The organism is Clostridium sp. YIM B02551 (assembly GCF_022324735.1).
Lineage (GTDB): Bacteria > Bacillota > Clostridia > Clostridiales > Clostridiaceae > Clostridium_T > Clostridium_T paridis.
Window position 1 is genome coordinate 57,672 of record NZ_JAKGTF010000006.1, and the last position, 57,671, is coordinate 115,342.

Sequence of the window (57,671 nt, forward strand, 5' to 3'; positions counted from 1 at the left end):
TCTCTTTCTCTATAAAGGCAGGAGAAGTTCTAGGAGTTGCAGGAATAGCGGGTGCAGGACAAAAGGAATTGTGTGAGGCTATTGCAGGAATTTCTAAAGTCAAAGTTGGAAAAATAGTCTTTGATGGTGAAAACTTAGAAGGAAAAAATCCTAGAGAATTTGTTAAAAGAGGAATAAGTATGAGTTTCATTCCTGAAGACAGATTAGGTATGGGGTTAGTTGGATCCATGGATATGGTTGATAACTTACTTCTAAAATCCTACTATTCTCAAAAAGGACTTTTGATTGATAGAAAGCCAGTAATAAAAAGAGCTTTAGAACTTAAAGATAGATTAGAAATTAAAACACCTTCAATACATTTTCCAATAAGAAATTTATCAGGTGGAAATATTCAAAAAATATTGCTTGGAAGAGAGCTTAGTGTAGATCCTAAACTGCTTGTAATGGCATATCCAGTTAGAGGATTAGATATTAACACATGTTTTACTATTTATAATCTTATCAATGATGCAAAAAAGAATGGTACAGCTGTATTGTTTATTGGGGAAGATTTAGATGTTTTAATGCAACTGTGCGATAGAATAATGGTTATATGTAATGGAAATGTAAGTGGAACCATCGATAGTAAAGATGCAACAAGAGAAAAACTAGGACTAATGATGGTAGGGGCAGAAGCCTAAGGAGGATAGCATTTTGATTAGATTAGTTAAAAGAGAAGAAGTTAAAAAATCCACAAATATTAAGATAAGAATTCTTTCTATATTAATAGCTATTTTAATTGCAGGAATTTTCTTGCTAATATTAGGAAACAATCCAGTAGATGTATTTGGAGGAATGATTAAAGGTGCATTAGGCTCTCCAAATAGAATAAGACAAACAATCATTGTTGCAATACCTTTAGTAATTGCATCAATTGGAGTTGGTGTTGCATTTAAAATGCTTTTTTGGAATATAGGTGGAGAAGGCCAAATATTTATGGGAGCTTTTGGAGCTGCGATAGTTGCATTAAACTTTACAGCATTACCTAAACCTATATTACTTTTACTTATGTGTATAGCAGCTATTATATGCGGTGGATTATGGGCAATGATAGCAGGATTTTTAAAAGTATATTTTAATACAAATGAAACTATTATTACGTTAATGCTTAATTATGTGGCACTTAAATTTATAACTTTATTGCAGTTTGATTTACTTAAAGATAAGAATGCTATGGGCTTTCCTAAAATAGCAAACTTTGCTGATAAAGCATTGCTACCTAAGTTATTTGGAGTACACATAGGATGGATTATTGCACTAATAATTGTGGTAGTTTTCTTTATCTTTATGAATCATAGTAAACTAGGCTATGAAATAGCTGTTTTAGGAGAAAGTAAAAATACTGCAAAGTATGCAGGAATAAATATAAATAAGACAATATTTAAAGCAGTATTTATAAGTGGAGCTTTATGTGGCCTAGTAGGTTTTATTCAGGCATCGGCAGTTAGCCAAACTTTATCAATAGAAGTAACAAATGGAGTAGGAAATACAGCTATTATAATTGCATGGCTTGCAAATTTAAATGCTATCTTTACTCTTGTTGTATCTTTCTTATTTGGTGTTTTGATACAAGGTGGAGCGTATATACAAACAGCTTTTGGAATACCAAATGCAGCAGCATCAGTCATTCAAGCATTAGTATTATTTTGTGTACTAGCAGGTGAAATGTTTATTAGATATAAAATAGATTTTAAGGGGGTAAAAAGATGAATGTAGAGTCATTTTTACATGCAGCTATAATTGCAGGAACTCCTTTATTATTAGCTACTTTAGGAGAAATATTAACCGAAAAGGTTGGTAACCTTAATCTAGGAGTAGAAGGAATGATGCTTCTAGGAGCGGTTTTGGGATTCTTAGTGGGATATGGAACAGGAAATCCTATGCTGGCTTTACTAGCAGCGATTGCGGCAGGAGCATTCGGAGCTTTTATTTATGCAGTACTAACAATAACATTTAGGACTAATCAAGTAGTTACTGGATTGACACTAACTATTTTTGGAACCGGAGTTTCTTCATTACTTGGTCAAAAAGTAGTTGGTCAAGTAGTTCCAGATTCAGTAAAGAGTTTTTTTGCACAAATGAAAATACCGGTGCTAGGTGATATTCCATTTGTAGGATATATATTATTTAACCAAGATACCTTTGTGTATATATCTTATGTACTTACTATCATTGTAGGTATTTATATGTATAAAACAAGGATTGGATTAAATCTAAGAGCAGTAGGAGAGAATCCTGGAGCAGCAGATTCAGTAAGTATAAATGTATCATTATATAAATATGTAAATATCATTATAGGAGGAGCTTTAGCTGGACTAGGTGGAGCATATCTTTCACTAGTATATGTACCAGTATGGCAAGATAACATCACATCTGGAAGAGGATGGATAGCAGTAGCTTTAGTAATCTTCGCAGCTTGGAATCCATATAAAGCTATTTTAGGTTCTTATCTTTTTGGAGGTTTAGATATCATTGGATTTAGACTTGAAAAAACAATAATTTCTCCATATATACTAAGCATGCTACCATACTTAGTAACGATTTTTGTGTTAGTTGTAATATCAGTAAGAAAATCAAAGAAGAATGCACCTCCAAGTTCATTGGGACTACCTTATTTTAGAGAAGAAAGATAGTCCATATAATCTCATAAATAGTGTATAATTAATAAAGGAATTCAGTTTTTCTGAATTCCTTTAAGTTATTTTTAAAGGAGACTACTAATGAAGAATAACAGTACAATAAAATTAATGATTTCAATGCTTATATGGGGAAGCTTAGGAGTATTTGTTAAAAATATTAATTTGCCATCACAAGAAATAGCTTTTTCAAGAGCAGTTATTGGAACCATATTCATTTTTTTTGTTAATAAATTTTATTTTAAAAATTCATTAAGTGAATTGTTTGATAGAAAAAATAGAAAAACTTTATTTATTTTAATAGCACTTGGAATATTCTTAGGACTGAATTGGATTCTGCTTTTCCAATCATATAAGTATACAACAATTGCAAATGGAACATTAACATATTATTTAGCACCAGCACTAGCTATATTATTGGCACCATTTATTATAAAAGAAAGAATTAAACTAAAGAGTATAATATCAGTTATAATTGCTATATTTGGACTGTTTCTTATTCTCACTTCTAATAACACAAATCAAACAGGAGAATACAATCACTTTTTAGGTATATCTTTTGCACTATTAGCAGCTTTAGTTTATGCACTTATTATTTTAATCAACAAAAAAGTACAAGGTGTAAATGGATTAAATAGTACATTTGTTCAAATGTTTGTTAGTGCAGTGAGCTTGCTGCCGATGATACTTTATAGAGGAGAATATATAATAACTTCTACAAAGACACTTGTATATCTATTAGTAGTAGGAATTATTCACACAGGTTTAGCTTATATTCTTTATTTTACAAGTCTTAAAAGTTTGGCTACTGAAAAGATTGCAATCCTAAGCTATATTGATCCTGTTTCTTCAGTAATATATGGATTTCTATTATTGGGAGAAGGTGTAAGCATAAAAACCATAGTTGGTGGGATACTTATATTGAGTACAGGGATAATAAATATGGACAAGGAGTGAGATATATATGAAAAAACAACAAAATAATACAGGGATAAAAGGCGATGTAATGAATGATGGTTTAAATTCAAGCGTAGGCTATAAAGCAGGTAATTTTACTAAAGATGCGGTTAAGGCATTTGAACAAAATGTAGCAAACAATACACCTAAGGGTGATAGATTTAGATAATATATAGGGCTTTTTATAGGAAACTTGATTTATTCTTGTTTGATATCAGGCATAAATAAATTATTAGTTGAACTTAAAACCCTATAGATATAGGTTTTTTAGAGACTGTTGTAAACTTCAACAGTCTCTTTTATATTGCTTTGTTAATGAATAAATATCTGGTATAATTTACAAAAATGGGTAATTAAGAAAGGTGAATATATATGGATATGCTTGGAATTTTGTTATTAGTAATATCACTAGTTTTTATAATTGCAATAATTAATGGACTATCAAGGATAAAAAAGATAACTGAACAGAATGAAATAATTGAACAAAAGCAAAGAAAATTAGAAAATAAACTATATGAGTTAAATGAAAAAATAGATAGAATTATACATTCTCAAGAAGATATATTGGATAAAATAAATCAAGATATATAAATTAAAGTTACTTGATTTTATAAAGAGCATGACATATAATAATGAAGAAATTTGTATTTAGGACAGTTCGAAAGCCTCCTGTCTTTAAACAAAACTACGGCTCAATAAAAGTAATAATAATTATTTTATTATTTATTTGTTGTGTTTTAAGGATTTTTAAGTGTAATAGTAAAAGTCCTTTATTTTGCCGTAGAAATTATTTCTACGGTTTTTTTACTTTTAAAAGAGGTTTAATAATTGTATCTTGGAGGAAAAAAATGAAAATAAAAAGATTGGTTTATTCCGCACTTATAGCAGCTATTTATGCTGCACTTACTTATTTAATAGCGCCAATAGCTTATGGACCTATACAATTTAGAATTTCAGAAATTATGGTTCTTTTGGTATTGGTAGATCCATTTTATATAGTTGGTTTAACATTAGGTTGTTTTTTAGCTAATTTATTAGGACCCTATGGATTTATGGACATAACAGTTGGTACATTAGCCACTTTTGTTGCGGTAGTATTAATGAGTGGAACTATTAAAATAATGAAAGATAGCAAGTTAGGAATAATTGTAGCATCTCTATGGCCAACAGTTATTAATGGAGTTTTTATAGGATATATGCTCTATTATGTTGTGCAGGCTCCGTTATTATTAACAATGTTCCAAGTTGGAGTAGGGGAGTTTGTTGTTGTAACTGTAGTTGGAGTGCCTATCTATTTATATTTAAAGGAAAAAAATATTTTTAAAAGACTAGGATATAGAGTATAGTTTTTAGAAAAATTTGAGGTTTATAAAGAGTCTAGTAATGTTAGTAAAGACGTGCATTAAAGGCTATTTATAAACCTTTATTACATTAAAATATATTAAAGGTTTAAGTTCACTAATAACTCATTCGCACCGGAGAATGTCCAGAAAGTGACATGCAAATTCTTTAATGCATTATATAGATATTGATGCTATAATAAAATATATTTTAAAAGCTAATTAATGAGGTGGAAAAATGAGTAATATTGCTGGACAAGGTTGTGAGGTTTTAGTACCTTTTAATGAAAGAAAACCTTTGGCTGAAATAGAAAGAAGTTTAATAAAAAAATATAGAAAACAAATATGGCGTAAATTTATAAAGGCAGTTCAAGATTATAAGCTTGTGGAAGAGGGGGATAGGATAGCAGTAGCCATTTCAGGTGGAAAAGATTCTATGATAATGGCAAAGCTCTTTCAGGAACTAAAAAGACACGGTCAAATGCATTTTGATTTAGAATTTATAGTGGCAGATCCAGGATATCATGAAAATATAAAGGAATTGCTTATTGATAATTGTAATTATCTTGGGATTCCAATACAAATATTTGATTCAGGAATTTTTGATGTAGTAGATAGAATTGCTCAAGACTATCCTTGCTATATGTGTGCAAGAATGAGAAGAGGATCTTTATATTCAAAAGCAAAAGAATTAGGGTGCAACAAGTTAGCATTAGGTCACCATTTTAATGATGTTATTGAGACTACTATGTTAAATGTTTTATATGCAGGTAACTTTAAGACCATGCTACCAAAACTAAAATCAACAAATTTTGAAGGTATAGAACTAATAAGACCGCTTTATTATATAGAGGAACAATATATTCAAAAATTTACGCAAAGTTCTGGAATATGGCCACTTAACTGTGCTTGTATGGTTGCAGCAAAGAAAACAGGAAATAAGAGATATGAAATAAAAGAATTAATTGAAAACTTAAAAAAGAATTTTAACAATGTTGATAAATCCATATTTAAAGCGGCTGAGAATGTTTCTATGGATGCCATATTAGGTTGGGAAAAAGATGGAATTAAACACAGCTTTTTAGAAGAATTCGAAGAATAAAAAAATTTTTCTTTTATTATTTAGGAAATAAGGTTAAAATTAAATGAATACCTAAATTGAAGGAGGTGAATTCTCAAAGACTAAGATTAGTCTTTGAGATACTATATGTCAGATAAAGAATTAAATAAAGAATGCGGTTGTGGCTGCGAAGGACATGATCATGAACATAATCATGGAGAAGGTTGTGAATGCGGACATGACCATGAACATGAAGAAGAAACTCTATTTGTTGATTTTGAAGATGAAGAAGGAAATATAGTTTCATTTGAAGTAGTTGATAGCTTTGAGTATGCTGGAGATGAAGAAGCTTTTAAAGGAAGTGTATATGCTCTAGTACAAGATCCTAGCGATAATTCAGTTTTCTTAATGAAAGCAGATACAGATGAATCATTAGTACCAGTTGAGGATGAAGCTGAATTTAATACTGTAGCTAAATTTTATCAAGATTTAGCAGAATAATTTTAAAAAATAGGTGTAAAGTGCAATAAAATTGCATTTTACACCATTTTTTTTAGTATAATATAACTAATAATTTATATTTATATAGATTAAAAAATAATTATATTTTTTGCGAAATAGGAGAAATAAAATGATAAAATTAGCTATTTTCGATATAGATTTTACATTGACAAGGCGAGAGACTTTGATGGAGTTGTTTAGGTATGTGATAAAAAAAGATTTAAAGAATATAAGATACATACCAAGAGCTATATATTGTGGAGTTATGTATGGATTAAAGTTTTATGATGAAAAAAGAGTTAAGGAAGGATTTTTAAAGTTCCTTGATGGGGTTGATGAGGCTGACTTAGCTATAATCGTAAAAGATTTTTATGAAAATAGATTAACTAATATATTATATGCTGATGCAATTAATACAATAAGAAAATTAAAAAGGGAAGGATATCTTATTTATTTAATATCTGCCTCTCCAGAATTTTATTTAAATGAATTTTATAATATTAAGGAAGTTGATAAGATAATAGGCACAAAGTTTTCTTTTAAGGAAGGAAAATTTATAAGAAGAATGGATGGAGCTAATTGTAAAGGAGAAGAAAAGGTTAGAAGATTAAAAGAAGAGCTATCAAAAGAAGGATTAGAAGTGGATTTTAAAAATAGTATTATGTATTCTGATTCAATGTCAGATAAACCATTGTTTGATTTAGTAGGTAAGCCATACTTAATTAATTATAAAAAAGGACATCCGGATATAGAAGTATTAACATGGAAATAGGAGGGTACAATTATGGCAATTGCACAAAATTATTATATTGAAAATGAAAAAGTAAAAGAAGCAAAAGAATATCATGAAGAAAATGAAGGGGTAGTTATATATGAGGTTCTTAGAATTATTAAAGGTATTCCGTTATTTTTAGAAGAACATTTAAAAAGAATGGATAATTCCTTTAAACTAATTAATAAAGTAAATCCATATGATTCCGAAATAATAAAGAAGTCTATAGAAAAGTTAGTAGAAGTAAATTCCGTATATGAAGGCAATGTAAAGATAACCGTTGAAGTAATGGATAGGGAAGACGTTTTAAGGGTGTATTATATACCTCATAGTTATCCAACGGAGGAACAATATGAAAATGGAGTAAAAACTATACTATACTTTGGAGAAAGAGAGAATCCTAACGCTAAAATTGTAAATAACAATTTTAGGAATGAGGTTAATGAGAAAATTAAAGATGCTGAAGCGTATGAAGCTATATTAGTTGATAGAAATGGATATATTACAGAAGGCAGTAGATCAAATATCTTTATGATAAGAGGTGATGAAGTGCTTACTTCTCCACTAAAAGATGTACTGCCAGGTGTGACTAGAGGTGAAATAATAGAATTGTGTAAAGATAATAACTTAATATTGAAAGAGGAGAAAGTGAGTTACAAGGATATTGAAAACTTAGATGGCTTGTTTATTACAGGTACTTCCCCTAAAATATTACCTATTTCTCAAGTTGATGGTTTTATATTTAACTCAAATTTAAATGATATCATTAAGAAATTGATGAAGAGTTACGAAAATAAAATATACGACTATATTAATTAAGTAATTTAAATATTTATGGACATATGGTATACTGAAGATGGTTGAAAGGGTGGAATTATGGGTAAATTTGTATTTAAAGGCGAAAATTTGGAAAAAGTTTTAAACAAAGCAAGTTTAGAATTAAATATACCTAGTAATGAGTTGAATTATAAGGTTGTTAATGAAAAACATGGTATATTTAAAAAAAGTATCGAAATTGAAGTCGAAGTTGCAGAGGAAGTTCAAGTTGATCAAGTTGAAATAGCAAAAGAAGAAAAAGAAGTTATATCAGAATTTGATGGAGCTGTTAGGATAGAAGATGGAGTAATTCATGTTAGAGATCCTAAGGAAAACGGAAAGCCAGCTGAAATATTTATTTCGAACTATCTAGAATGTTTTATTGATGGGAAAGAAGTTTCAGGAAGAACTAGAGTGTTTGAAAATAATAAAATTGAATTTGTTATTGGAGAACAAAAATCAAAAAGAAATATTGATATAAAAATTGATCAAGATGCAATGGAAGCTAAGATATCCATAAGTTATATACCAGAAATTAAGTATGCCATAAAAGACGCAGAAGAAACGATGTTGCTTGATGTTCAACTGGAAGAAAAAGAAATACAATTTCCACCTAAGTTTTCAGTTGATGATATTAAGACAATTTTACGTGAAAAAAATGTCGTTTTTGGATTGATAGAAGAAAATATTAAAGAAGCTTCAACATTAGAGAAGGTTGAAGAAATGGAAGTTGCTAAAGGTATTCCGGTTAAAAATGATATTCCGGATGAACTTAAAATTTACTTTAGTGAAAGCAATCAATCTAGAGGAGAAGATGATTTATCTAGGGTTGATTATAAGAATTTTTATTCTATTGCAAATATAAAGACAGAAGAAATTTTAGCCGAGATATTTAATGGCGAAGATGGAACTAATGGAACTAATATATTTGGAAAAGAATTGAAAAGAAAAATAGCAGGTAAATTAAATATAAAAACTGGTGAAGGTTGTAAGCTTGAAGACAATAAAATAATAGCTACAACAGAAGGAAGACCTTGCTTGAAATCAGGAGTTTTTCAGGTGAATAAAGTCTTGATGCAAGATATAGATGTTGATATGAAAAGTGGAAACATAAGCTTTATTGGAGATATTCATATAAAGGGAGAAGTAAAGGATGGAATGAGGGTTGATGCAGGGAATACCCTTATTGTTGAGAAAAATGTAAGCACTTCTACCTTAGTTGCAAGAGGGGATATTCTTATTAAGGGCAATTGCATAGGAAGCACAATAATTGCAGGGGGAGATAATACTGTTGTAGTTAATGAAATGACTTTACTAGGTGGAATAAAAGAAGATTTATGTGCACTTATTGAAGCTGTAGTCCAAGTAAAAGAAAGAAACTTATTTGGAAAAGGTTTGAAGGATGGAGAAATAATTAGACTTCTTTTAGATAAAAAATTCAAGAGATTATTAACAAAAAGTATTATATACCTTAGGGATACCAACAAGGAAGAGCTTCAAAATGATAAACTAAAATTCTTCTTAAAGAATAATATTTTTGGTCTTGGAGCTACTAACATAAAAAGCCATACTGAATTATATAACATAATTGATTTAATTGATGCGAAAAATGAAATTCTAAAATCTCAAGTTAAGCTTCCTGTGAATTTAACATTGGCTTATGCTCAAGACTGTAGGATACAAGCATCAGGAGACATAATATTTTCGGGAACAGGATCCTATCTTTCACATGTTGAAGCGTTGGGAGAGATTCATTTTAAAGGCAATAATTCAGTAGTGAGAGGAGGAGTTATTAAATCTGAAAAAGAGATACGATGTAAAATTGTCGGATCTGAAGGAGGAGGAAAAACTCAGCTTATTACAGGTAAAAAAGGACATATATATGCTGATGTAGCATATATAGGCACATGTCTTCTCTTTGGCTTAAGAGAATATGTTTTCGAAGAAGATTCAAAAAATGTACATGCTTATTTAGATGAAGATAATGAACTAATAGTTGAAAAGTTTGTGTTGTAGGAGGGAAAAATATGTCTTCTAACGAAATGAAAGTACTAATTTTTAGTTTGAACCAAGAAAGTTACGCAGTAAATATAATGGAAGTTGAAAGAATATTAGGTTATGAGGTTCCAACCTTAATTCCAGATGTTCCTGATTTTATTAAAGGAGTAATAAATTATGAAACTGGAATACTTCCAATTATTGATCTTAAAAAGAAATTTTCTTTGATAGATGTAACCTCACATGATAAAGAGAAAGATTCAAAAATTATAGTTACAAATGATACTGAAAATAAGTTTGGAATCTTAGTTGATAATGTATATGAGGTTAAGGACATAAAAACAACATCTATTGAAAAGAATCAAGCAGTTAGTTCCGGGGTTTCCGGAAGTTACATAGAAGGTTTAATAAAACTAGATAATAAGATAGTAATATTATTAGATCTTTCAAGAGTTCTTACTGAGGAAGAATCCGAGAGTATTTTTTAGGGGGATACGATATGCAAGACAATGATGTAAAAGTTGGCATAGCAGATTTAAATACGGTATACTCTCCTGGGAAAATAATGACTATTGGATTAGGATCATGTGTTGGGATAGGACTTTATGATAGAACAAAGGGTATAGCAGGTTTGGCACATATAATGTTACCAGATAGTACAAGCTTTAAAAACGTAACTAATGAATATAAGTTTGCAGATCTGGCAATACCAATACTAATAGAAAAAATGATTGTTCTTGGGTGCTCCAAGAGAAATTTAACAGCTAAAATTGCCGGTGGAGCATCTATGTTTAATTTTTCAGATAAAAGTATGGTAAATGACATAGGAAAAAGAAATGTTGAAGCAGTTAAGAAAACCTTAGATGAACAAAAGATTCCTATTTTAGCCTCTGATGTAGGAGGCAATAAAGGAAGAACTATGATTTTGTTCGCAGAAAATGGGTTAGTAAATGTCAAGACGATTGGGCAAGAAACTAAAGATTTATAATGGAGTTGATTTAATTGGATAAGATTAAGGTTTTAGTAGTAGATGATTCAGCTCTTATGAGAAAATTTATTTCAGATTTAATTAATCAAGAAGATGATATGGAGGCGATTGCAACAGCTAGAAATGGTAAGGAATTATTAAGTAAATTAATTAATTTTAAACCAGATGTAATAACACTAGATGTTGAAATGCCTGAAATGGATGGCATAGCCACTTTAAAAGAATTAAAGGCAAGCAGAATAAACATACCTGTTATAATGTTAAGTAGCCTAACAGCGTCAGGATCCAGGCTTACAATGGATTGTTTGAAATTAGGAGCATTTGATTTTGTACAAAAACCATCAGGATCTATTTCATTAGATATAAAAAAAGTGGCAAAAGATTTAACTGAGAAAATAAGAAATACTAGGTTTTATAATAAAAATAGAAGGGTAACTTCACCAATGAAATTGCCAGAGATTGCAGTAGATGTCGTAGGTAAAGGGAAAAAGATAGAAGGAAAAATTAAGGCTGTGGTGATAGGTGCGTCTACAGGTGGGCCTAAAGCATTAAATAATGTACTTCCGTTTTTACCTAAAAATTTAGATGTTCCAGTATTTGTTGTACAACATATGCCTAAAGGATTTACTAAGGCATTCGCTGAAAGATTGAATGAAACCTCAGACATGCATGTTGTTGAGGCCGAACACGGAATGATAATTGAAAATAATACGATTTATATTGCAAAAGCAGGATATCATATGGAAGTTGGAGCTGATAAAAGGATTTACTTAAATGAAGAACCATCTATTTGGGGTGTGAGACCAGCAGTAGATAAATTATTTCTATCTTCATCAAAAGTTTATGGCAAGAATTTATTATCAGTAATACTTACTGGTATGGGGAAAGATGGAGCTCAAGGAACAGTGGCGGTTAAAGATGCAGGTGGAATCACTATTTCAGAGGATGAAAGAACATGCACGATTTATGGAATGCCTAAGGCTGCATATGAAACTGGAAAAGTAGATTTAGTATTACCGTTAAATGAAATAAAAAATACAATAGTTAAAATTATAAAGGAGAACTTATAGCCTATGGATTTTTTAGAATTTGAAAAATGGGTTTATAAAGAAATGGGAATTAACTTATCGGCGTATAAACCTAATCAGCTTCATAGAAGAATTGAAAGCTTAATGAGCAGGGTTGGTGTTAAAAATTTACAAGATTATAAAGTTCTTTTAACAAAAGATAAAGAACAAAAACAAAGGTTTTTAGATTTTATAACAATTAATGTTACCGAATTTTTTAGAAATCCAGAAATGTTTAGTCAATTAGAAGATTTACTTAAAAAAGAATTCGTGAAAAATCCATCTTTAAAAGTATGGAGTGCTGCATGCTCCATAGGTTGTGAACCTTATTCATTAGGAATCATAATGGATAACATTGGTTATAAAGGCAAGTTAACTATACTTGCAACGGATATAGATCAGACTATTTTAAGTAAAGCACAATTAGGTCAATATTCAGAAAATGAAATAAAGAATGTAAATTCTACAAATTTAGATAAATATTTTTCAAAAGTTAACGATAAATATTTTATAAAGGATGAAATCAAGAAAAAAATCACATTCCAAAAGCAAGATTTAATTTTGGACAACTATGATAGTAATTTTGACATTATAGTTTGTAGAAATGTTGTTATTTATTTTAATAATGACACAAAAGACAAAATATATGAAAAGTTTTCAAAGTCTTTAAAAAAAGGCGGATTACTTTTCGTAGGAGCCACCGAGACCATATATGATTATAAAAAGTATGGTTTCGAAAAAGCATCAACATTCATATATAGGAAATTGTAAGGAGGATAATCATGGATACATCACAATATTTATCAATGTTTTTAGAGGAATCCTTTGATAACCTTCAGATATTAAATGAATCATTACTAGAGCTTGAGCAAAACCCTCAAGATATGGACAAGCTAAACGAAATATTTAGAGTTGCTCATACAATAAAGGGAATGGCTGCTACAATGGGATTTACAAATGTTGCTGAATTAACTCACAAAATGGAGGATGTACTTTCAAAATTTAGAGAAGGTGTCCTTGAAGTTACAAAAAATGAGGTGACTGTATTATTCGATTGTTTAGATACTCTAGAAAAGATGGTCAATAATATCCAGGATGGTATTGAAGAGCAAGTAGATATTACTTCAATTATTAAGGATTTAGAATCTATAGGTAAAGAGCAATCACAAGCCGAATCAGATGAAGTAAGTGTAGATGTTAAAGAAGAAGATAAGGATTTAGAAGAGTTCCTTGAGATAAATCAGTATGATTTATCTGTAATAAAGCAAGCGCAGGAAAAAGGCTACAATCCACTTAATATTGTAATTAAGCTAAGTGAAGCTACTTTGCTTAAATCTGCAAGAGCATTTTTAATTGTTAAAGACTTAGAAGAACGTGGAGAAATAATAAAATCATATCCTGCAACTGATGATATTGAATCAGAAAACTTTGATTTTACTCTTAAATTTATTCTTTTAACACAAGACTCTAAAGCTGATATTCATAATTTAATAATTGGAATATCTGAAATTGAAGAGGTAAAATGTGAAGAGGTAAAGGTAGAAGCTAAACAAGATAAAACAGAAGAGTCAAAACCAGTGGAGAAGACTCCAGAAAAAGTTCAAGAAAAAGCTCAAGAAAAAGCTCCATTAGGTAATATACAGCCTAAAAAGGAAATAGCTAAAAATACAACTCAGAAAGAAAATAAGAAAACTCATCAATCAGTTAGAGTTGACTTAGAAAGATTAGACAAACTTATGAATATGGTATCTGAGTTAGTTATCAATAGAACAAGATTAGAACAAATAAGTTTAAAATATAAATCTTTAGAATTAAATGAAACACTTGAACAAGTAGCTAGAACAACAACAGATTTACAAGACTTGGTTATGAAAATAAGAATGTTACCATTAGATGTAGTATTCAATAGATTCCCAAGAATGATTAGGGATATTTCTGTAGAATTAAACAAGGAAATAAATTTTGTTGTTGAGGGTGCAGAGACAGAGCTAGATAGAACTGTAATTGATGAAATTGGAGAACCATTAATTCACTTATTAAGAAATGCTGCAGACCATGGAGTTGAAAGCAAGGAAGATAGAATTGCAAAAGGTAAAAATCCCGTTGGTACTGTAAGATTAGTTGCATATCAAGAAGGAACTAAAGCAGTAATCAAAGTAGAAGATGATGGTGCTGGAATAGATCCTGCTAAGATTAAAGCTAAAGCTGAACGTGTTGGTATTAATACCGAAGGCATGAACGAGGATGATATTAAAAACCTAATATTTGCTCAAGGATTCTCAACAAATGAAGTGGTTACAGACATTTCTGGTAGAGGAGTAGGAATGGATGTTGTAAAAACAAAAATTTCTGCATTAGGTGGAACTGTTGAAGTAGTTTCAGAAATAGGCAAAGGTTCTGCATTTATAATTAAATTACCGTTAACACTTCAAATTATACAAGCTTTACTTGTAAAAGTAGGCAGTGAAACTTTTGCAATATCATTAGGATTTATTGATAGAGTAATAGATTATAAAAAAGATAATGTTAAGCAAACTAATGGTAAGGAAGTTATTATATACAGAGATGAAGTTATACCTCTAGTAAGAGTTAATGAAAAACTTCATATTGACAGCCAAGAAGAAGGTAAAAAGTTTGTTATAATAGTAAAAGTTGGAGGAAAAACTGTTGGACTACAAGTTGATTCATTAGCAGGTCAACAGGAAGTTGTTATAAAACCTTTAGGTAAGAGTTTAGAATCCTTAAAAGAGTATATCGGAGCTACTATACTTGGTGACGGTTTAGTGACTTTAATACTTGATGTAGCTGCATTATTGCAGCTGGGTTAGGAGAGAATATAAATGAAAGAAAACCTATTTAGTCCAATGCAGTTAGATGCTATAAGAGAAGTATCTAACATAGGTGCTGGGAATGCTGCTACAGCATTATCCCAGCTGCTAAATAAAAAAATAGATATGTCAGTACCATCAGTTAATATTATCGATTTTGAAGAAGTTTTTTCAAACTTCACTGATGAGAAAGAAGTGTTAGGAATCTTAATTAGAGTTTTAGGGGATACTCCAGGTAATATCTTATTTATATTTGAAAAAGATGCAGCTAGTGAGATTGTTGAAGCTTTAATTGGTTCCGCAGATATGTTATTAACCGAGATGGGAAAATCAGCACTTTGCGAGGTAGGTAATATTATATCTGGTGCTTTTATGAATGCTATTAGTAAGTTTACTAATCTTTCAATTATGGCTTCAGTACCAGCCATGTCGCACGATATGCTAGGAGCAGTTCTATCTTCTACAATGATAGAAACTGCACAATTTAGTGAAAATATATTGGAAATAGAAACAAATTTTTTAACAGGTAACAATTGTACTGAGGCTGGAGGATACTTCTACTTCTTGCCTATGCCTGGATCTTTAGAAAAAATATTAAATGCAATAGGAGTAATGTAATTACGGAGGGAATGCGAATGTCAAGAGTATTAATAGTGGATGATGCTGCTTTCATGAGAATGATGATTAAGGATATCTTAGAAAAGAATGGGTTTGAAGTTGTTGGTGAAGCTAACAATGGAATAAAAGCTGTAGAATTATATAAAAAAGAAAAACCAGATGTTGTAACAATGGATATCACAATGCCTGATATGGATGGTATTGAAGCAGTTAAACAAATTAAAGAATTTGACCCATCAGCAAGAGTTATTATGTGTTCAGCTATGGGACAACAAAGTATGGTAATGGATGCAATAAGAGCAGGAGCAAAAGACTTTATCGTTAAGCCTTTCCAAGCAGATAGAGTACTTGAAGCTATAAAGAAAACCATAGGATAACCAAATTAGGAGGGAAGACCTATGCAAATAATTGCCTTTAGAATAGGAAATGAATTTTTTGGTGTAGAAACACGAAATGTACAAAATATTAATGATATTATGGAGATTACAAAGGTACCTAATTCTCCTGCATACATAAAAGGGTTAATTAATCTAAGAGGGAACATTATTTCACTAGTTGATTTACATCTTCTTTTAGAAGCTCAAGTATCTGAAGAAAGTCAAAATAATATTATTATATTGGGAATTGAAGAAGAACAAATAGGGATTATGGTAGATTCTGTTCAAGAAGTAATAGAGGTTGACGAGAAGGATATTCAAAAAATTGAAGCTTCTAAGCACCAAGCATACTTAAAAGGTATAGTTAACCTAGGTGATAAAATTATCACGTTGATTGATATAAACAGAATATTAAATCCATAAAAAAGTGAGGGGAAAACATGGCAGAGGTTTTATCACAAAGTGAAATAGATGCTTTGTTATCTGCCCTTTCTACAGGAGAACTGCAACCAGAGGAGCTTCAAAAGGATGAAGAGAAACAAAAAGTTAAGCTTTATGACTTTAGAAGCCCTCAGAAGTTTTCTAAGGAACATATAAGAACACTTGAACTTATTCATGATAATTATGCAAGAATAATAAGTAATTATTTGAGTGGTCAACTTAGAAAAAATGTCAAAGTTAAGATAGAAACTGTAGAACAGATAACCTATGAGGAATTTATACACTCAGTATCAAATCCAACAATATTGACTATATTCACTTTGGCTCCGCTTAGTGGAAGTATTTTATTTGAGACAAATCCGCAGTTTGTTTATCAAGTATTAGACATTCTATTAGGTGGTGATGGAGAGAGAAAACTATATACAGCAAAAGAATTTACAGATATAGATAAAAATATAATACAACAAGTCAATGCTGGATTGATTTCAAATCTAAAGTTGGCTTGGGAGGATTTAATTTCAGTTGAACCTGCTGTAGATTCAATAGAAACAAATCCAGCTCTAAATCAAACATTAGCGCCAACTGAGCCAGTTGCACTTATCGTTTTTTCTGTTGAACTTGGAAAAAGTAATTGTTTCATCAACCTATGTATTCCATATCTAAGCTTAGAAAAAGTTCTTGATAAGTTAGTTGTTCAATACTGGTTTAGAGATGAAGGAGAAGGCGATAAAGAAGAATCTAAGAAGAAAGTATTAGATAGATTAAATAATGTAGATGTTAGCATGCATGTAGAATTAGGAAAGACACATCTTATGGTTGATGACTTCTTAAAGCTTGTTAATGGAGACATAGTTAAATTGGATAATAAATTTACAGAGCCTGTTAAAGTATTTGTGGAAAATGAAGTAAGCTATATTGGTAAACCAGGAGTTATTGGTAAGAAGGCAGGCGTAGCTATTCTAGATATTTTGGAAAAGGATGTGGGAAACGATGAGTAACGGATTTCTTTCACAAGAAGAAATAGATTCACTTTTAAATGGAAATCCTAGCAGTACAGCAAGTCAGCCTGAAGCGGATGATGATCAAAATTTAAAGGATATAGAAAAAGATTTGTTGGGTGAAATTGGAAACATATCCATGGGCTCAGCATCAACTGCCTTATCACAGATTATTAATCAACAGGTTAATATCACAACTCCAGTGGTAACACTGACAACATTGCATGAGGTTAAAAAAGGATTTGAGACACCAAATATAGTATTAGAAGTAGAATATACTTCAGGAATTGTAGGTAAGAATATCCTTATTATGAAAAATACTGATGCATCAGTTATAGCAAATCTGATGATGGGTGGAGATGGTTCGGTAGCAGTTACGGAATTATCAGAAATAGAAATATCTGCTGTTCAAGAAGCAATGAATCAAATGATAGGTTCAGCAGCAACTTCAATGGCAACAATGTTCTCAAGAGAAGTAAATATTTCCCCGCCTAAATCAAAAGTTTGGCAAAATGATGGTGATGAAATTGCTGAGGATATCAGCGACGATGAAAAGGTAGTTAAAGTTTCTTTCAGAATGACAATAGGTTCACTTGTAGATTCAAGCATAATGCAAATATTACCTGTAAGTACAGCAAAGAAAATAGTTGCAATTATGATGGGAGAAGAGGATTTAATTGGTAGTGAAACTGGTAACGAAGCAGTAGTTTCAAAGGAGATTCATCAAGAAGCACCAGTGCAAAGGGCACAAAGTCATACTGAAGCAAGAGTACAAGAAAATAATGCATACGCAAGTAGTGCACCAGCACCAGTTCAAGCACCAGCTCCAGTAGTTGAAGTACATAGAGCACAATTCGAACCATTATCTGCAAGTAGCACAGGAGCAGCACATAGTAATATTGATTTAATATTAGATGTACCGCTTGAAATATCAGTAGTTCTTGGAAGAACTAAAAAGAGTATAAGAGATATTCTAAATTTCTCAAGTGGATCTTTAATAGAGTTAGAAAAACTTGCTGAAGAACCAGTTGAAGTTTTAGTAAATGGTAAGAAGATAGCTTATGGTGAAGTTGTAGTTGTTGATGAAAACTTTGGCGTAAGAATTACAAGCATAGTTTCAGGTGCTGAAAGAATAAAATCATTAAGATAAAAAAAGCTTTGTAAAAAGTCTCATATAGCAATAATGTCTATATGGACCTTTTACAAGACTTTCAAAATAGGTTAAGAATTTAACTCCTAGTATTATTTTTTAACAAGTAATACTAGGAGTTTCTATTTATGGGTAATATAATAATGCATTTTATCCGCGTATTGGGTATTTCATGCTTAATTATATACAATCTAAATTAAATTACTAAATAAATATAAACATGTAACGATAATAATATTAGAACAATAAAGTATTAAAGGTGGGGTTAGTATGAATATTAAAGGGATATCTCCCTCAAGTATTAATAATTACTATAATTCAAATGTAAAAAAGGTAGAAAAGAAGGATGTAGCCAAAGTTCACGATAAAATTGAAATATCAAAGACTGGTAAAGCCCTTCAAAAATATGGTGTGGAAGAAGTATTTACAAATTCACCAGAAAAAATAGAAAAGTTAAAAAATGATATTAAAAATGGAACTTATAATCCAAGTTCAGCTGCTATCTCTAGAGCAATGTTTGACTCAATGAAAGGGAGAAAAATTTAATGAGTGAATCCATAAAAGAAATATTTGTAGAAGAGAAAAAAAGCTTAATGAAGCTTATGAATATTTTAGAGAAGCAACATGGATATATAATAAATAAAGAAATTTTCAACTTGGAGGGTATAGTTGAAGAAATTCAAGAAGTAAATAAAGAAGTAGCTCAGTGGGAAGTAAAAAGAAGAAGGGCTACATCGGGGTTAGATTTGGTTGATTACATTAATAATAATAAAGATGAAGAGCTAGAAAATTTATATAGAGAAATAAGAATGCTCTTAGAAGAATTAAGATTACAGAAGGATACTAATGAGTTATTAATAAAACAGCAGCTATCCTTTACAAATAGACTATTAACATTAATTAATCCTAGAAGAGATATAGATACTTACAATTCTTATGGGAAAATAAAAAGGTAATGGGAGGATAATATGTCAGGATTATTTGGAACATTAAATATTGGTGGAAGAGGAATGTCAGTTGCTCAAAAAACAATTGATGTAACTTCACATAATATTTCTAATGCTAACACGCCTGGATTTTCAAGACAAAGGGCTCAGATAGAAACATCAAGACCTTATGGAGGACCTGTATTAGGCGCTGTTGCTACAGCAGGCCAAGTAGGAACAGGAGCTCAAGTATCTGCAATAGAAAGAATAAGAGATACATTTTTGGATTTTCAGGTAAGAAATGAAACAAGTACAGCTGGTAAGTTTGATATAAGAAATAATTTCTTAAGTGAAGTACAAGATATATTTAACGAACCATCAGATACAGGCATTTCAACATTAATGGGTAAGTTCTTTGATTCATGGCAAGAACTATCCAAACAACCTCAAAACTCAAATGCTAGGACTGTAACTGCTCAACAAACAGTTTCGTTAACAGATGCATTAAATCATACATACACTAAGCTTCAAGATTTAAAATCAAATGCTCAAAATTTACTTAAGAATGACGTGACTGATATGAATAGTATATTAGATCAGATTGGTGCGTTAAATAAGGAAATTAAAACAGTTAAAGTTTCAGGAAATGAACCTAATGATTTAATGGATAAAAGAGATTTGCTTATTGACCAATTAAGTAATAAATTTAATTTAAATGTAGAGAGAAAAGAGTTTGAGGGTATAGATTTAAAACCTACAGATACAGGTAGTATGAAAAATAGTAAGCTAGTAGCTGCTGATGATAATGAATCAGTTATGAGATTTTCATATATTAGTTCGATGGAAAAGGATAGTGATGATCCATCTGGCCAAACTTATACTATAACATATTATAAGCTAGGCAATATGCAATCTGAGGATAATAAAGGTACAATGAAAGTAACGGGATTAACACCTGATAAAGTTGATGAATTAATGAATTCTAGAATATTATGGGCTAATTCAGAGGGAACTCCAGTAAAAGGTGATGGATATCCTGTAAAAGCAAATTATACTATAAATGCTGCTGAAATTATGGATTTTCAGCCTCAATCAGGAGAAATAGCTGGTACAATATCAGTAGAACAAGATATAAATGGATATATAGATCAGTTAAATAAGATTGCTAAATCATTAGCATATTCAGTAAATGCAATACATTCTGGACTTACAAAGGGTACTGGAAATCCTGGAGTACCAGATAAAGATTATTCCGTTTTCTTTGTAAATAAAGATGTAGCTAAATATAGTAATACACATGAATTAAATAACTTAGATGATACTTTAGCTGCAGAGCAAGATATTAATGCTGGAAACATTACTTTAAATGAAGAATTATTAAATGATGTAATGAAGATAAAAACAAAGACTCATGATAATGCTTATGCCTTTACAGCACAGAATCCAGTAGATGGAGAAAGTGATGGTGCTAGAGCATTAGCAATTGCAAAACTAAGAGATACCTTACTTAGAGTTCAAGATTTTGGAGGACTGGTTAGTACTAGAGCAGATATGTTCAATGCTTCAAGAGGAGGAGCCACACTAAGTAATAACGGAATGACAATTGCTAGTGATACAAGTGGAATGACACTTAGTGGATATTTTAAAGATACAATTGATAAATTAGGTGTTCAAGCACAAGAATCAGGTAGAATGGTAACCAATCAAGAGAGTCTACTTAATTCTCTTCAACAAAGTAGAGACTCAGTATCGGGAGTATCATTAGATGAAGAAATGACAAATTTAGTACAATTTCAACATGCATACAATGCAAATGCTAAGATAATTGCTACAGTAGATGAACTTCTTAATGTTGTAGTAAATGGGTTGATAAAATAGGGGGTTTGTTAAATGAGAGTAACCAATAGAATGCTTTCTAACAATTATTTAAATGATATGAGAACAAACTTGACAAATATGCAAAAGATGCAAAGTCAATTAAGTTCAGGTAAGGAAATAAGAAGACCGTCAGATAATCCTTTTAAAGTAGCTAGATCGATGCAACTTACATCTGACATGGCAACTAATACTCAATATAATGAGAATATTAAAGATACTATTAACTGGCTTGATGCAACAGATACATCCTTAGGGCAAGTAAATGAATCTTTACAGAGAGTCAGAGAACTTATGGTTTCAGCAGGAAATGCAGCCTTTGGTTCAGACGAAAGAAAAGCAATAAAGGATGAAGTAAATCAAAAAGTTTCTGAAATAGCTCAAATATTAAATACAAATTTTGACGGTAGATATATATTTGGAGGTACTAAGACTACATCTAAGCCTATAAATGTAAACACAGAAGTATTAAGTGGGAACAACACTTTATCATTTGCAGGTAAAAATGGAGAAAATCTACCAACAAATTCAACAGATATTGATGTTCAAGCTCAACTAGACATGATTGGAACAAAAATGAACGTTGAAGTTACCCAAGGAGTAACTATGAGTTACAATGTAACTGCAAGTGAAGTTACTAATTTTACTAATGAAAAAGGTAAAAAAATTGATGTAATGGATTTGTTAAAGGATATCGTTACTAATCTAGATTCTACGAACCCAGCTGATCAAGAAAAACTTATAAATGATAATTTAAGTGATTTAACTTCAACAGTTACGAATGTTTTGAAAATAAGGGCTGAAGTTGGAGCTAAACAAAATAGAATGGATTCTGCCAAAGATAAGAATGAAGAAGAGAATTTTAATATGACGGATATACTTTCAAAAACAGAGGATATTGATATTACTCAAAAGATGATGGAATATTCTATGGCTCAAACAGTTTATACAGCAGCACTACAAACTTCGTCTAGAATAATACAACCATCACTAATGGATTTCCTAAGATAATAGGAGGATAAAGTATGGAATTAATTACAAAATTTCATGGAACTTTTAACTATGAAGAAAAAGACATTATAAATTTTCCAAATGGAATTATGGGCTTCGAAGAATTGAATAAATTTATAATAGTTGAATCTAAGGAAAATGAAGCATTTAAAATACTACAATCTTTAGAAGATGGTGATATAGGGTTGCTTAGTATTTCTCCATTTGATGTTAAAGAGGATTACGAAGTAGAGTTAAATGAAGAAATGGTAAATTCTTTGGGAATTGAAAGTCCTGAGGATGTAATTTTATATAATATTGTTACTTTAAATAGTGATATTTATAAAATTACAGTAAATTTAAAGGCACCAATTATTATAAATGTTAATAAAAAAGTAGGAAAACAGGTAATAATAGATAAAGAAGAATATAAGATAAAACATCCTTTAATAAAGAGGTGATTGAATGTTAGTTATTACCAGGAAAAAGGGTGAGTCATTGTTAATTGGTGACGACATAGAAATAGAAGTTTTAAAACTTGAAAATGGAAGCGTAAAACTTGCTATTAATGCACCAAAGAGTATAAGAATACTTAGAAAAGAATTGTATGTAGAAGTTACAAATGAAAATAAGGAAGCTATATCTTTTGACTTAGAGATTCTTAAGAAAATAAAAAAATGATATTGTAATCGGGGTGAATAATATGGATGTTAACGCGGTTAGTCAAGGAGGACAACTGAACCTAGATTATCAATTAAGTGCGACGGTAGAAAAGGTTGAAATTAAACCTCCAGTTGATAATAAAGTGAAGGAAGAAAAAGACGATAAAGATATTAAAAAAGCTGTGCAAAAATTAAATAAATTTTTAGAAGATGAAGGTACTCATGCAGTTTATTCTACTCATGATAAGTTCAAGAAAGACGTCATGATCAAAATAGTTGATAATGAGACAAATGAAGTTATCTTAGAAATTCCGCCAAAGAAAATTTTAGATATGATAGCTAAAATGTGTGAAACAGTTGGAGTAGTCTTCGATAAGAAAGCTTAAGGTGGTGGTTTAATGGAATTTAAACTTAATAAAATTGACACTGACTTGAGAAGAAAGCTAATGGAACAAACTAAAGATGGTAAAGTTCATGGCCCTAGTAAAAAAGAAATAACCATTAGAGCATATAGTGAAGACGAAGAAACTGCAAAAGATAGAAGTTCATTTAGAGAGACTTTGAAACGTAGCAAGCAGCAAGGTGGAAAAAATCATAAGATTGAAGTTGAAGGCGTCATGGTAGATAATTTGCAGGTAGAGGGAGAAAAAGAAATATCAAATAATAACTCCCTTGGGGTATTTGTTGATACAAAAAAATAGGAGGGAAAATATGTACCCAAATGCGTTAAATGTATATAAAAATAATTCCGTAAATTATGCTTCAAAAGAACAATTGTTACTTATGCTTGTAGATGGTGCTGTAAAATATTCAAAACAGTCAAAGGATGCGATTGAGAAAAAAGATATCAAAAAAGCTCATGAATATCTAACAAGAACTCAAGATGTCTTTACTGAACTAATGATAAGCTTAGATAGAGGGGCTGGAGATTGGGCAGAAAATATGTTTAAGATATATGACTTTATAAAGAGTGAGTTAGCTATGATTAACATAAAGAAAGATATAGAAAGACTAGATAAGATTATACCAATAATAGAGGATGTACAAGATACTTGGCATAAAGCTTATCAGTTATCTAAGAATTCAAATATTGGATAATAAGGAGTGATTTTATGAGTAGTGTTAGTTCAAGTACATCAACACAAAGTATGTCCGGAAACAGAGTAACTGGATTAAGTGGTATGGATGTAGAGAGTATGGTCAAGGCAGCTATGCTTGGTCAACAAAATAAAATAAATAAAGCAATGCAACAAAAGCAATTATTACAATTCCAACAAGAAGCATATAGAGATGTAATTAAGGATTTGAGAGATTTCTATTCAAAGTATACTGATATTACAAAGACTGATACTTCATTATTATTATCTAAGAACTATCAAACATCGGTTTTTAATAGTCCAAGTTCAGCTGTAACTGCAGTTGGTTTATCAGGTGCACAAGTTGGAACTTATAAAGTGCAAGTAAATAAGTTAGCTACACCAGCACAGGTTCAATTTAGTGATTTTAGTAGTTTATTAAACAAAAGCAATGATATCTATATTGATGGTAAAAAAGTAACAGTAGATTTAACAGGGATAACATCTGCAACTGATTCAGCTACTATAAATACGATAGTGACGAAGTTTAATGATGCAATAACTAATGCTGGTGTTTCGGCAAAAATGTCAAGAAGTGATCTATCAGGAAATTACATACTTCAAACTACACAAACTGGATCAAATCAAACAATTGGAATGGCTCCAATACAAACAACTGTAGCATTAGGAGATCTTGCTGGACAAAAATTAACATTTAATATTGATGGTACAGGATATAATGTTGATCTATCAGGATATACATCTCCAACTGATAATGATGCAATATTATTAACCATAAGAAATAGTACAAGCGGCAAATTAGGGTATACTTCTGATGGAACAAATGTTACATTTACAACAAGTTCATTAGGAAGTTCGAGTAGCTTAGGTATAGTAAATGCAACTGATGGAACAAATATTGTACCGCTAATAAATGGTTCAAATCAAGCTCTTAATTCTAAAGGAACAGATTCTGAGGTTCAAGTATCAGATACCTATGGTAACAACAATGTTACTAAGACTTTCCAAGGTAATGATTTTGTAATAGATAATGTTAAGTTTACAATTTCAGATGTTACCACTTCTCCAGTGGTAATTAACGGAAAAACAGATGTTGAAGATTTAAAGAAGAGAATAGTTAATTTTGTTAATGACTATAACAATCTATTAGATAAAATAACAACAAAATTACAAGAAAAGAAGAATCCTGATTACCCACCACTAACAGATGATCAAAAAAGCAGCATGACTCAAGATCAAATAAATCAGTGGGAAGCCAAGACAAAAGAAGGATTATTAAGAAATGACAATTATTTATCTTCAATTGTTTCGCAACTAAGAAGTGCTTTTAATACACCTGTTACAGGTTCAAACATGAAGTATTATGATATGGGAATAGATTTTACTAATGATTACACAAAACCAGGACAATTGGTAATAGATGAGGATAAATTGACAACTGCATTGCAAAATGATCCTGATAAAGTATATAAGTTACTTACAAGTGCAGCTAATCCACTTGATACTAAAGAAAAACAGTTTAATGATTCTGGTATAATTCAAAGATTTAAAACAATATTAAATGATAATGTAATTAATTCAGGATCACAATTGTTAAAAAAAGTTGGATTTGAAGGAACATTAACATTCTATAACAATGATATGAAGAAAACTATTGATGATCAAACTAAATCAATTCTTGATATGCAAGAAAAATTTACAGATCAGCAAAATAGACTATATCAAAGATATGCAGCGTTAGAAACTGCTATGAATAATTATAATAGTCAAGCAACTTATTTAAGTTCGGCATTTGGTGGTGGACAATAATGAATTTTTGGAAGGAAGCAATTAAATTAGAAAATTTGTTTCTGGAGTATTTAGAGAAAGACATGTTTGAAGAATTTAATAAGCATATTAAAGAACGTGAAGAATTTTATAATAGATATGCTGCAGAAGATTCTAGTGAGGTTGCTAAGTTCTTGAGTTCAAACGAATATAAAGAAATAAATAAAAAAGTTAATGATTTGTATGAGCTTAAAAAAGATGCCATAAAAAAAGAAATAAAGGAATTAGCACTTTCTCATAAAGCTGCACAAGAGTATAGAAACAACTCCTTTAATGGAATAAGTTACTTTTCAAAGAAAGTTTAAATTATTTAATAAGACTATAAAGGTTTAAAATAATATTTACGATATTATAATTGTAGACATTATTTATATACAAATAACGACACGGATGTCGAAAACAAAATTCAAGGAGGAATAAAAAATGATAATTAATCACAATCTTAACGCTATGAATGCTCATAGAAATATGGGAATCAACATTGGAAATGCAGGAAAATCAATGGAAAAATTAAGCTCAGGTTTAAGAATAAACAGAGCTGGAGATGACGCTGCTGGTCTTGCAATTTCTGAAAAAATGAGAGGACAAATCAGAGGTTTAGATCAAGCTTCAAGAAACTCTCAAGATGGTATATCTTTAATTCAAACTGCTGAAGGTGCTTTAAATGAAACTCACTCAATTCTACAAAGAATGAGAGAATTAGCAGTACAATCTACAAATGATACTAACGTATCAGCTGACAGAAGCCAAATACAATTAGAAGTATCACAATTAAAGAATGAAATAAACAGAATAGCTAGCCAAACAGAATTCAATACTAAGAAGTTATTAACTGGAAAAGCTAGTAATGTAGTATTCCAAGTTGGAGCAAATAGTGGACAAACAATAAAGCTAGCAATAAAAACAATGAATGCACAAGCTTTATCTGTAAACAATGTTGACGTAAGAGGACTTACAAGTGGAGCTAAGAGTATTACAGGACAAATTGATACAATCAACAAAGCAATAAACACAGTATCAAGCGAAAGAGCAAAACTTGGATCATACCAAAACAGATTAGAACACACAATAGCTAACTTAAATACATCTTCAGAAAACTTACAAGCAGCTGAAAGCAGAGTAAGAGATGTAGATATGGCTAAAGAAATGATGAACTACTCTAAGAACAACATATTACAACAAGCTGCTCAAGCAATGCTTGCTCAAGCTAACCAAACACCTCAAGGAGTACTTCAACTATTAAGATAATACTAGATTAAACATAAATAAGGGTATCTATGATACCCTTATTTATGTTTTTGAAAATTTTAAATTTTTATTAATTTTATGCTAAAGTTACAAGATTTAACTACGATATATTAAAAGTGTTTATAACTTAAAAATGGACAGGGATGTCTAGAAACAAAATTCAAGGAGGAATAAAAATGATAATTAATCACAATCTTAACGCTATGAATGCTCATAGAAATATGGGAATCAACATTGGAAATGCAGGAAAATCAATGGAAAAGTTAAGCTCAGGTTTAAGAATAAACAGAGCTGGAGATGACGCTGCTGGTCTTGCAATTTCTGAAAAAATGAGAGGACAAATCAGAGGTTTAGATCAAGCTTCAAGAAACTCTCAAGATGGTATATCTTTAATCCAAACTGCTGAAGGAGCTTTAAATGAAACTCACTCAATTCTACAAAGAATGAGAGAATTAGCAGTACAAGCTACAAATGATACTAACGTAACAGCTGACAGAAAGCAAATACAATTAGAAGTATCACAATTAAAGAATGAAATAAACAGAATAGCTAGCCAAACAGAATTCAATACTAAAAAATTATTAACTGGAAAAGCTAGTAACGTAGTATTCCAAGTTGGAGCAAATAGTGGTCAAACAATAAAGCTAGCAATAAAAACAATGGATACAAAAGCTTTAGGAGTTACAGCTAACATCAATGTAAACACTTCTATAGCATCAAAAATTACAGGACAAATTGATACAATTAACAAAGCAATAAACACAGTATCAAGTGAAAGAGCAAAACTTGGAGCATACCAAAACAGATTAGAACACACAATAGCTAACTTAAATACATCTTCAGAAAACTTACAAGCAGCTGAAAGCAGAGTAAGAGATGTAGATATGGCTAAAGAAATGATGAACTACTCTAAGAACAACATATTACAACAAGCTGCTCAAGCAATGCTTGCTCAAGCTAACCAAACACCTCAAGGAGTACTTCAATTATTAAGATAGTGCTTAATAGAACATTAATAAGGGTATCGTAGATACCCTTATTTTTTTATAAATATTACCCTAAAGTTATAAAATTTACTTACGAAATAATAAATGTAAGGAAAACTTACAAAGAGACAAGGATGTCGAAAAACAAAATTCAAGGAGGAATAAAAAATGATAATTAATCACAATCTTAACGCTATGAACGCTCATAGAAATATGGGAATCAACATTGGAAATGCAGGAAAATCAATGGAGAAATTAAGCTCAGGTTTAAGAATAAACAGAGCTGGAGATGACGCTGCAGGACTAGCAATTTCTGAAAAAATGAGAGGACAAATCAGAGGTTTAGATCAAGCTTCAAGAAACTCTCAAGATGGTATATCTTTAATCCAAACAGCTGAAGGTGCTTTAAATGAAACTCACTCAATTCTTCAAAGAATGAGAGAATTAGCAGTACAAGCTACAAATGATACTAACGTAACAGCTGACAGAAAGCAAATACAATTAGAAGTATCACAATTAAAGAACGAAATAAACAGAATTTCTAGCCAAACAGAATTCAATACTAAGAAGCTATTAACTGGAAAAGCTAGTAATGTAGTATTCCAAGTTGGAGCAAATAGTGGTCAAACAATAAAGCTAGCAATAAAAACAATGGATACAAAAGCTTTAGGAGTTACAGCTAACATCAATGTTAACACTTCTATAGCATCAAAAATTACAGGACAAATTGATACAATTGACAAAGCAATAAACACAGTATCAAGCGAAAGAGCAAAACTTGGAGCATACCAAAACAGATTAGAACACACAATAGCTAACTTAAATACATCTTCAGAAAACTTACAAGCAGCTGAAAGCAGAGTAAGAGATGTAGATATGGCTAAAGAAATGATGAACTACTCTAAGAACAACATATTACAACAAGCTGCTCAAGCAATGCTTGCTCAAGCTAACCAAACACCTCAAGGAGTACTTCAACTATTAAGATAGTGCTTAATAGAACATTAATAAGGGTATCGTAGATACCCTTATTTTTTTTGCATTTTTTATCAATAGCACACTAAAGGTATAGAATTTAACTACGATATAATTAATGTAAGTAGAACTTACAAAGAGACAAGGATGTCGAAAAACAAAATTCAAGGAGGAATAAAAAATGATAATTAATCACAATCTTAACGCTATGAACGCTCATAGAAATATGGGAATCAACATTGGAAATGCAGGAAAATCAATGGAGAAATTAAGCTCAGGTTTAAGAATAAACAGAGCTGGAGATGACGCTGCAGGACTAGCAATTTCTGAAAAAATGAGAGGACAAATCAGAGGTTTAGATCAAGCTTCAAGAAACTCTCAAGATGGTATATCTTTAATCCAAACAGCTGAAGGTGCTTTAAATGAAACTCACTCAATTCTTCAAAGAATGAGAGAATTAGCAGTACAAGCTACAAATGATACTAACGTAACAGCTGACAGAAAGCAAATACAATTAGAAGTATCACAATTAAAGAACGAAATAAACAGAATTTCTAGCCAAACAGAATTCAATACTAAAAAATTATTAACTGGGAAAGCTAGTAACGTAGTGTTCCAAGTTGGAGCAAATAGTGGTCAAACAATAAAGCTAGCAATAAAAACAATGGATACAAAAGCTTTAGGAGTTACAGCTAACATCAATGTTAACACTTCTATAGCATCAAAAATTACAGGACAAATTGATACAATTGACAAAGCAATAAACACAGTATCAAGCGAAAGAGCAAAACTTGGAGCATACCAAAACAGATTAGAACACACAATAGCTAACTTAAATACATCTTCAGAAAACTTACAAGCAGCTGAAAGCAGAGTAAGAGATGTAGATATGGCTAAAGAAATGATGAACTACTCTAAGAACAACATATTACAACAAGCTGCTCAAGCAATGCTTGCTCAAGCTAACCAAACACCTCAAGGAGTACTTCAACTTCTAAGATAATATTAAACTGAAAAGAACCAAGTTATTCTTGGTTCTTTTTCATAAAGGAGATAAAATGAAAATAGAGAACTGCTTTGATAAGATTAATAACATTGAGCTATTAAAATTGATTGAAGATAATAGATCTGTATATTTGGGAAGTAAATATAATATGAAAAGAGAAATTTCAAGTTTTAAAAATAAATTTGAAAAGATAAATAAAAAATATCAGGTTGTCATATTTGGTGCTTCAGGAGGTAAATGGATTGAGGAATTTACTGATGAATTCACGGACCGTGATATAGTTTTTGTTGAGCCTTTAAATGAATTGAAAGATGAGCTTCAAGAGTCTATAAAAAATCTAAAGGTAGATATTAAAGTATTGTCTTTAGAAGATGAAGATTTTAGAAGAGATTTAAAGGATTCTTTAAAAAGAAGATTCATAGAATTTATTGTTTTTTCAAATTATGATTTAACTTTTCCCAAAGAAGTCTATCATTTAAAGGAATTGATAAAAGAATGTGTTATTGACAAGACAATTGATGAAAATACAGTTATAGCATTCTCAAAAGAATGGTTTATAAATTACTTGGGAAATTTACCGTCAATAGTTAGAGATGAAACTTTAAGTCAATATAAAGATTCATTCGAAAAGAAACCAGCTATAATTGTATCAGCAGGACCTTCATTAGAAAAAAATCTACATTTGTTAAAAGGAAATGAAGATAAGTTTGTTATTATAACTGGTATAAGAACATTAAGCACATTGAAAAATGAAGGTATAGAAGCAGATTTTGCATGTGTAATTGACGGAAGTGAAGCTATGTATAATGTATCAAAAGATGCTATTAAGCATGATACACCATTATTATATAGTGAGGGAGCAAATAAAAAGATTATAAAAGAACATAAAGGTAAAACCATTCATTTCACATCTCCTAATTACTATAAATTAAACCAAAAGTTAGGTGATTTTGGAGAGGATGTTTTGTTCCAAGGAGGATCTGTATCTCATTCTTGTGTCGCAATAGCAGATTACTTAGGATGTGACCCTATCATATTTATAGGTCAAGATTTAGCACATACTAATAACCAAGTACATGCAAAAAAAGCTACTATGAGTGGAGAAAAGTTACACGCAGATAACTATGATTTATATGTAAAAGATATTTATGGGAATGATGTTTCTACAACATATTCATTGGACAGTTTCAGAAAAAGTTTTGAAGACTTTATAAAAATAACTTCAGAAAAGCATTTTATTAATGCAACTGAAGGTGGTGCGGATATAAAAGGGACAGAAATTAAAACACTAAAAGAAGTTATAGAAGGATATAAGGAAAAAGTAGATAAAAAATATATTAATGAACCTAAATCATGTAATATTGATATTAGTTTAGTTAAAAATAATCTAAAAGATATTTTACTTGAGCTAATAAGATTAAAGAAAAGTGGAAAAGAAGCTGTATTTGAAAATAAAAATCTACTTAAGAATTATATGAAGGGTGATAAGCAGTTTAAGAAATGCCTAAATAGATTAGATAAAATTGATGAGCAGTTTGCAAAAAAACAGCAAGAATTTTTACTATTGAATTCATTATTAGCCCCAATATTGAAAGAAATAGACGTAGCTTTTTATTCTGATGAAATAGATAATTTTAAGGATGAAGTAACACATATTAAGTTTGTTGCCGAGAAGGGAAAAACTTTATATGAAAATATAAATGATAGAATAGAATTTGCCATACCATATATAGAAGATGCAATTGAAAAGTTGGAGGAAATAATTAATGGTTAATGATGAAACTATAGAAATAATTAAAGAAGCCTATGAATATTGTGAAAAATTGTATAATGGTATGAATTCTCTTACAAAAAGTATCGATGAAAGAAATTTACTAGATCTAGAAACATATTTTAAAAATATTTTAGAGGGTTTTAACTGGATTCTAGAAGTAGGCAACTTTGCAACTACAATTGTTGAAGGGGAAAAACTTGATTTAGAGACCATAAGCCAAATGGTTAATGAATATATAAATGCTTACAATAACTTAGATTTGTTATTAGTAAGAGATATAATAGAATATGAATTAATGCCACAAGTGGAGATAATATATAATATACTAAAAAGAGTAATTGAAAAATATTAAAAGTGTAAAAGTAATACATATTTTATAATAAAATAAGAGGGTTGATGTTTTATGAAAAGCGTTATAGATAAAATACTTGTTTATAAAAACTATTCAATAAGAAGAACTTTAGAAGTTTTAGATTCTGGAGCCAAGGGAATAGTATTGTTGGTAGATGATGATAAAAAATTATTAGGAACCATAACTGATGGTGACATTAGGCGTGCTATTTTAAAAGGAATATCTTTAGAAGATTCCATTGAAAAAGTTACTCATTTTAACCCTGTTAGTGTAAATCATTCTATGACGAAGGATGAAATAAAGGACATTTTTATTAAAAAGGCAGTAAAAGATATTCCTATTGTAGATGAAAATAATATAGTTATTGATTTAATAACTATAAATGATATATTACTACCTAATGGTAAAGAAAACTTAGTTATTATAATGGCAGGAGGATTAGGTACAAGACTTAAAGATTTAACAAGGGAAATACCTAAGCCAATGTTAAAGGTCGGAAGTGATCCATTACTTGAACATATAATTAATAATTTCAAAAAATATGGATTTAATAAATTTTTGTTCTCAGTTAATTATAAAGCTGAGATAATTGAAAATTATTTTCAAAATGGAATAGCCTATGGTGTAAAAATTAATTACATAAAAGAAAAGAAAAGACTAGGTACAGCAGGTGGTATTAAATTAGGAACAGATTATATTGATAAAGATTTTTTTGTTATCAATGGAGATATTTTTACAAATGTCAATGTTGAGGCAATGATGAATTATCATAAAGAAAATAATTTTGGAATAACAGTTGGTGTAAGAAAGTATTTTTATGAAATTCCTTATGGGGTTATTGAAGTTGAAAATAAAAATATAAAAGAACTTAAAGAAAAACCGACAATAGATTATTTAATAAATGGAGGTATTTACTGCTTAAGTCCTTCTATGACAGAATTTATTCCAGAAGATACATATTATGAAATAACAGATTTGATAAATTTATGTATAGAAAAAGGAATACCAGTTGGATATTATGAGATAACTGATTATTGGATGGATATAGGTAAACTAGAAGATTATCAGAAAGTTAATGAAGATATATATAAATTAGTTGCTTTAGATAGAGAAGGGGATTAGGATGATAGAAAATAAGTCTATTCTTGCGATTATACCCGCAAGAGGGGGGTCAAAAGGAATACCAAGAAAAAATATTAAGATGTTAGATAATAAACCACTTATAGCCTATACTATTGAAGAAGCAAAGAAAAGTAAATATATAGATAGAGTTATAGTGTCAACTGAAGACAATGAAATAGCTGAAATAGCTAAAAAATATGGTGCAGAGGTACCGTTTTTAAGGCCTGAAGAATTATCTAAAGATGATACTCCAGGTATTGAGCCTATAATTCATTGCTTAGATTGGTTTGAAGAAAGTCAGAATTTTACCCCAGAATATACTATATGCCTTCAATGTACATCACCATTTAGAAAATCAGAGCATATTGATGAAGCTATTGAGAAGTTAATAAATAACGATGGGGATTCAATTGTTAGTATTTGTGAAAGTGAAATAAGTCCATTTTGGATGAAGAAGATAGAAAATAATAAGATGGTTGATTTTTTAGAAAAATCTGAGTTTTATGCTAGAAGGCAAGATGTTCCTAAAGTATATCAATTAAATGGAGCTATCTATATAACTAATACCCAATTACTTAGAGAAATTAGAAATTGGTATACAGATAATACATTGCCGTATATTATGAATAAAGAATCTTCACTTGATATCGATGATATTTTAGATTTTAAATTTGCAGAAGTTTTAATAAAGGAGAAAAGCAATGTTAGGTGACAAAAGAGTTTTTATAATTGCAGAGGCGGGAGTAAATCATAATGGGGATTTAGAAGTTGCTAAGAAACTTGTTGATGTAGCAGCTGAATCAGGAGCTGACGCAGTTAAATTTCAAACTTTTAAGGCTGACGAACTTGTAACTAAGGATGCTCCAAAAGCAAAATATCAAGAGAAAACTACAGGAGCCGGAAGTCAATATGAAATGCTTAAAAAACTAGAATTATCATATGAAGATCACATTTATTTAAAAAACTATTGTCAGGAACGTGACATAGTTTTTCTTTCTACTCCATTTGATTTTCAAAGTGTAGATTTACTTGAAAGTATAGATATACCTTTATATAAAATTGGCTCTGGAGATTTAACGAATATACCATTAATTAAGTACATAGCAAAATTAAATAAACCAATGATTATATCTACAGGAATGGCAAACTTAGGGGAAGTAGAAGAGCCTATTAAGGCTATACAAGACTCAGGTAATGATAAAATAACTTTGTTACATTGTACATCTAATTATCCAACTAGTTATGAAGATGTTAATTTAAAAGCAATGATAACTCTGAAGAACGCATTTAACTTACCAGTTGGTTATTCAGATCACACTATTGGAATGGAGATACCTGTAGCGGCAGTTGCTATGGGAGCTAGAGTTATAGAAAAGCATTTCACCTTAGATAAGAGTATGAATGGTCCAGATCATAAGGTTTCATTAGAACCAATGGAATTAGAGAAAATGGTTAAAAGTATTAGAAATATTGAAGTTGCTTTTGGTGATGGAGTTAAAAAGTGTACTAAAAATGAAGAAGACACTAGAAAAGTTGCGAGAAAAAGTATAGTTGCTAAAGCTAACTTAAAAAAAGGAGATATATTAAGCTTGGATAATATTACGTTTAAGAGACCAGAAAATGGTATTAGTCCAAGACATTTTGAGTTTATTAATAATAAGAAGTTAGTAAAAGACGTAAATAAAGATGATTTAATTACATTTGATTTAATTGAGTAGGTGTTTATATGAAAAAAATACTTGTAGTTACAGGAACTAGATCAGAATATGGTTTATTGTACTGGGTAATGAAAGGCATTCAGGAAGATAAGGAATTAGAATTGCAGCTTATTGTAACAGGCAACCATCTATTACATGAGTATGGATATACAGTAAAAAATATAATAGAGGATGGATTTGTAATAGATGAAGAAATAGACATGATGGTTAGCTCAAGTAAAAAAAGTGGAATTGTTAAATCAATGGGCTTGGAATTAACCCAAATGTCTCAAGCTTTTGATAGATTAAAACCAGATTTGTTACTTATTTTAGGTGATAGATATGAAACATTTATAGCTGCTACTTGTGCAATGATAATGAATATTCCTATTGCACATATGAATGGTGGAGAATCTACAGAAGGAGCAGTAGATGAGCAAATCAGACACGCTATTACTAAAATGTCTCATATTCATTTTACTGGTGCTGAATATTATAAGGAACGTGTAATAAAGATGGGTGAAGAGCCTTGGAGGGTACATAACGTTGGGCAAGCAGGCGTGGAAAATATTAAACGTCTTGAGCTTATGAACAAAGGTGAACTTGAACAAGAGTTAAGTATCATATTTGATAAGCCGATTTTCTTAATAACATATCATCCTGTGACATTAGAATCAGAAACTATTGAGGAACAGATTGACAGTTTGTTAAATGCAATTAGAAGATTTGATGCAAAATATGTTTTTACATATCCTAATGCGGATTTTGGAAATGAAATTATAATAAATAAGATTAATAAATTTAAAGACGAAAATAAAAATGTATATATATATCATAGTTTAGGGCAAAAAAGATATTTAAGCTTACTTAAACATGCAAGTGTGATGATAGGCAATTCATCAAGTGGTATAATCGAGAGTCCAATATTTAAAATACCAGTAATCAATATAGGAAATAGGCAAAAGGGAAGGCTAAGAAATAATAATATAATTGATACTGGATATAATGAAGAAGATATATATAATTCAATAAATAGAGCTCTAAATGAAGAATCATTTCGTAATAGCTTAAAAGATATCAAGAATATATACGGAGACGGAACTACGAGCAAAGAAATACTGGATGTTATAAAAAACACTCCTTTAGATAAGAAGTTATTATTAAAGAAAATGAATTATTAAAATAATTAAGGTGAAAAAATGAGGAAGATTGTATTAATTGGTGCAGGTGGACATTGCAAAATTATCATAGATATCATTAAAAGTAGAGGTTTATACGAGATAGTAGGAATTACTGATAAATCAGAAATTGATAAAAAGATTTTGGATATTGATGTAATTGGAGATGATAGCGTTTTAGAAGAAATATTTGAAACTGGAGTTGAATATGCTTTCATATGTATTGGAGGAATATCGGATTTAAATATAAGAAATATTATATATAATAAGTTGAAGAAAATTGGATTTAAAATTCCAATACTAATACATAAGAATGCAGTAATTTCGCCGTATGCAAGAATTGGTGAAGGTACATGTGTAATGGCTAATGCAGTAATTAATGCAGATGCAAATATTGGATGTAACTGTATAATAAATACCTCTTGTGTAATAGAACATGATTGTAACATAGATGATAATTCACATATTTCACCTGGTACATCACTTGCTGGTGGGGTTAGAATTGGCTATAATAGCCATATTGGAATAGGTGCGACTATTATTCAGTCTATAAACATAGGAAATAATGTAACTGTAGGTGCTGGATCTGTTGTAATAGAAGATATAGTAGATAATACAGTGGCTGTAGGGGTACCGGCTAAAATTATAAAATATAAGTAGGGAGGTTAATTAAATGGATTTAAAAGGTAAAAAAGTTTTTGTAACAGGGGCTGAAGGGTTTATTGGAAGTCATCTTACAGAAAAGCTAGTAGAAATGGGTGCAAATGTTACTGCACTTGTTCAATATAATTCTTTTAATAATTGGGGATGGATAGATACATTTGATAAAAAGATATTAGATAATATAAATGTAATTACAGGGGATATAAGAGAATATGATAACATGAAAAGAGCCATTAAAGGACAGGATGTTGTATTTCATCTTGCGGCATTAATAGCAATTCCATATTCATATTTATCTCCTATGGCTTATGTTAGAACAAATGTAGAAGGAACAACTAACGTATTAGAAGCCTGTAGAGACTATGATGTAGAGAAGATAGTACATACATCTACTTCTGAAACATATGGTACAGCACTATACGTACCAATAGATGAGAAACACCCTCTTCAAGGGCAATCGCCTTATTCAGCCTCCAAAATTGGTGCAGATAAAATAGCAGAAAGTTATTATAGAAGTTTTAACTTACCTGTTGCCACTATTAGACCATTTAATACATATGGGCCTAGACAATCAGCGAGGGCAGTAATTCCAACAATCATTTCACAAATTCTTTCAGGGAAAACACAAATAAAACTTGGAAGTTTAACACCTACCAGAGATTTTAATTATGTAAAAGATACAGCAGAAGCATTTATAAAAATAGCAGAGAGTGAAAATACTGTGGGTGAAGTGATTAATGCAGGATCAAACTATGAAATATCTATAGGAGATACTGTAAAAAAAATAATAACTATATTAGGAAAAGAAATAGATATAGTTAGTGATGATGAAAGAGTAAGACCAGAGAAAAGTGAAGTTAATAGATTGTGGGCAGATAATTCAAAGATTAAAAAATTAACATCATGGGAACCGCAGTATACCTTAGATGAAGGATTGAGAGAAACAGTAGAATGGATCAGAAACAATATGCATTATTTTAAAACAGACATATATAATGTTTAAGATAAAGGGTAAGTGAGGGAATAGGATGAAAGCTGTAATTTTTTGTGGTGGTAAAGGAACACGTATGAGAGAAGAAACGGAATATAGGCCTAAGCCATTGGTATTAGTAGGTGGAAAACCGATTTTATGGCATATTATGAAGCTTTATTCACATTATGGTATAGATGAATTCATTCTATGCTTAGGATATAAAGGTGACATGATAAAACAGTACTTTATGGAAATGTATTGGAGAAATAATGATTTTACTCTAAATATTAATGGACACAAGGAGATAGAGTATCATACTGTTGAAAAAGAAAAATGGAAGATAACATTTGTTGATACAGGTCTAGAAACATTAACTGGAGGCCGTTTAAAAAAAATTGAACCATATATAGATGAAGATAGTTTTATGCTTACATATGGAGATGGACTAAGTGATGTTAATTTAAATCAGTTAATTAATTATCATAATTCAAAAGGGAAAATTGCTACGCTTACGGGAGTACATCCAATCTCAAATTATGGATTGATGGAAATAGAAGACGGGATAGTGAAGGCATTTAGAGAGAAACCAGTGTTAAAAGATCTTGTTAATGGGGGATATATGGTATTAAATAAAGAAATTTTCTCATATCTGCCAAGTGAAGATTGTATGTTCGAGCAAGAACCATTAATTAATTTGGCGGCAGACACCCAACTGACTGTATATGAACACAATGGATATTGGACTGCAATAGATACATTTAAGGATGTAGAATCTGTAAATAAGATGTGTGAGAATGGAGAAATACCATGGAAAGTTTGGGATTAGATTTATTTAATAATTTCTATAAAAATAAAACAATATTGATTACAGGACATACAGGATTTAAAGGATCATGGCTATCAATTTGGTTACATGAATTAGGAGCAAAGGTAATAGGGTATGGATTAGATCCAACTACAAAAATGGATAACTTTGTAGTTAGTGCAGTACATAATAAGATTATTGATATAAGAGGAGACATAAGATGTGAGGACAAGCTGCAGGAAGTTTTTAATGAGTATCAGCCTGAAATAGTATTTCATCTTGCAGCACAACCATTAGTAAAGGCGTCATATGATAATCCTAAGGAAACTTACGAAATAAATGTAATGGGAACATTAAATGTATTGGAGTGTATTAAGAATACAAAATCCGTAAAAGTAGGGGTAATGGTAACCACAGATAAATGTTATGAAAATAAGGAACAGATATGGGCATATAGAGAAAATGATCCTATGGGAGGGTATGATCCATATAGTTCAAGTAAAGGTTGTGCTGAATTACTTATTAATTCATATAGAAATTCTTTTATGAATCCCAAAAATCATAATGAACACGGAAAAGCAATAGCATCTGTAAGAGCGGGAAATGTTATTGGTGGCGGAGATTGGTCTAAAGATAGAATAATTCCAGATTGTGTAAGGGCCCTTATTAATGAAAAGAATATAGAAATAAGAAGTCCTAAAGCTGTTAGACCATGGCAACATGTACTTGAACCTTTAAGTGGATACTTGTTGCTTGCATTAAAAATGTATAATGATGGAGTTAATTATTCTAGTGGTTGGAATTTTGGACCAAATCCTGATTCTATTGTTGAAGTTTCGCAAATAGCAGATTTAATAATAAAGCAATGGGGAAATGGAAATTGGGTAGATGTATCTGATAATAATGCGCCTCATGAAGCAACGTTATTAAGCTTAGATTGTACAAAGGCTAAGTTTTATCTTGGTTGGAATCCAAAGTTTCATATAAAAGACGCCATAGAACTAACCATAAGCTGGTATAAGAATTGTATCAATGATTATGATTCTTATGCGATATGTGTGAATCAGATAAACAAATATGTAAATATGTGAATATGCAATCGGAGAGATGGATATGAATAGAGTATTAATAACTGGAGCATCAGGATTTGTAGGAGCGTGTCTTACTGAAAGTTTGGTTCAAGAAGGACAGGAAGTTGCAATAGTAACAAGAAATATAGATAATGCATGGAGATTAAGAAAAGTAATTAATAACGTTAAGATATATAACTTAGATCTATGTGATGAAGATTCTGTTAAGAATATGATAAATGACTATAAGCCGGATAAAATTTTTAACTTAGCAACTTATGGAGGATATTATTTTCAAAATGATACTAAAAAAATATTAGAAAATAATATTATGGGAACAGTTAACTTAGTTAACGCATGTTTAAAGCTAGACTTCAAAAGTTTCATTAATATAGGAAGTTCATCAGAATATGGGACTAAAATAGATTCAATGACTGAAAATGATATATTGGAACCAATTAATGTTTATGGTGTGTCTAAGGCTGCAGCAACTTTATATTGTAGAATGATTGCAGAAAATGAAAAATTACCCATAGCATCTGTAAGATTATTCTCACCATATGGCTATTATGAGGATAAATCTAGATTGGTTTCTTCATCAATTCTATCATGTATAAGAAATGAAAACCCTAAGTTAGCATCAAGAGAGGCAGTAAGAGATTTTATATTTATAGAAGATGCTTTGGATATGATGAAAAAAGTAAGTGAATCAGAAAATATATATGGAAAAATATATAATTGCGGAACCGGTAAACAACACTCCATTGGGGATATAGTTGAAACTATAATTAATATTTCGCAAAAAAATCTTATTCCACATTGGGGAAAAGTTGAAGGACGAAAGAGTGATACAGCTAAATGGGAAGCAGATATGACATTGGTAAAAAAAGAATTAGGCTGGAGTCCTAAATTCTCTCTAGAGCAAGGAATAAAAAAATCATATGAATGGTATAAAGAGAATATTGGTTTATACACGGAGGAATAAAAATGCAGTTGGAAGAAAAGCAATTACTAAATGAAATTTCTAATAATGTAAGAAAAAGTGTAGTGCAAATGGCGTACAATGCTGGTAGTTCCCATGTGGCTTCGGCGCTTTCAATGGTAGATATACTAACTGTATTATATTTCAAGATTTTAAATATAAATCTAGAAAATTATAAATCTATAAATAGAGATAAATTTATATTAAGTAAAGGACATGCATCCTCTGGGATATATGCAATATTAGCAGAAAAGGGTTTTGTAGATAAAGAAATACTTAAGACCTATGATGAAGATGGTTCTTTATTAAGTGGACATCCTAAGAAAGGGGCATTACCAGGAATCGAAGCTTCAACCGGTTCATTAGGACATGGTTTATCTATTGGATGTGGATTAGCACTAAGTGATAAAAATAGTGGGAGAGCATGTAAAACAGTAGTTTTGATGGGGGATGGAGAATGTAATGAGGGTTCCGTTTGGGAGTCTGCTATGTTTGCGTCATCAAAAAATTTAAATAATCTAATAGCCATAATAGATAATAATGAATTACAAGGATTAGGGAAAGTAAGTGATATAACAGGGTTGTATCCTTTAAATGAGAAATGGAAGGCATTTAATTGGAATGTAATTGAGATAAATGGACATGATTTTCATGAAATTCTTCAAGCGTTAAAGGAGTCATATGAATTAAAAACTAAGCCTACTGTTATTATTGCACACACAATTAAAGGTAAAGGAATTTCGTTTATGGAGAATAAACTTGAGTGGCATTATAAATCTCCAAACAAAGAACAATTTAATACTGCGATGGAAGAATTAAATAGTAATTGTATGTAAGAACATAAGATGTGGTAATTTTATTGAATTTGATAATAATCTAGATGTTGATTATACAAAAACCTAAATGAATAATGTTTTTTATTGAAAGATAATTAAAAATTCAAAGTAAGAAGGATTTGCTGGTGTTAAAAAGACTTTAGATGAATTTCTGAATGAATTAAATTCTAATGAGTTAGTAAAGATAATAGTTCTAGAAACTACTCATGTGATTTTGAAAAAGTTATAAATTTAAGCTTGGAGTTGAAGTATATGAGGACTGCATTTATAAACAAACTCACAGAAATGGCAAGAAAAGACGAGGATATATATTTAATAACTGGAGATTTAGGATTTTCAGTATTTGAAAAGTTTGAGCAGGAATTCCAGGATAGATTTGTAAATGTAGGAATAGCCGAAGCAACTATGATTGGAATTGCAGCAGGATTAGCTTTAAGTGGTAAAAAGGTGTATGTATATTCAATAATACCATTTGTTACAATGAGATGCTTTGAACAAATAAGAGTTGATTTATGTTATCAAAATTTAAATGTTACTTTAGTTGGAGTTGGTGGAGGATTAAGTTATGGTGCAGCTGGAGCGACACATCATGCAATAGAGGATATAGCACTAATGAGATCACTACCTAACATGAAAGTGGTTTGTCCTGGAGATCCTACTGAGGCAGAAAAGGCAGTGGAGCAAGCAGTAGGCTTAGAGGGACCGGTATATATAAGATTAAATAAAAATGGAGAACCTAAGTTACATAATGAAGATAGTATAAAATTTAATATTGGCAAAGCGATTAAAATATATGAAGGAAATGAACTTTCAATTATTGCAACTGGCAATATGCTAGAACAATCTATAAATATATCTAAAAAATTAATAGAGAATGGGTACAACGTTAATCTAATAAGTATGCATACTATTAAGCCTATTGATAAGGAATGTATAATTGAATGTTTAGATAAGACAAAATATATATTCACTTTGGAAGAACATAATATATTTGGGGGACTTGGTTCAGCAGTTTCAGAGGTGATAGCTACAAATATTAGTAAACCTATAACATTTAAGTCTTATGGAATTCCTGATACATATGCTGAAAGTTCAGGAAGTAGGGATTATTTCAGGAAAAAGTATGGTATAGATGAAGAGAGTATATATAATAAAATAATAGATGTATTAGAAAATTAAATTGAGAATAGCAAGAAGGTGTTAAAGATGAAATCCGAAAGAGAAATTAGAGAAGAAATACTTGAAAAGGTAGTTGAGCTATATAATGTAAGAGAAAAAAATAAAAAGTTTATTCCAGGTGAATCAAAAGTTCATTATGCAGGGAGAACCTTCGATGAGAAAGAAATGATAGCGGCAATTGATTCAACTTTGGATTTTTGGCTTACTTTAGGAACTAAAGGAAGAGAATTTTGCAATAAATTCTCAAGCTACTTAGGGATTGAAAATTGTTTGGTTACTAATTCAGGCTCATCATCAAATTTGATTGCAACATCTGCATTATGCTCACCTACAATTAAGAACCCAATGATGCCTGGAGATGAGGTTATTACAACTGCAATGACATTTCCTACAACTTTAAATCCTATAATTCAAAATGGACTAATTCCAGTATTTATTGATGTAGAGGGCGATACTTATAATATAGACGCATCAAAAATAGAAGATGCAATAACAGATAAAACTAAAGCAATAATATTTGCGCATACATTAGGGAATCCTGCGGAAATTGATAAAATTATGAGTATAGCACGTAAACATGGTCTTTATGTAATTGAGGACACTTGTGATGCATTGGATTCAACCTATGATGGAAAACCCTGCGGTTCCTTTGGGGATTTTTCAACCTATAGCTTTTATGCGGCTCACCATATGACTATGGGGGAAGGTGGAGCTGTATGTACTAATAATTTGGAACTATATAGAGCAGCTTTATCAATAAGAGATTGGGGAAGAGCGTGTTTTTGCCAAACTGGTGAACTAGATGAAAATGGTGCTTGTGGACATAGATTTGATTTTAAATTTGATGGATTACCAGAAGGATATGATCATAAGTATGTATATAATAACATTGGTTACAATTTGAAACCATTAGATATTCAATGTGCAATAGGAATAGAACAAATTGATAAGTTAGAATATTTTACTCAAAAGAGGAAACATAATTTTAAAGTCCTATATGATTGCTTTAAAAAGTATGAGGATAAGTTTATCCTGCCTAGATCTTTGCCAAAGGCAGAACCATCTTGGTTTGCAATTCCGTTAACAGTTAGAGAAGATGCTGGTTTTACTAAAAAAGACTTTGTTACATATCTTGAAAGTAAGAAGATTGAAACCAGGATGCTATTTGCTGGAAATATATTAAGACAACCGGGGTATAAAAATATAAAATATAAAGTGGTTGGAAGTTTAGTAAATACAGACATAGTTTTAAATAGAACATTTTTCTTAGGTGTTTACCCAGGAATTGGAGAAGAACAGCTTACATATATGGTTAGTGTAATTGAGGACTTCTTTAGAAAGGAATAATAAGATGAAGATTACAAAAAGGGATTTTGAGGGGACTTTAAGACAAATAAATGAATATATAGAGAATAGCTTACTTGAAAAAGCATTAAGTGAATATATTAGATTATATGAAAATATTGAAGATAATGAGAATGAAATTGAAAAAGAGATGAAGGGAGAGTTTTATAGCTCCTTTGCTTTTTTTATGTTCAGTATTGCAAGATATGAAGAGTGTTTAGAATTATTTATTAATGCCCAGAAAAATGGATTTCCTCAAGATGAGCTTAAAGATATAATTTGGCAAGCATTTATTGAGCCAAATATTAAAGAATTTAAAAAGAATTATAACGAAAATATAAAATTTCTAATTAAAAATGGAATGTTAACTAAATATATAGAGTTTGACCAACTTTCATTTTGGTTAATTCCAGTTGAAAAACAAAATCACTATTATTTATATGATAAGAATGAAAAAGTAATAAAAGACAAATTCTACTTTGATTTTAATTCAAATGAAGAAGCGCAACCAGTTGTTTTTGATGAGTTTTCAGATTATTTAATTGAGGAAGTATGGAATTTTAATAATGTTATTCCTTATTTGAATATAATTAATAATAAAAATAAGAAGAGTTATTTAATTATTAATGAAATGAATAAGTTTTTATCCACACTTCAAGGAGGATTATTCGATAATAAGAAAAATCTAAACAGCATTATTTTTTCTGATATTGATGAAATGGAAGAGTACTTTATCAATAGTAATACATATCTTCCAAGAAATTTTGAAAATACATCAAATAAAGGCAGAATAAATAATTCAAATAGCACAGAGGCTCTTAAAAATCGAATAGATATAATTCACGAGAATAGAATTAAGTCTAATGTGAAAAATGAAAGAAATGTATTTCTTAGCGTCTGTATTCCAAGTTATAATAGAGGAAAAGTAGCGTTGGATAATTTGAAGCTTAATCTAAAGTGCAATTATGATGAGGAAATAGAGTTTGTTCTATCAAATAATGGAACTCAAAATGAGAGTAAAAAGTATTATAGTGAAATAGCGAATATTAAAGACTCAAGGTTAGTTTACTTTGAATTTGAGGAAAATCAAGGTTATGCCATAAATCTCTGCAAGGTATGTGAATTAGCTAAAGGAAAGTTTATCTTACTTTTAAGTGATGAAGATTTATTAAATTTAGATATGCTTGATAAAGTATTAGAAAGACTTAATGAGCATAAAAATGTATTAAGTGTAATGAGAACAAGTGGTACTTTCCAAGCAGAAGCTCCATCTACTACACTTACAAGACCAGGACTAGATTCTTTGTTAAGATATGCATTTAGTTCTAATTATATGTCTGGAATTATATATAATAATGAATTGCTTAAAAATAGCAAGGGAATAGAATTTGTAAAAAATAACTTGAAAAATGAAGTTTGTTTTTATTATCCACATTCATATTGGGAAATACTATTATTTCAATATGGTTGTGTGAAAGGAACAAAAATTGCACTTATAAATGAGGGAGAGGCACAGACTACTGAAGTAGCTAAAATTGAAGTAGGTACAAAGAATAAAAATATAATAAATTATTATGCTTCCTTTGAGGGAAGGTTAGCTCAACATAAAGATTATGTTGAATTAATTAGGAATTTAGAAATTTGCAAAAAAGATTTTAACGTTTTTAGAAAATTATATATTAACTTAACTTGTAAGACATTCGTATCCTTCTATTTTGCAATTAAATTTCTTTACAAAGATGAAGATTGCGATGCTTATGCAAGATTAGAAGAGGCATATAAATTCTGCAGTAAGTTTTTGGATGATGAGTATAATGCGAAAAACATGATTAATAAAAAAGCCTATAAAGAAGATAAAGAGAAGATTAAAGTAGTTTATGATGCTTATAAAAAAAAGTTAGAAAGTGAAATATAACTGATAAAGGAGTTGAAGTTAAAAATGATACCTTTATGTATACCAGAAATTAGCGGAAATGAATGGAAGTATATTAAAGAATGTTTAGATACTAATTGGGTTTCATCTGCTGGATCTTATGTAAATAAATTTGAAGAAGATTTTGCAAAACATATAGGTTCAAAAAAAGCAGTAGTTACAATGAATGGAACTGCAGCACTTGAGTTAGCCTTAAGAGCATTAGGGATAGGAAATGGAGATGAAGTTATAGTTTCATCTATGACATTTATATCACCAGTGAATACAATAAGATATGTTGGAGCAGAACCGGTATTTGTTGATGTTTGCAGAGATACTTATGTTATGGATGCAGAAAAAGTTGAGGAATTAATAACTCCTAGAACTAAAGCGATTATGCCTGTGCATATATACGGACATCCTGTGGATATGGATAAAATAATGGAGATCGCATCAAAATACAATTTATACGTTATAGAGGATGCAACTGAAGGGCTTGGTTCAGTGTATAAAGGAAGAGAATTAGGGTCAATAGGAGATGTAGGTTGTTTCAGCTTCAATGGAAATAAACTTATAACCACAGGGGCAGGTGGAATGCTAACTACTAATAATGAAATGTTGGGAGAAAAAGCTAAATATTTATCCACTCAGACAAAAAAAGTATTAAAAAATGGAGCATTTTATCATGAAGAAATAGGGTACAACTACAGAATGCCAAACCTATTAGCTGCTATGGGATGTGCGCAACTTGAAAATATAGAAAGATATATCGAAATAAAAAGAAAAAATGCCAATTTATATAATACTCTATTATCAGATGTTAAAGGGATAACCATTCCAGTTGAAAAGGATAAAGTAAAAAATGTATATTGGTTATATTCTATATTAGTTGAAGATGAATATCCTTTAAGCAGAGATGAACTAATATACAAATTAAGAGAAAATGGAATTGAATCAAGAACATTTTTTATGCCAGTACATAAAATGCCGCCATATGTTGGAAGTAGGCATGGTGATATGCTGATAACAAATGAGATTTCTGAAAAAGGAATTAACTTACCAAGTTCTGTGGGTTTAACCGATAATGATATAATTAAAGTAATTAACATAATAAAGTCTATATAAAGTATAGCTTAAAAAGTAATAGATTATAGGAGTGTAAAAATTACTATAATTCTAAAGTTTATTCAAAAAATATCGATAACAAAGATAATTAATTTTATTGGAGTGATAATTTATGAGATTAAATAAGAATCTTATGTCCATGGACATTTATAGAAATTATACAAAAAGTTTAGGAGCACAATCTAAAGTTTTAAATCATATATCTACTGGTAATCAAGTAAATAAGGCTAAAGATAATCCAATTAATTTAGGAAAATCAGAAAATTTAAGAATGCAAATTAGAGGACTTTCTATGGCTCAAAGAAATTTACAAGATGGTACTTCAATGATGCAGACATTTGATGGGGCATTGGATAGTGTGTCTAGTTCACTAGTTAGAATTAAAGAACTTATGGTTCAAGGAACTAATGATACTTTAAATAATGATGATAGAAAAAATATTCAAATGGAAATAGATCAACTGAAAGAACATATAAATTCTGTTGCAAGAGATTCTGAGTTTAATGGAAATAAATTAATAGGGGATGAAAGCGTAGACCATAATGGTTATCCTAATTATATTAGAACCGTTGTTGGAGCGAATGTAGGGGAAACAGCTAAGATTCCAACATTTAATGTAAATACAAAAGTAATTGGAATTGAAGGAACCGCATATGTAGATGATATAGATATTACAAGTACAGATCCAGCGAAGAAAGATATTTCTATAGTTGATTCTGCGATTGTAAGAGTAAATTCCATAAGAAGCCAATATGGTGCAATTCAAAATAAATTTGAGTCTTTAGCTCAATCTTTAGGTTCAATTACAGACTCAGCAGAAAAAGCTGATTCTAATCTTAGGGATGCTGATATGGCAAATGAAATGATGGAGTATTCAAAAGAAGGGTTATTAATTAATTCTGCAATAGCACTTATGACGCAAACCAACAATATGCCACAAAATGTTTTGAGAATATTAGATAAGATAAAATAATTAAAATGGATTATTCTTTGAAGAGTAATAGCTTAGAGTTATAAGTTATTACTCTTCTTTTTATTTAGCAGGAAAAAAAGATTAATGTTGTGATTAAGTTGTCAAATATGCATATATAATGGTGAAGTTGGAATATGAATGAAATATTTTATGTGTAAATTGTACAAAAGCACGTAAATACGTATTAATAATTGGATTCCACAGGAATAATACCTCCAGTTCCCAGTATTTTTTTTGTTCAAGGTAGTTTATTATTATCATGAAGATACGACATGGACCTCCGACTAAGTAGTTTTTTAAATCGAAACTATTTTATTAACTGGGGGTTATTTTTATCTAATATTATATAAATAAATTAGATAAAAGATAAATCATTGTTAAAGATCAAGTTTGTAGGGCAAAAGGAGAAAAATGCAATAATTTGTATTTTTAAAATGAACTGATTGGAAATATATCATATTAAAATAAAAAGACAGAATATTCACAAATTACACTTCATACCTCAAATTTGTCATTTCGGCTAATTGTGTCAGAAAATTCAGAAAAAAAGCAATAAAATGTTGCATCGGAAGTATTAAAAGTTGCTAAACTAATATGAAATAAAAAAAATAACAAAAAAATTACAAAAAAAGCTGTGTATTTACAAATATTTACATGGAATTTTGTTAAAGTTTTATTTATAATTAAGTAGTAAATGTATTATAGAATATTAAATAGAAATAAATAAATTTTGAAAAAATTAAAAATTTATTGGGGGTATGGAAGGAATTATGGAAAATAACTTAAATGTTTCTAGCGATTATTCGTACAATCTGTTAAAAGATGGATTAAAAGCAGCTTCACTTAGAGGAAAAGTAATTTCAAATAATATAGCGAATATTAATACAAGAGGGTTTAAAAGAAGTTATGTTAATTTTGAGGACAAGTTCCAACAATCGCTAAGTGATATTGGACTTAAAACCACAAATTCTAAACATATTCCTGGAGAAAATTCAGGGGAAGGCCCAGATGTAGTAAAAGATGAATCTACTAGTATGAGACTTGATGGGAATAATGTTGACCTTGATATTGAAAAGTCAAATCAAGCAGCAAATACTATGATGTATAATGCACTAGTAACATCTGCAAATAATAAACTGAATAATACAAAGTATGTAATTACTAGTGGAGGTAGATAGAAATGAGTATGTTTAATTCATTAAGAATAAGTGCATCAGGACTTTCGGCTGAAAGATTAAGAATGGATACTATATCTTCAAATATTGCCAATGTTAATACATCTAGAGGCGAAAATGGAAAGCCTTATGTAAGAAAAATAGCTGTTTTTCAAGAGGCATTAGATGATAAACAACAACTTAATGGAGTTAAGGCTGTTGGGATTGTTGATGATAAATCACCATTAAGAAAAGAATATGACCCAACTAATCCTGACGCGGATGAAAATGGTTATGTTACAATGCCAAACGTGAACATATTAAATGAAATGGCAGATATGATTTCAGCTTCAAGATCATATGAAGCAAACGTAGATACATTAAACGCAAACAAGAGTATGTTTATGAAAGCTTTAGAGATTGGTAAATAGGGGGATATAATAAATGAAGATAAATAGTTTTATACCAAATACAGATATATTTAAAAGTATGGAACCAAATGATACTAAAACTAGTACAAGTGGTGATGACTTTTTAAAGGTACTAAAGGATAAACTTCAAGAGGTTAATGATAAGCAAGTTAATGCTAACAATATGACAGATGCAATGGTCAAAGGTGAGGATGTTAATATCGAGGATGTTATGTTATCTCAAGAAGAAGCTAAAATGTCATTAGATTTAGCGGTACAAGTTAGAAACAAGATAGTGGATGCAATACAAGAGTTGAATAGAATGCAGATATAATGGTAAGGAGTGCAGTAAATGGGTAGAATTAAAGACGTAATTAAAAAGCTGCGAGATAAGATAAACTCCTTTCCAAAAGGGGTTAAAATTTCTCTGGTTATTGCTGTTGTAGCAATTTTGGTTGGAGTAATAACATTTAGTTATTATTCAAGCAAAAATAAGTATGGCGTATTATTCTCCAATCTAGAATCTGAGGATGCGTCCACTGTTACAACTAAGTTAAAGGATGGTAAAGTAGATTATAAGGTTTCTGGTCAATCCATCTTAGTTCCAAAGGCTCAAGTAGATGAACTAAGATTACAGTTAGCTTCTCAAATATCAAGTGGCAGCAAAGGTTATGAAATAATGGACAATGCTAGCTCTTTTGGTATGACTGATGAGGAGTTCCAAGTAGAAAAGGTTAGAATGTTACAAGGAGAATTAGAAAAAACTATTAAGGGTTTTCCACAAATAGCAGCAGCAAGAGTACATATTAGTCCAGCAGAAGATTCAGTTTTTGTTAAGGACAAGACACCGGGAAAAGCAGCGGTATACATAAAATTAAACCCAGGTACAAAACTTGATACTGATCAAGTAAGAAGTATAGTGGCATTAGTATCTGGAAGTACTGAAAATATTCCAAAAGAAAATATTGAAGTTATAGATGATAAAATGAACCTTTTATCAAAAGACTTATATATAGATGGACAAGATACAGCAAGTTCTGCATCTGTACAGAAACAAAGTGATCTTGAAAAAGAATACGAAGCAAAATTAGAAAAAGCTATAGTTGATTTATATGAACCAGTAATCGGAAAAGGAAAAGTAAATGCCAAGGTAAGTGTTGATTTAGATTTTGATTCTAAAACAAAAACACAAACAGTAGTTGATCCTAATAAGGTAATTGTAAGTCAACAAACATCAAAAGAAACTAATACAAACAATGGTGGTACAAATTCATCAAGTCCAGTTGATAACAACATGAGTAACACTATTTCAAATACAAATGGAAGCACTACATCAACTAAAGACAGTCAGACTACAAATTACGAAGTTGGTAAAACAGAAAATAAGGTAATTAGTGCACCAGGTGAAGTTAAGAGATTAACCGCGTCTGTTATGATAGACGGAAAGTTAGATGCTCAAACTCAACAACAAATAAGTGACTCAGTAGGAAATGCAATAGGACTAGATAAAACAAGAGGAGATCAAATATCTGTTCTTGGAATGAATTTTGACCCTGCAGCTAAGGACCAAGCTCAATCAGAATTAGATGCAATGCAAAAAGAAATTGACAGCCAAAATAGAATGAAATTAATTAAAGTAATTGCGGCTATAGTGGGCGCAGCACTAGTTCTTATAGGTGGATTAATATTCTTCTTAAGAATGAGGAGAAAGAACAAAGTAGAAAAACAAGAACATTTACTAGATATAGTAGTAGGGGAAGAAGCTATTCCTCATAAAGAACCAATATCTTTTGCACCTTTAGATTTTGAACCTAATGATGAAAATACTCATATTCAAAATGAAGTTAGAAAGTATGCAAAAGATAAACCAGATCAAGTTGTAGATGTTGTTAAGTCGTGGTTAACAGAAAGTGAGAGAGGATAAAATGGCAAAAGAATCAAAGTTAAATGGAATTCAAAAAGCAGCAATACTTTTTATTACTCTTGGACCAGAGGCTTCGTCACCTATTATTAAGAAGTTACCTGAAAGTGAAATACAAAAAATAACATATGAAATTGCTAATATTACTTCAGTAACGTCAGATCAAAGACAAGAGATTCTTAATGAATTTATGGAAATGAATAAAGCTAGAGACTATATACTTGAAGGTGGTATGGACTATGCAAGACAACTTCTTTCTAAAGCATTAGGAACAACAAGAGCGGAAGAAATTCTTGAAAAAGTTTCAGATGCTACTGCACAATATAGACCATTTTCTATTGCTAGAAAAGCAGATGCTCATCAACTATTAAATGTAATATCTAATGAGCATCCGCAAACTATAGCACTAATTCTCTGTTATTTACAGCCAGATAAAGGTGCTCAAGTTATGGCGGAATTACCAGAAGAAGTTCAATCAGAAGTTGCATTTAGAATTGCAACCATGAGTAATACATCTCCTATGGTAATAAAAGAAATTGAAAAAGTTTTAGAAGGTAAGTTATCTTCAATGATAAGAACAGAAATGACAAGCTTAGGTGGAGTTCAAACACTTGTTGATATATTAAATCAAGTTGATAGAACTACAGAAAAGAATATTACAGAAAGTCTCGAAAGAGAAGATGCTGAATTGGCAGATAAAATTAAGAGTTCAATGTTTGTATTCGAAGATATTATTACTCTTGATGATGTATCCATTCAGAGAATACTTAGAGAAGTCGAAGGTAAAGATCTTGCTCTTGCGCTTAAGGGATGTTCTGAGGATGTTGCAAATGCTATATTTAGAAATCAATCTAAGAGGGCAGCTGCTTCTTTAAAAGAAGATATGGAATTCTTAGGACCTGTAAGACTTATGGATGTTGAAAAAGCTCAACAGAAGATTGTATCTGTAATTAGAAGGTTAGATGAAGCTGGCGAAATAATCATTTCAAGAGGTGGAGAAGATGCAATCATCTTATAGTGTAATAAAAAGAGAAAATTTACAAGTTGGTGAAGAAAAGTTTGTAAAAACTGAGTATTCACCAGTAGTTCATAGAGTTGAATTCTCTGAAAATGATAATGAAAATAATAGGATTGTACAAGAAAAGATAGATAGTATCTTAGAGAGTCATAAAAAGATTGCTCAGGAAATAATTAATAATGCAAAAGCTGAAAGAGACAAGCTGATTGAAAATGCATTACAAGAGATAAAAGTCTTAGAAAAGGAAGCGTATGAAAAGGCTTATGAGCAAGGTATTCAAAATGGATATGAAGATGGTAGTAAAAAAGGATATGAGGAAGCGTATGAGAAAAATATAGAAATTGCAAAGGCAGAAGCTACTGACATTTTAAATCAAGCATCAGATATTCTAATAAGTTCTAAAAAAATCTATACTGACTATCTCCAAGAAAAAAAAGAAGACATAATTAAGTTATCAATAAATATTGCAAAAAGTGTTTTAAAGAGAGAATTAGAGAAGGAATCAGGATTAGATTCCTTAGTTGAGGAATATATTCAATATTCAAAGGAAAGTAGAATATTTGTAATTAAGTGTAATCCAGAGCATGGGGAAAGCATAAAAGCACATATTCAAGGTTGGAAAAGTATCTATTCTATAGAAGAAATTCATGTAATTTTAGATGAAAATATGGCACCAGGAAATGCAGAAATTCAAAAAGACAATGGTAAATGTATAGTAGGATTAGATATAGGATTAAAGAAAGTAGAAGAAGCTTTAATAGGGTAGGTGAAGATAGGTGCTTTCATTAGATTTTCCGCTTCTTAATAAGAAGATAAGAGAATTATCTCCAAGTTACATAGAAGGAAGAGTAAAAAAAGTAATTGGACTTACTGTTGAAACAGAAGGAATTAAAGCATTTGTAGGTGAATTGTGTACAATTTATAACGAAAAAAATGATCCTATTAAATGTGAAGTAGTTGGATTTAGAGATGATTCTGTTATTTTAATGCCACTTGGTGAGTTATCTGGTATATCGCCTGGATGTAGAGTTGTGCCAGAAAGAAAGCCATTAAGTGTAAAGTGTAGTGACGAACTTCTAGGTAAGGTTTTAGATGGACTTGGATATCCATTAGAAGGTGAAGAAATTAAATTTGGGGAGGAATATCCTCTTGAAAATGATCCACCTGATCCTATGAAGAGAAAAAGAATAACAGACGCTTTGCCTACTGGTGTAAGAGCTATTGATGGTTTCCTAACATGTGGTGAAGGACAAAGAATAGGAATTTTTGCAGGTAGTGGAGTTGGAAAAAGTACAACTCTGGGTATGATTGCAAGAGAAGCTAAGGCAGATATTAATGTTATCGCTCTTATAGGTGAAAGAGGTAGAGAGGTTTTGGATTTTATTCAAACTGACTTAGGAGAAGAAGGAATGAAAAAATCTGTTGTTATATGTGCTACTTCAGATAAACCAGCTTTAATTAGGCTTAAGGGTGCATTAACAGCTTCAGCTATAGCAGAATACTTTAGAGATAAAGGTAAAAAAGTCATATTGATGATGGACTCAGTTACGAGATTTGCAATGGCTCAAAGAGAAGTTGGACTAGCCATTGGAGAACCACCGGCAACTAAAGGATATACCCCATCAGTTTTTGCAAAACTTCCAAAATTGCTTGAAAGATCGGGAACATCGGACAAAGGATCAATAACAGCATTTTACACAGTACTTGTTGATGGTGATGATTTTAATGAACCAATCGCAGATACAGTGAGAGGTATTCTAGATGGACATATTGTTTTATCGAGAGCATTAGCCCATAAAAATCATTATCCGGCAATAGATATATTAAATTCCGTTTCAAGACTTATGCCATCCATAGCTGAGGATATACATAAAAATGCGGCATCCCAAGCTAGAGATTTACTTGCAACATATAAAGAGTCAGAAGATCTTATTAATATTGGTGCATATGTAAAAGGAAGCAACAAAAAAATTGATTTAGCAATTCAGTATAATCCTTATATTGAAAACTTCTTAAAACAAGGAATTAAAGAAGAATCAAGTTTTGATGAAAGTATTAGAACATTAACTTCATTGTTCTAATAGGAGGGAAAAATGGGTGAAAGGTTTACATTTAAATTAGATAAGCTTTTAGATATGAGAGTGAAAAATGAAGAAGAGTCAGTAAGACTTTTTAAAGATACACAAAGAGAAAAAATGGTCTTAGAAGAAAAACTTGATGATATGAGGAATGACTATGATAGATACAGAGGTATCAAACCTGGTGAAAGCATTGTATATCAGAAAATAAAAAGAAATTATATGACAGCTCTTAATCAGGGAATTGCAGAAAAGGAAAAAGAGCTTGAAATTAAAGACCGAGAGCTTGAAATAAGACGTGATAACTTAAAACAACGAACAATCGAGAGAAAGACAGTTGAAAGGTTAAAGGAAAAGAAATATGAAGCATTTACTAAAGAGCAAGACAGAATTGAGAGAGTTAATAATGATGAATTTGCATTATATGCATACATAAGAAACACTGAAAGGGGGTGAGAATAAGTGAATATAGGAAAAATCAATTTTAGTACAGACATTAACTTATCTGAAAGTAAAGTTAGTTATAAAAATGATAGACAGCAAAACTTTAAAGACTACTTTGATAACTCAGTGAAATTAAAGGAAGATGATAAAAAGGCTGACTTAAGACAAGCTGATTCTGTTGATAACAATAGAAATGTTAAAGCAGGTGATTCTAGAGAAGAAGTAAAGAATGTTAAGTCCACTGAAGACAATGAAAAAGTTGATGGAAAAGATGGGGACAGAGACACAAATACTTCTAAAGAAAAATTAGAAGAAGTAGTTAAAAAGCTTGAAGATCTTAAAGATGAATTAGCTAAAATGCAAAAAGATAACAAAGGTGATAGCAAGAGCATAGAGGATTTGCTTTCTGTTATAAATTCATTAATATTAGCGCTTCAAAACCTTAAGGATCAGAAAAATGGTATTTCTGAAACTCAAGGAGTAAATGGTCAATTAACAAATACAATGAATTTATTGGGGGGACAGAGCCTTCAAAACTCACAAGATTTATCTTTAGCGGATATTCAAAACAAGGCTTTATTTACGAAAGTTAATGATATTATCCAGGAGTTAAAACTAAATCCTGTTCAAAATGGTGAAACGGGAAATATTAGTGCAGAAATAGTTAAGTTACTTACTGATATGGATGGTGGAGAACAGTTTAAAGACATCTTATCTAAGTTACAAGACGTAGTAAAAGAAATACCAAAGGCTATAAGTGATGTGACAAAAGATATGAATACTTCTAACGTAAGTAATCAGGTTTACATAACTGATTCAAAAGTAGAAGAGGGTAATGCTAAAGCTGCGGATGAAACTACGATAAAGAATAATAACTCTTCACAAAAAGGTAATGAAAATGGCTTGGCAAGTGTTGGTAAAACTAATGCAGATGCTACAAGTATTACAAAAACTGTAGATGTTTCTTCTAATACTGACGGAAGCAAAGAAGAGAGTAATTCTGAAAGTTCAAAAGAAGATGACTTTTTACAAAGTATTCTAAAGGGAAAAGGGAACGACAACTTTGATAAAGTAGCACAATTAAATCTTAATAGAGTACAAGTTCCAGTAGATAATGTAGTTAATGAAGCACAAAGTATTTCTAAGGCTAATATTACTCAAGATGTAATAAAGACTATTAAGTTTATGGAAACTTCAAGTTTAAAAGAGCTTACGGTTAAGATGAACCCTAAAGATTTAGGTGAAATTACTATTAAATTAGTGGCTCAAGGAGAACAGATGAAAGCTACTATAAATGCATCAAATAAAGAAGCGTATGATTTATTAAATTCAAAAGTTCAGGAGATAAAGAACACTCTAAATACTCAGAACATTAAAATTGATGACGTAAATGTTTCTTTAAATGATAACTATACAGCTTTTAGTTCAGGACAAGAAAGTTTTGGAACAGAAAAAGGAAATGATGGAAGAAGTAATTCATCAGGTAAAACAGAAACTCCTGAGATTACAGAAATAACTGATGAGACTGAAGAGACTCTACTATATAATAATTTAAATAAATTAGCATAAGGAGGTATATATGGGAAATCCACTTAATTCCGCAACAGTGCCTACTAGTTACACAGGAGCTAGAGCAACTGATAGAGGTACTTCAATAGTTAAACCAGGAAGCGATATGGATAAGAATTCATTTCTTAAGATATTATCAGCTGAGCTTTCAAACCAAGATCCAACTCAAAACCAAGATTCAACACAATATATTTCGCAAATGGCTCAGTTTACTTCAATGGAACAAATGGCTAACTTAAACACTACAATGTCAAACTTTGCATCAAACTCCTTAACTGGAAAAGGTGTAACTCTTAAAGAATTAGATGATAAAGGAAATCCGATAACAGGAGTAGTACAGGCTGTAACAAATCAAAATGGAAAAACAACATTATCTGTTCAAATTAATGAAAATGGACAAAATGTATATAAAGATTTTGATATGTCAGACGTTGTGACAGTATTAGAAGTTCCAGATTATTCACTACCTGCATTATCAAGTTTAAACGGGAATATGAGCTTATTAATGGCTACAAGTTTTATCGATAAGAAGGTTCAATTAAGTGATAAAGATAGTTCAGGTAATTATATAACAGGGGTAGTTGTGGGTGTTACAAAAGACAATGGTGTTGTAAATATAAGAATGAAAAATGATTCAACTGGCGAGATAATTACAGTTGGCGTCGACAAAATAACAAAGGTAGATAAACAATCTGAATCTGGAACTACAGCATAGTAAAATAAGATGAGTTACAGAATAATAAATGGACATGCTTATCCTATAGGAAATTTTCCGGAGCCTAAGGAAATTACAAGAAGCAGTGAGACAAGTAATACAAAAAGTAGTTTTAAAGAAATACTTAAAAATGAAATTAAAAATAGTACTTTAGGAAATAAGGAAGGTTTTACTCTCTCAAATCATGCAGCTGAGAGAT

General features: G+C 30.5%; 65 protein-coding genes (2 of these 65 cut by a window edge). All 65 read left to right on the forward strand.

Going from position 1 to position 57,671, the window contains the following annotated elements; translation table 11 throughout:
- Positions 1-680, forward strand: partial view of an ABC transporter ATP-binding protein gene (locus L1S47_RS08480; RefSeq protein WP_238883177.1) — the 3' end only. It extends 829 nt beyond the left edge of the window; 680 of the gene's 1,509 nt are visible here — the last part of the coding sequence; its start codon lies beyond the left edge, outside the window; the stop codon is at positions 678-680.
- A 13-nt stretch (positions 681-693) separates the two neighbouring features.
- Positions 694-1,749 carry an ABC transporter permease gene (locus L1S47_RS08485; protein WP_238883178.1) on the forward strand — a complete coding sequence of 352 codons (1,056 nt, stop codon included), beginning with the start codon at positions 694-696 and terminating at the stop codon, positions 1,747-1,749.
- Positions 1,746-2,672 (forward strand): ABC transporter permease, encoded by a 927-nt coding sequence (locus L1S47_RS08490; RefSeq protein ID WP_238883179.1) that lies wholly within the window; start codon positions 1,746-1,748, stop codon positions 2,670-2,672. The genes L1S47_RS08485 and L1S47_RS08490 overlap by 4 nt, the downstream gene beginning before the upstream one ends.
- Positions 2,673-2,759: 87 nt before the next feature.
- Entirely contained in the window at positions 2,760-3,632 is an 873-nt protein-coding gene (locus L1S47_RS08495) for a DMT family transporter (protein ID WP_238883180.1), read from the forward strand.
- 7 nt (positions 3,633-3,639) lie between these two features.
- Positions 3,640-3,801 carry a hypothetical protein gene (locus L1S47_RS08500; RefSeq protein WP_238883181.1) on the forward strand — a complete coding sequence of 54 codons (162 nt, stop codon included), beginning with the start codon at positions 3,640-3,642 and terminating at the stop codon, positions 3,799-3,801.
- A gap of 203 nt (positions 3,802-4,004) precedes the next feature.
- Positions 4,005-4,223, forward strand: a complete 219-nt coding sequence (locus L1S47_RS08505; protein ID WP_238883182.1) for a hypothetical protein — start codon at positions 4,005-4,007, stop codon at positions 4,221-4,223.
- A gap of 257 nt (positions 4,224-4,480) precedes the next feature.
- Positions 4,481-4,978 carry a QueT transporter family protein gene (locus tag L1S47_RS08510; protein ID WP_238883183.1) on the forward strand — a complete coding sequence of 166 codons (498 nt, stop codon included), beginning with the start codon at positions 4,481-4,483 and terminating at the stop codon, positions 4,976-4,978.
- 232 nt (positions 4,979-5,210) lie between these two features.
- The gene (locus tag L1S47_RS08515; RefSeq protein ID WP_238883184.1) at positions 5,211-6,074 is read left to right on the forward strand and encodes an ATP-binding protein; all 864 of its coding nucleotides are present in this window, start codon (positions 5,211-5,213) and stop codon (positions 6,072-6,074) included.
- A gap of 105 nt (positions 6,075-6,179) precedes the next feature.
- The gene (locus L1S47_RS08520) at positions 6,180-6,533 is read left to right on the forward strand and encodes a DUF1292 domain-containing protein (RefSeq protein WP_238883185.1); all 354 of its coding nucleotides are present in this window, start codon (positions 6,180-6,182) and stop codon (positions 6,531-6,533) included.
- 130 nt (positions 6,534-6,663) lie between these two features.
- Positions 6,664-7,305, forward strand: a complete 642-nt coding sequence (locus L1S47_RS08525) for an HAD-IB family hydrolase (protein WP_238883186.1) — start codon at positions 6,664-6,666, stop codon at positions 7,303-7,305.
- Positions 7,306-7,317: 12 nt separating this feature from the next.
- Positions 7,318-8,124 (forward strand): aminotransferase class IV, encoded by an 807-nt coding sequence (locus tag L1S47_RS08530; protein ID WP_238883187.1) that lies wholly within the window; start codon positions 7,318-7,320, stop codon positions 8,122-8,124.
- Positions 8,125-8,181: 57 nt separating this feature from the next.
- Positions 8,182-10,137 (forward strand): DUF342 domain-containing protein, encoded by a 1,956-nt coding sequence (locus L1S47_RS08535; RefSeq protein ID WP_238883188.1) that lies wholly within the window; start codon positions 8,182-8,184, stop codon positions 10,135-10,137.
- Positions 10,138-10,148: 11 nt separating this feature from the next.
- The gene (locus L1S47_RS08540) at positions 10,149-10,607 is read left to right on the forward strand and encodes a chemotaxis protein CheW (RefSeq protein WP_202768272.1); all 459 of its coding nucleotides are present in this window, start codon (positions 10,149-10,151) and stop codon (positions 10,605-10,607) included.
- Positions 10,608-10,618: 11 nt separating this feature from the next.
- Positions 10,619-11,107, forward strand: coding sequence for a chemotaxis protein CheD (locus L1S47_RS08545; RefSeq protein ID WP_238883189.1), 489 nt, complete (start codon positions 10,619-10,621; stop codon positions 11,105-11,107).
- A 14-nt stretch (positions 11,108-11,121) separates the two neighbouring features.
- The gene (locus tag L1S47_RS08550) at positions 11,122-12,177 is read left to right on the forward strand and encodes a chemotaxis response regulator protein-glutamate methylesterase (RefSeq protein WP_238883190.1); all 1,056 of its coding nucleotides are present in this window, start codon (positions 11,122-11,124) and stop codon (positions 12,175-12,177) included.
- Positions 12,178-12,180: 3 nt separating this feature from the next.
- A complete protein-coding gene (locus tag L1S47_RS08555; RefSeq protein WP_202768275.1) occupies positions 12,181-12,945 on the forward strand; it encodes a protein-glutamate O-methyltransferase CheR in 765 nt (254 codons plus the stop codon).
- Positions 12,946-12,956: 11 nt separating this feature from the next.
- Positions 12,957-15,002 (forward strand): chemotaxis protein CheA, encoded by a 2,046-nt coding sequence (locus L1S47_RS08560; protein ID WP_238883191.1) that lies wholly within the window; start codon positions 12,957-12,959, stop codon positions 15,000-15,002.
- 12 nt (positions 15,003-15,014) lie between these two features.
- A complete protein-coding gene (locus L1S47_RS08565) occupies positions 15,015-15,620 on the forward strand; it encodes a chemotaxis protein CheC (RefSeq protein WP_202768277.1) in 606 nt (201 codons plus the stop codon).
- A gap of 17 nt (positions 15,621-15,637) precedes the next feature.
- Entirely contained in the window at positions 15,638-15,997 is a 360-nt protein-coding gene (locus L1S47_RS08570) for a response regulator (RefSeq protein ID WP_202768278.1), read from the forward strand.
- A 21-nt stretch (positions 15,998-16,018) separates the two neighbouring features.
- On the forward strand, positions 16,019-16,420 hold the full coding sequence (locus tag L1S47_RS08575; RefSeq protein ID WP_238883192.1) for a chemotaxis protein CheW: 402 nt from the start codon (positions 16,019-16,021) through the stop codon (positions 16,418-16,420).
- A 17-nt stretch (positions 16,421-16,437) separates the two neighbouring features.
- Positions 16,438-17,436, forward strand: coding sequence for a flagellar motor switch protein FliM (gene fliM / locus L1S47_RS08580; RefSeq protein ID WP_202768280.1), 999 nt, complete (start codon positions 16,438-16,440; stop codon positions 17,434-17,436).
- Entirely contained in the window at positions 17,429-18,586 is a 1,158-nt protein-coding gene (gene fliY / locus L1S47_RS08585; RefSeq protein WP_238883193.1) for a flagellar motor switch phosphatase FliY, read from the forward strand. The genes fliM and fliY overlap by 8 nt, the downstream gene beginning before the upstream one ends.
- Positions 18,587-18,856: 270 nt before the next feature.
- Complete coding sequence (locus L1S47_RS08590) at positions 18,857-19,132, forward strand: flagellar biosynthesis anti-sigma factor FlgM (RefSeq protein WP_202768282.1); 276 nt, start codon at positions 18,857-18,859, stop codon at positions 19,130-19,132.
- Positions 19,132-19,542 (forward strand): flagellar protein FlgN, encoded by a 411-nt coding sequence (locus tag L1S47_RS08595; protein ID WP_202768283.1) that lies wholly within the window; start codon positions 19,132-19,134, stop codon positions 19,540-19,542. The genes L1S47_RS08590 and L1S47_RS08595 overlap by 1 nt, the downstream gene beginning before the upstream one ends.
- A gap of 12 nt (positions 19,543-19,554) precedes the next feature.
- The gene (flgK, locus tag L1S47_RS08600) at positions 19,555-21,390 is read left to right on the forward strand and encodes a flagellar hook-associated protein FlgK (protein WP_238883194.1); all 1,836 of its coding nucleotides are present in this window, start codon (positions 19,555-19,557) and stop codon (positions 21,388-21,390) included.
- Positions 21,391-21,402: 12 nt separating this feature from the next.
- A complete protein-coding gene (gene flgL, locus L1S47_RS08605; RefSeq protein WP_238883195.1) occupies positions 21,403-22,398 on the forward strand; it encodes a flagellar hook-associated protein FlgL in 996 nt (331 codons plus the stop codon).
- A gap of 14 nt (positions 22,399-22,412) precedes the next feature.
- Positions 22,413-22,838, forward strand: coding sequence for a flagellar assembly protein FliW (gene fliW, locus L1S47_RS08610; RefSeq protein WP_202768286.1), 426 nt, complete (start codon positions 22,413-22,415; stop codon positions 22,836-22,838).
- A gap of 4 nt (positions 22,839-22,842) precedes the next feature.
- Complete coding sequence (gene csrA / locus L1S47_RS08615; protein ID WP_202768287.1) at positions 22,843-23,058, forward strand: carbon storage regulator CsrA; 216 nt, start codon at positions 22,843-22,845, stop codon at positions 23,056-23,058.
- A gap of 22 nt (positions 23,059-23,080) precedes the next feature.
- The gene (locus L1S47_RS08620) at positions 23,081-23,425 is read left to right on the forward strand and encodes a flagellar protein FlaG (RefSeq protein WP_202768288.1); all 345 of its coding nucleotides are present in this window, start codon (positions 23,081-23,083) and stop codon (positions 23,423-23,425) included.
- A gap of 12 nt (positions 23,426-23,437) precedes the next feature.
- Positions 23,438-23,740 (forward strand): hypothetical protein, encoded by a 303-nt coding sequence (locus L1S47_RS08625; RefSeq protein ID WP_202768289.1) that lies wholly within the window; start codon positions 23,438-23,440, stop codon positions 23,738-23,740.
- A 10-nt stretch (positions 23,741-23,750) separates the two neighbouring features.
- Positions 23,751-24,137: a flagellar export chaperone FliS gene (fliS, locus tag L1S47_RS08630; RefSeq protein ID WP_202768290.1), complete on the forward strand. Its 387-nt coding sequence runs from the start codon at positions 23,751-23,753 to the stop codon at positions 24,135-24,137.
- Positions 24,138-24,151: 14 nt separating this feature from the next.
- Entirely contained in the window at positions 24,152-25,945 is a 1,794-nt protein-coding gene (fliD, locus tag L1S47_RS08635) for a flagellar filament capping protein FliD (RefSeq protein ID WP_238883196.1), read from the forward strand.
- On the forward strand, positions 25,945-26,268 hold the full coding sequence (locus L1S47_RS08640; protein WP_238883197.1) for a hypothetical protein: 324 nt from the start codon (positions 25,945-25,947) through the stop codon (positions 26,266-26,268). Before fliD ends, L1S47_RS08640 begins: the two co-directional genes overlap by 1 nt.
- A 118-nt stretch (positions 26,269-26,386) precedes the next feature.
- Positions 26,387-27,211 (forward strand): flagellin, encoded by an 825-nt coding sequence (locus L1S47_RS08645; RefSeq protein ID WP_238883198.1) that lies wholly within the window; start codon positions 26,387-26,389, stop codon positions 27,209-27,211.
- 176 nt (positions 27,212-27,387) lie between these two features.
- On the forward strand, positions 27,388-28,209 hold the full coding sequence (locus tag L1S47_RS08650) for a flagellin (protein WP_238883199.1): 822 nt from the start codon (positions 27,388-27,390) through the stop codon (positions 28,207-28,209).
- A 156-nt stretch (positions 28,210-28,365) separates the two neighbouring features.
- A complete protein-coding gene (locus tag L1S47_RS08655) occupies positions 28,366-29,187 on the forward strand; it encodes a flagellin (protein ID WP_238883200.1) in 822 nt (273 codons plus the stop codon).
- A gap of 166 nt (positions 29,188-29,353) precedes the next feature.
- Positions 29,354-30,175: a flagellin gene (locus tag L1S47_RS08660; protein ID WP_238883200.1), complete on the forward strand. Its 822-nt coding sequence runs from the start codon at positions 29,354-29,356 to the stop codon at positions 30,173-30,175.
- Positions 30,176-30,230: 55 nt separating this feature from the next.
- A complete protein-coding gene (locus tag L1S47_RS08665; RefSeq protein WP_238883201.1) occupies positions 30,231-31,952 on the forward strand; it encodes a 6-hydroxymethylpterin diphosphokinase MptE-like protein in 1,722 nt (573 codons plus the stop codon).
- On the forward strand, positions 31,945-32,304 hold the full coding sequence (locus L1S47_RS08670; protein ID WP_238883202.1) for a hypothetical protein: 360 nt from the start codon (positions 31,945-31,947) through the stop codon (positions 32,302-32,304). Before L1S47_RS08665 ends, L1S47_RS08670 begins: the two co-directional genes overlap by 8 nt.
- 51 nt (positions 32,305-32,355) lie before the next feature.
- A complete protein-coding gene (locus L1S47_RS08675; RefSeq protein WP_238883203.1) occupies positions 32,356-33,426 on the forward strand; it encodes a nucleotidyltransferase family protein in 1,071 nt (356 codons plus the stop codon).
- Position 33,427: 1 nt separating this feature from the next.
- Positions 33,428-34,138 (forward strand): cytidylyltransferase domain-containing protein, encoded by a 711-nt coding sequence (locus L1S47_RS08680; RefSeq protein ID WP_238883204.1) that lies wholly within the window; start codon positions 33,428-33,430, stop codon positions 34,136-34,138.
- Positions 34,128-35,144 (forward strand): N-acetylneuraminate synthase, encoded by a 1,017-nt coding sequence (gene neuB / locus L1S47_RS08685; protein ID WP_238883205.1) that lies wholly within the window; start codon positions 34,128-34,130, stop codon positions 35,142-35,144. The genes L1S47_RS08680 and neuB overlap by 11 nt, the downstream gene beginning before the upstream one ends.
- Positions 35,145-35,152: 8 nt before the next feature.
- Complete coding sequence (neuC, locus tag L1S47_RS08690; protein WP_238883206.1) at positions 35,153-36,304, forward strand: UDP-N-acetylglucosamine 2-epimerase; 1,152 nt, start codon at positions 35,153-35,155, stop codon at positions 36,302-36,304.
- Between the two features lie 18 nt (positions 36,305-36,322).
- A complete protein-coding gene (locus L1S47_RS08695) occupies positions 36,323-36,961 on the forward strand; it encodes an acetyltransferase (RefSeq protein ID WP_238883207.1) in 639 nt (212 codons plus the stop codon).
- 13 nt (positions 36,962-36,974) lie between these two features.
- Positions 36,975-37,967 carry an NAD-dependent 4,6-dehydratase LegB gene (locus tag L1S47_RS08700; RefSeq protein ID WP_238883208.1) on the forward strand — a complete coding sequence of 331 codons (993 nt, stop codon included), beginning with the start codon at positions 36,975-36,977 and terminating at the stop codon, positions 37,965-37,967.
- Between the two features lie 25 nt (positions 37,968-37,992).
- On the forward strand, positions 37,993-38,763 hold the full coding sequence (gene rfbF, locus L1S47_RS08705; protein ID WP_238883209.1) for a glucose-1-phosphate cytidylyltransferase: 771 nt from the start codon (positions 37,993-37,995) through the stop codon (positions 38,761-38,763).
- Complete coding sequence (gene rfbG / locus L1S47_RS08710) at positions 38,745-39,833, forward strand: CDP-glucose 4,6-dehydratase (RefSeq protein WP_238883210.1); 1,089 nt, start codon at positions 38,745-38,747, stop codon at positions 39,831-39,833. The genes rfbF and rfbG overlap by 19 nt, the downstream gene beginning before the upstream one ends.
- Positions 39,834-39,855: 22 nt before the next feature.
- Positions 39,856-40,797: an NAD(P)-dependent oxidoreductase gene (locus L1S47_RS08715; RefSeq protein WP_238883211.1), complete on the forward strand. Its 942-nt coding sequence runs from the start codon at positions 39,856-39,858 to the stop codon at positions 40,795-40,797.
- Between the two features lie 2 nt (positions 40,798-40,799).
- On the forward strand, positions 40,800-41,630 hold the full coding sequence (locus L1S47_RS08720) for a transketolase (protein WP_238883212.1): 831 nt from the start codon (positions 40,800-40,802) through the stop codon (positions 41,628-41,630).
- 252 nt (positions 41,631-41,882) lie between these two features.
- The gene (locus L1S47_RS08725) at positions 41,883-42,809 is read left to right on the forward strand and encodes a transketolase family protein (protein ID WP_238883213.1); all 927 of its coding nucleotides are present in this window, start codon (positions 41,883-41,885) and stop codon (positions 42,807-42,809) included.
- 27 nt (positions 42,810-42,836) lie between these two features.
- On the forward strand, positions 42,837-44,156 hold the full coding sequence (gene rfbH, locus L1S47_RS08730) for a lipopolysaccharide biosynthesis protein RfbH (protein WP_238883214.1): 1,320 nt from the start codon (positions 42,837-42,839) through the stop codon (positions 44,154-44,156).
- 4 nt (positions 44,157-44,160) lie between these two features.
- Positions 44,161-46,068, forward strand: coding sequence for a glycosyltransferase (locus tag L1S47_RS08735; RefSeq protein ID WP_238883215.1), 1,908 nt, complete (start codon positions 44,161-44,163; stop codon positions 46,066-46,068).
- A gap of 24 nt (positions 46,069-46,092) precedes the next feature.
- Positions 46,093-47,190, forward strand: coding sequence for a LegC family aminotransferase (locus L1S47_RS08740; protein ID WP_238883216.1), 1,098 nt, complete (start codon positions 46,093-46,095; stop codon positions 47,188-47,190).
- A gap of 112 nt (positions 47,191-47,302) precedes the next feature.
- The gene (locus L1S47_RS08745) at positions 47,303-48,163 is read left to right on the forward strand and encodes a flagellin (protein ID WP_238883217.1); all 861 of its coding nucleotides are present in this window, start codon (positions 47,303-47,305) and stop codon (positions 48,161-48,163) included.
- Positions 48,164-48,921: 758 nt separating this feature from the next.
- The gene (flgB, locus tag L1S47_RS08750) at positions 48,922-49,341 is read left to right on the forward strand and encodes a flagellar basal body rod protein FlgB (protein WP_238883218.1); all 420 of its coding nucleotides are present in this window, start codon (positions 48,922-48,924) and stop codon (positions 49,339-49,341) included.
- A gap of 2 nt (positions 49,342-49,343) precedes the next feature.
- On the forward strand, positions 49,344-49,748 hold the full coding sequence (gene flgC / locus L1S47_RS08755; RefSeq protein WP_238883219.1) for a flagellar basal body rod protein FlgC: 405 nt from the start codon (positions 49,344-49,346) through the stop codon (positions 49,746-49,748).
- 13 nt (positions 49,749-49,761) lie between these two features.
- The gene (gene fliE / locus L1S47_RS08760; RefSeq protein ID WP_373689047.1) at positions 49,762-50,061 is read left to right on the forward strand and encodes a flagellar hook-basal body complex protein FliE; all 300 of its coding nucleotides are present in this window, start codon (positions 49,762-49,764) and stop codon (positions 50,059-50,061) included.
- 18 nt (positions 50,062-50,079) lie between these two features.
- Positions 50,080-51,651 (forward strand): flagellar basal-body MS-ring/collar protein FliF, encoded by a 1,572-nt coding sequence (gene fliF, locus L1S47_RS08765; RefSeq protein ID WP_238883220.1) that lies wholly within the window; start codon positions 50,080-50,082, stop codon positions 51,649-51,651.
- Between the two features lies 1 nt (position 51,652).
- A complete protein-coding gene (gene fliG, locus L1S47_RS08770; RefSeq protein ID WP_202768308.1) occupies positions 51,653-52,666 on the forward strand; it encodes a flagellar motor switch protein FliG in 1,014 nt (337 codons plus the stop codon).
- Positions 52,650-53,432, forward strand: a complete 783-nt coding sequence (locus tag L1S47_RS08775) for a FliH/SctL family protein (RefSeq protein ID WP_238883221.1) — start codon at positions 52,650-52,652, stop codon at positions 53,430-53,432. Before fliG ends, L1S47_RS08775 begins: the two co-directional genes overlap by 17 nt.
- A gap of 10 nt (positions 53,433-53,442) precedes the next feature.
- Complete coding sequence (fliI, locus tag L1S47_RS08780; protein WP_238883222.1) at positions 53,443-54,747, forward strand: flagellar protein export ATPase FliI; 1,305 nt, start codon at positions 53,443-53,445, stop codon at positions 54,745-54,747.
- A gap of 12 nt (positions 54,748-54,759) precedes the next feature.
- Positions 54,760-55,200 (forward strand): flagellar export protein FliJ, encoded by a 441-nt coding sequence (gene fliJ / locus L1S47_RS08785; RefSeq protein ID WP_238883223.1) that lies wholly within the window; start codon positions 54,760-54,762, stop codon positions 55,198-55,200.
- Positions 55,201-55,206: 6 nt separating this feature from the next.
- Entirely contained in the window at positions 55,207-56,757 is a 1,551-nt protein-coding gene (locus tag L1S47_RS20735; RefSeq protein ID WP_238883224.1) for a flagellar hook-length control protein FliK, read from the forward strand.
- Positions 56,758-56,767: 10 nt separating this feature from the next.
- Positions 56,768-57,472 carry a flagellar hook capping FlgD N-terminal domain-containing protein gene (locus L1S47_RS08795; protein ID WP_202768313.1) on the forward strand — a complete coding sequence of 235 codons (705 nt, stop codon included), beginning with the start codon at positions 56,768-56,770 and terminating at the stop codon, positions 57,470-57,472.
- Between the two features lie 9 nt (positions 57,473-57,481).
- Positions 57,482-57,671, forward strand: the 5' end (the start) of a protein-coding gene (locus tag L1S47_RS08800; protein WP_238883225.1) for a TIGR02530 family flagellar biosynthesis protein. It continues 212 nt past the right edge of the window; only the first 190 of its 402 coding nucleotides appear in the window; it begins with the start codon at positions 57,482-57,484; the stop codon falls past the right edge of the window.

Excerpts from the sequence above, each read along its gene's own strand:
- L1S47_RS08795 (WP_202768313.1), top strand. The coding sequence starts at position 56,768 with ATGGGAAATCCACTTAATTCCGCAACAGTGCCTACTAGTTACACAGGA.
- L1S47_RS08495 (WP_238883180.1), top strand. The coding sequence starts at position 2,760 with ATGAAGAATAACAGTACAATAAAATTAATGATTTCAATGCTTATATGG.
- neuC (WP_238883206.1), top strand. The coding sequence starts at position 35,153 with ATGAAAAAAATACTTGTAGTTACAGGAACTAGATCAGAATATGGTTTA.
- fliG (WP_202768308.1), top strand. The coding sequence starts at position 51,653 with ATGGCAAAAGAATCAAAGTTAAATGGAATTCAAAAAGCAGCAATACTT.
- L1S47_RS08695 (WP_238883207.1), top strand. The coding sequence starts at position 36,323 with ATGAGGAAGATTGTATTAATTGGTGCAGGTGGACATTGCAAAATTATC.
- L1S47_RS08650 (WP_238883199.1), top strand. The coding sequence starts at position 27,388 with ATGATAATTAATCACAATCTTAACGCTATGAATGCTCATAGAAATATG.
- flgC (WP_238883219.1), top strand. The coding sequence starts at position 49,344 with ATGAGTATGTTTAATTCATTAAGAATAAGTGCATCAGGACTTTCGGCT.
- L1S47_RS08575 (WP_238883192.1), top strand. The coding sequence starts at position 16,019 with ATGCAAATAATTGCCTTTAGAATAGGAAATGAATTTTTTGGTGTAGAA.
- L1S47_RS08620 (WP_202768288.1), top strand. The coding sequence starts at position 23,081 with ATGGATGTTAACGCGGTTAGTCAAGGAGGACAACTGAACCTAGATTAT.
- fliE (WP_373689047.1), top strand. The coding sequence starts at position 49,762 with ATGAAGATAAATAGTTTTATACCAAATACAGATATATTTAAAAGTATG.
- L1S47_RS08700 (WP_238883208.1), top strand. The coding sequence starts at position 36,975 with ATGGATTTAAAAGGTAAAAAAGTTTTTGTAACAGGGGCTGAAGGGTTT.
- L1S47_RS08490 (WP_238883179.1), top strand. The coding sequence starts at position 1,746 with ATGAATGTAGAGTCATTTTTACATGCAGCTATAATTGCAGGAACTCCT.
- L1S47_RS08625 (WP_202768289.1), top strand. The coding sequence starts at position 23,438 with ATGGAATTTAAACTTAATAAAATTGACACTGACTTGAGAAGAAAGCTA.
- L1S47_RS08540 (WP_202768272.1), top strand. The coding sequence starts at position 10,149 with ATGTCTTCTAACGAAATGAAAGTACTAATTTTTAGTTTGAACCAAGAA.
- fliW (WP_202768286.1), top strand. The coding sequence starts at position 22,413 with ATGGAATTAATTACAAAATTTCATGGAACTTTTAACTATGAAGAAAAA.
- rfbG (WP_238883210.1), top strand. The coding sequence starts at position 38,745 with ATGGAAAGTTTGGGATTAGATTTATTTAATAATTTCTATAAAAATAAA.
- L1S47_RS08745 (WP_238883217.1), top strand. The coding sequence starts at position 47,303 with ATGAGATTAAATAAGAATCTTATGTCCATGGACATTTATAGAAATTAT.
- fliY (WP_238883193.1), top strand. The coding sequence starts at position 17,429 with ATGAGTAACGGATTTCTTTCACAAGAAGAAATAGATTCACTTTTAAAT.
- L1S47_RS08725 (WP_238883213.1), top strand. The coding sequence starts at position 41,883 with ATGAGGACTGCATTTATAAACAAACTCACAGAAATGGCAAGAAAAGAC.
- rfbH (WP_238883214.1), top strand. The coding sequence starts at position 42,837 with ATGAAATCCGAAAGAGAAATTAGAGAAGAAATACTTGAAAAGGTAGTT.
- L1S47_RS08720 (WP_238883212.1), top strand. The coding sequence starts at position 40,800 with ATGCAGTTGGAAGAAAAGCAATTACTAAATGAAATTTCTAATAATGTA.
- L1S47_RS08520 (WP_238883185.1), top strand. The coding sequence starts at position 6,180 with ATGTCAGATAAAGAATTAAATAAAGAATGCGGTTGTGGCTGCGAAGGA.
- fliJ (WP_238883223.1), top strand. The coding sequence starts at position 54,760 with ATGGGTGAAAGGTTTACATTTAAATTAGATAAGCTTTTAGATATGAGA.
- L1S47_RS08680 (WP_238883204.1), top strand. The coding sequence starts at position 33,428 with ATGATAGAAAATAAGTCTATTCTTGCGATTATACCCGCAAGAGGGGGG.
- L1S47_RS08570 (WP_202768278.1), top strand. The coding sequence starts at position 15,638 with ATGTCAAGAGTATTAATAGTGGATGATGCTGCTTTCATGAGAATGATG.
- rfbF (WP_238883209.1), top strand. The coding sequence starts at position 37,993 with ATGAAAGCTGTAATTTTTTGTGGTGGTAAAGGAACACGTATGAGAGAA.
- L1S47_RS08555 (WP_202768275.1), top strand. The coding sequence starts at position 12,181 with ATGGATTTTTTAGAATTTGAAAAATGGGTTTATAAAGAAATGGGAATT.
- L1S47_RS08645 (WP_238883198.1), top strand. The coding sequence starts at position 26,387 with ATGATAATTAATCACAATCTTAACGCTATGAATGCTCATAGAAATATG.
- neuB (WP_238883205.1), top strand. The coding sequence starts at position 34,128 with ATGTTAGGTGACAAAAGAGTTTTTATAATTGCAGAGGCGGGAGTAAAT.
- fliD (WP_238883196.1), top strand. The coding sequence starts at position 24,152 with ATGAGTAGTGTTAGTTCAAGTACATCAACACAAAGTATGTCCGGAAAC.
- L1S47_RS08530 (WP_238883187.1), top strand. The coding sequence starts at position 7,318 with ATGGCAATTGCACAAAATTATTATATTGAAAATGAAAAAGTAAAAGAA.
- L1S47_RS08535 (WP_238883188.1), top strand. The coding sequence starts at position 8,182 with ATGGGTAAATTTGTATTTAAAGGCGAAAATTTGGAAAAAGTTTTAAAC.
- fliM (WP_202768280.1), top strand. The coding sequence starts at position 16,438 with ATGGCAGAGGTTTTATCACAAAGTGAAATAGATGCTTTGTTATCTGCC.
- L1S47_RS08735 (WP_238883215.1), top strand. The coding sequence starts at position 44,161 with ATGAAGATTACAAAAAGGGATTTTGAGGGGACTTTAAGACAAATAAAT.
- L1S47_RS08740 (WP_238883216.1), top strand. The coding sequence starts at position 46,093 with ATGATACCTTTATGTATACCAGAAATTAGCGGAAATGAATGGAAGTAT.
- L1S47_RS08505 (WP_238883182.1), top strand. The coding sequence starts at position 4,005 with ATGGATATGCTTGGAATTTTGTTATTAGTAATATCACTAGTTTTTATA.
- L1S47_RS08565 (WP_202768277.1), top strand. The coding sequence starts at position 15,015 with ATGAAAGAAAACCTATTTAGTCCAATGCAGTTAGATGCTATAAGAGAA.
- L1S47_RS08500 (WP_238883181.1), top strand. The coding sequence starts at position 3,640 with ATGAAAAAACAACAAAATAATACAGGGATAAAAGGCGATGTAATGAAT.
- flgK (WP_238883194.1), top strand. The coding sequence starts at position 19,555 with ATGTCAGGATTATTTGGAACATTAAATATTGGTGGAAGAGGAATGTCA.
- L1S47_RS08640 (WP_238883197.1), top strand. The coding sequence starts at position 25,945 with ATGAATTTTTGGAAGGAAGCAATTAAATTAGAAAATTTGTTTCTGGAG.
- L1S47_RS08660 (WP_238883200.1), top strand. The coding sequence starts at position 29,354 with ATGATAATTAATCACAATCTTAACGCTATGAACGCTCATAGAAATATG.
- L1S47_RS08655 (WP_238883200.1), top strand. The coding sequence starts at position 28,366 with ATGATAATTAATCACAATCTTAACGCTATGAACGCTCATAGAAATATG.
- L1S47_RS08595 (WP_202768283.1), top strand. The coding sequence starts at position 19,132 with ATGAGTGAATCCATAAAAGAAATATTTGTAGAAGAGAAAAAAAGCTTA.
- L1S47_RS08560 (WP_238883191.1), top strand. The coding sequence starts at position 12,957 with ATGGATACATCACAATATTTATCAATGTTTTTAGAGGAATCCTTTGAT.
- flgB (WP_238883218.1), top strand. The coding sequence starts at position 48,922 with ATGGAAGGAATTATGGAAAATAACTTAAATGTTTCTAGCGATTATTCG.
- L1S47_RS08510 (WP_238883183.1), top strand. The coding sequence starts at position 4,481 with ATGAAAATAAAAAGATTGGTTTATTCCGCACTTATAGCAGCTATTTAT.
- L1S47_RS08515 (WP_238883184.1), top strand. The coding sequence starts at position 5,211 with ATGAGTAATATTGCTGGACAAGGTTGTGAGGTTTTAGTACCTTTTAAT.
- L1S47_RS08590 (WP_202768282.1), top strand. The coding sequence starts at position 18,857 with ATGAATATTAAAGGGATATCTCCCTCAAGTATTAATAATTACTATAAT.
- L1S47_RS08675 (WP_238883203.1), top strand. The coding sequence starts at position 32,356 with ATGAAAAGCGTTATAGATAAAATACTTGTTTATAAAAACTATTCAATA.
- fliF (WP_238883220.1), top strand. The coding sequence starts at position 50,080 with ATGGGTAGAATTAAAGACGTAATTAAAAAGCTGCGAGATAAGATAAAC.
- L1S47_RS08545 (WP_238883189.1), top strand. The coding sequence starts at position 10,619 with ATGCAAGACAATGATGTAAAAGTTGGCATAGCAGATTTAAATACGGTA.
- csrA (WP_202768287.1), top strand. The coding sequence starts at position 22,843 with ATGTTAGTTATTACCAGGAAAAAGGGTGAGTCATTGTTAATTGGTGAC.
- L1S47_RS08775 (WP_238883221.1), top strand. The coding sequence starts at position 52,650 with ATGCAATCATCTTATAGTGTAATAAAAAGAGAAAATTTACAAGTTGGT.
- fliS (WP_202768290.1), top strand. The coding sequence starts at position 23,751 with ATGTACCCAAATGCGTTAAATGTATATAAAAATAATTCCGTAAATTAT.
- flgL (WP_238883195.1), top strand. The coding sequence starts at position 21,403 with ATGAGAGTAACCAATAGAATGCTTTCTAACAATTATTTAAATGATATG.
- L1S47_RS08665 (WP_238883201.1), top strand. The coding sequence starts at position 30,231 with ATGAAAATAGAGAACTGCTTTGATAAGATTAATAACATTGAGCTATTA.
- L1S47_RS08525 (WP_238883186.1), top strand. The coding sequence starts at position 6,664 with ATGATAAAATTAGCTATTTTCGATATAGATTTTACATTGACAAGGCGA.
- L1S47_RS08715 (WP_238883211.1), top strand. The coding sequence starts at position 39,856 with ATGAATAGAGTATTAATAACTGGAGCATCAGGATTTGTAGGAGCGTGT.
- L1S47_RS08670 (WP_238883202.1), top strand. The coding sequence starts at position 31,945 with ATGGTTAATGATGAAACTATAGAAATAATTAAAGAAGCCTATGAATAT.